At 28.4% G+C, this 57,671-nt stretch carries 51 protein-coding genes (1 of these 51 cut by a window edge); 32 read left to right on the forward strand and 19 right to left on the reverse strand.

The genetic code is table 11. The annotated features are described in order from the left end of the window. The first annotated feature begins 215 nt into the window (after nucleotides 1-215). Nucleotides 216-941 (forward strand): IclR family transcriptional regulator, encoded by a 726-nt coding sequence (locus ACNI3D_RS16130; RefSeq protein ID WP_129100817.1) that lies wholly within the window; start codon nucleotides 216-218, stop codon nucleotides 939-941. Here the strand turns inward: ACNI3D_RS16130 and ACNI3D_RS16135 are convergent. Continuing rightward, entirely contained in the window at nucleotides 938-1,324 is a 387-nt protein-coding gene (locus tag ACNI3D_RS16135) for a hypothetical protein (RefSeq protein WP_419767708.1), read from the reverse strand. The two genes, ACNI3D_RS16130 and ACNI3D_RS16135, sit on opposite strands and share 4 nt — an antisense overlap. A 61-nt stretch (nucleotides 1,325-1,385) precedes the next feature. Here ACNI3D_RS16135 and ACNI3D_RS16140 point away from each other — a divergent pair, with 61 nt between their 5' ends. From ACNI3D_RS16140 to ACNI3D_RS16180, 9 genes are read left to right on the forward strand one after another with little or no spacing between them, the layout of a single operon-like run. Further along, entirely contained in the window at nucleotides 1,386-2,459 is a 1,074-nt protein-coding gene (locus tag ACNI3D_RS16140) for an epoxyqueuosine reductase QueH (RefSeq protein WP_419767709.1), read from the forward strand. Further along, nucleotides 2,460-3,503, forward strand: a complete 1,044-nt coding sequence (gene lpxB, locus ACNI3D_RS16145; protein WP_419767710.1) for a lipid-A-disaccharide synthase — start codon at nucleotides 2,460-2,462, stop codon at nucleotides 3,501-3,503. It abuts the gene before it with no gap. A gap of 51 nt (nucleotides 3,504-3,554) precedes the next feature. Next, entirely contained in the window at nucleotides 3,555-3,998 is a 444-nt protein-coding gene (fabZ, locus tag ACNI3D_RS16150; protein ID WP_419767711.1) for a 3-hydroxyacyl-ACP dehydratase FabZ, read from the forward strand. A 7-nt stretch (nucleotides 3,999-4,005) separates the two neighbouring features. Continuing rightward, nucleotides 4,006-4,794, forward strand: a complete 789-nt coding sequence (gene lpxA, locus ACNI3D_RS16155) for an acyl-ACP--UDP-N-acetylglucosamine O-acyltransferase (RefSeq protein WP_419767712.1) — start codon at nucleotides 4,006-4,008, stop codon at nucleotides 4,792-4,794. A gap of 5 nt (nucleotides 4,795-4,799) precedes the next feature. After that, nucleotides 4,800-6,023 carry an ATP-dependent Clp protease ATP-binding subunit ClpX gene (clpX, locus tag ACNI3D_RS16160; protein WP_129100812.1) on the forward strand — a complete coding sequence of 408 codons (1,224 nt, stop codon included), beginning with the start codon at nucleotides 4,800-4,802 and terminating at the stop codon, nucleotides 6,021-6,023. 21 nt (nucleotides 6,024-6,044) lie between these two features. Continuing rightward, nucleotides 6,045-7,076, forward strand: a complete 1,032-nt coding sequence (locus tag ACNI3D_RS16165) for a rod shape-determining protein (protein ID WP_013136801.1) — start codon at nucleotides 6,045-6,047, stop codon at nucleotides 7,074-7,076. Continuing rightward, a complete protein-coding gene (mreC, locus tag ACNI3D_RS16170; protein ID WP_419767713.1) occupies nucleotides 7,069-7,839 on the forward strand; it encodes a rod shape-determining protein MreC in 771 nt (256 codons plus the stop codon). Before ACNI3D_RS16165 ends, mreC begins: the two co-directional genes overlap by 8 nt. A gap of 58 nt (nucleotides 7,840-7,897) precedes the next feature. Next, a complete protein-coding gene (locus tag ACNI3D_RS16175) occupies nucleotides 7,898-9,907 on the forward strand; it encodes an EAL domain-containing response regulator (RefSeq protein ID WP_419767714.1) in 2,010 nt (669 codons plus the stop codon). After that, nucleotides 9,907-11,601, forward strand: coding sequence for a sensor histidine kinase (locus tag ACNI3D_RS16180; protein WP_419767715.1), 1,695 nt, complete (start codon nucleotides 9,907-9,909; stop codon nucleotides 11,599-11,601). Before ACNI3D_RS16175 ends, ACNI3D_RS16180 begins: the two co-directional genes overlap by 1 nt. Here the strand turns inward: ACNI3D_RS16180 and ACNI3D_RS16185 are convergent. Then, nucleotides 11,593-12,210 carry a riboflavin synthase gene (locus ACNI3D_RS16185; RefSeq protein ID WP_375724960.1) on the reverse strand — a complete coding sequence of 206 codons (618 nt, stop codon included), beginning with the start codon at nucleotides 12,208-12,210 and terminating at the stop codon, nucleotides 11,593-11,595. The genes ACNI3D_RS16180 and ACNI3D_RS16185 overlap by 9 nt on opposite strands. 172 nt (nucleotides 12,211-12,382) lie before the next feature. On the opposite strand from ACNI3D_RS16185, the gene mnmG reads away from it, so the two are divergent. The 7 genes from mnmG (at nucleotide 12,383) to ACNI3D_RS16220 (ending at nucleotide 19,242) form a co-directional block, all read left to right on the forward strand. Next, nucleotides 12,383-14,275: a tRNA uridine-5-carboxymethylaminomethyl(34) synthesis enzyme MnmG gene (mnmG, locus tag ACNI3D_RS16190; RefSeq protein WP_419767716.1), complete on the forward strand. Its 1,893-nt coding sequence runs from the start codon at nucleotides 12,383-12,385 to the stop codon at nucleotides 14,273-14,275. A gap of 190 nt (nucleotides 14,276-14,465) precedes the next feature. Then, nucleotides 14,466-15,377 carry an AraC family transcriptional regulator gene (locus ACNI3D_RS16195; protein ID WP_419767717.1) on the forward strand — a complete coding sequence of 304 codons (912 nt, stop codon included), beginning with the start codon at nucleotides 14,466-14,468 and terminating at the stop codon, nucleotides 15,375-15,377. Nucleotides 15,378-15,558: 181 nt separating this feature from the next. Continuing rightward, complete coding sequence (locus ACNI3D_RS16200) at nucleotides 15,559-16,068, forward strand: (R)-mandelonitrile lyase (RefSeq protein ID WP_419767718.1); 510 nt, start codon at nucleotides 15,559-15,561, stop codon at nucleotides 16,066-16,068. A 9-nt stretch (nucleotides 16,069-16,077) separates the two neighbouring features. Then, complete coding sequence (locus ACNI3D_RS16205; protein ID WP_419767719.1) at nucleotides 16,078-16,278, forward strand: hypothetical protein; 201 nt, start codon at nucleotides 16,078-16,080, stop codon at nucleotides 16,276-16,278. 26 nt (nucleotides 16,279-16,304) lie between these two features. Further along, complete coding sequence (locus ACNI3D_RS16210; protein WP_419767720.1) at nucleotides 16,305-17,468, forward strand: NAD(P)-dependent alcohol dehydrogenase; 1,164 nt, start codon at nucleotides 16,305-16,307, stop codon at nucleotides 17,466-17,468. Nucleotides 17,469-17,486: 18 nt separating this feature from the next. Beyond that, nucleotides 17,487-17,936, forward strand: coding sequence for a cyclophilin-like fold protein (locus ACNI3D_RS16215; RefSeq protein WP_375724965.1), 450 nt, complete (start codon nucleotides 17,487-17,489; stop codon nucleotides 17,934-17,936). Between the two features lie 100 nt (nucleotides 17,937-18,036). Continuing rightward, nucleotides 18,037-19,242 carry an MFS transporter gene (locus ACNI3D_RS16220; RefSeq protein ID WP_258238667.1) on the forward strand — a complete coding sequence of 402 codons (1,206 nt, stop codon included), beginning with the start codon at nucleotides 18,037-18,039 and terminating at the stop codon, nucleotides 19,240-19,242. Nucleotides 19,243-19,393: 151 nt separating this feature from the next. On the opposite strand, the gene ACNI3D_RS16225 is transcribed toward ACNI3D_RS16220, so the two are convergent. From ACNI3D_RS16225 to ACNI3D_RS16275, 11 genes are all read right to left on the reverse strand, one after another. Continuing rightward, nucleotides 19,394-20,110, reverse strand: a complete 717-nt coding sequence (locus ACNI3D_RS16225; protein WP_419767721.1) for an SDR family NAD(P)-dependent oxidoreductase — start codon at nucleotides 20,108-20,110, stop codon at nucleotides 19,394-19,396. A gap of 8 nt (nucleotides 20,111-20,118) precedes the next feature. Then, entirely contained in the window at nucleotides 20,119-20,703 is a 585-nt protein-coding gene (locus ACNI3D_RS16230) for a nucleotidyltransferase family protein (RefSeq protein ID WP_164969757.1), read from the reverse strand. Then, on the reverse strand, nucleotides 20,690-21,472 hold the full coding sequence (locus tag ACNI3D_RS16235) for an XdhC family protein (RefSeq protein WP_419767722.1): 783 nt from the start codon (nucleotides 21,470-21,472) through the stop codon (nucleotides 20,690-20,692). The genes ACNI3D_RS16230 and ACNI3D_RS16235 overlap by 14 nt, the downstream gene beginning before the upstream one ends. Before the next feature lie 4 nt (nucleotides 21,473-21,476). Next, nucleotides 21,477-23,615 carry a xanthine dehydrogenase family protein molybdopterin-binding subunit gene (locus ACNI3D_RS16240; protein WP_419767723.1) on the reverse strand — a complete coding sequence of 713 codons (2,139 nt, stop codon included), beginning with the start codon at nucleotides 23,613-23,615 and terminating at the stop codon, nucleotides 21,477-21,479. A 3-nt stretch (nucleotides 23,616-23,618) separates the two neighbouring features. After that, nucleotides 23,619-24,071, reverse strand: a complete 453-nt coding sequence (locus ACNI3D_RS16245; protein ID WP_419767724.1) for a (2Fe-2S)-binding protein — start codon at nucleotides 24,069-24,071, stop codon at nucleotides 23,619-23,621. Between the two features lie 574 nt (nucleotides 24,072-24,645). Beyond that, nucleotides 24,646-26,031: an ABC transporter ATP-binding protein gene (locus tag ACNI3D_RS16250; protein WP_419767725.1), complete on the reverse strand. Its 1,386-nt coding sequence runs from the start codon at nucleotides 26,029-26,031 to the stop codon at nucleotides 24,646-24,648. Beyond that, nucleotides 26,031-26,816, reverse strand: coding sequence for an ABC transporter permease (locus ACNI3D_RS16255; protein WP_419767726.1), 786 nt, complete (start codon nucleotides 26,814-26,816; stop codon nucleotides 26,031-26,033). The genes ACNI3D_RS16250 and ACNI3D_RS16255 overlap by 1 nt, the downstream gene beginning before the upstream one ends. Then, on the reverse strand, nucleotides 26,809-27,750 hold the full coding sequence (locus ACNI3D_RS16260; RefSeq protein ID WP_419767727.1) for an ABC transporter permease: 942 nt from the start codon (nucleotides 27,748-27,750) through the stop codon (nucleotides 26,809-26,811). The genes ACNI3D_RS16255 and ACNI3D_RS16260 overlap by 8 nt, the downstream gene beginning before the upstream one ends. A 4-nt stretch (nucleotides 27,751-27,754) precedes the next feature. Continuing rightward, nucleotides 27,755-29,260 (reverse strand): ABC transporter substrate-binding protein, encoded by a 1,506-nt coding sequence (locus ACNI3D_RS16265; protein WP_419767728.1) that lies wholly within the window; start codon nucleotides 29,258-29,260, stop codon nucleotides 27,755-27,757. Between the two features lie 87 nt (nucleotides 29,261-29,347). Continuing rightward, a complete protein-coding gene (locus ACNI3D_RS16270) occupies nucleotides 29,348-30,484 on the reverse strand; it encodes a porin (protein WP_419767729.1) in 1,137 nt (378 codons plus the stop codon). A 328-nt stretch (nucleotides 30,485-30,812) separates the two neighbouring features. Continuing rightward, nucleotides 30,813-31,949, reverse strand: coding sequence for a porin (locus ACNI3D_RS16275; protein WP_419767730.1), 1,137 nt, complete (start codon nucleotides 31,947-31,949; stop codon nucleotides 30,813-30,815). 283 nt (nucleotides 31,950-32,232) lie between these two features. Here ACNI3D_RS16275 and nikA point away from each other — a divergent pair, with 283 nt between their 5' ends. Genes nikA through ACNI3D_RS16305 form a run of 6 tightly spaced genes read left to right on the forward strand, consistent with a single transcriptional unit; the run spans nucleotide 32,233 to nucleotide 37,657 of the window. After that, nucleotides 32,233-33,828 (forward strand): nickel ABC transporter substrate-binding protein, encoded by a 1,596-nt coding sequence (gene nikA, locus ACNI3D_RS16280; RefSeq protein WP_419767731.1) that lies wholly within the window; start codon nucleotides 32,233-32,235, stop codon nucleotides 33,826-33,828. Beyond that, the gene (gene opp1B, locus ACNI3D_RS16285) at nucleotides 33,829-34,758 is read left to right on the forward strand and encodes a nickel/cobalt ABC transporter permease (protein ID WP_419767732.1); all 930 of its coding nucleotides are present in this window, start codon (nucleotides 33,829-33,831) and stop codon (nucleotides 34,756-34,758) included. It abuts the gene before it with no gap. Then, complete coding sequence (opp1C, locus tag ACNI3D_RS16290) at nucleotides 34,755-35,603, forward strand: nickel/cobalt ABC transporter permease (RefSeq protein ID WP_419767733.1); 849 nt, start codon at nucleotides 34,755-34,757, stop codon at nucleotides 35,601-35,603. The genes opp1B and opp1C overlap by 4 nt, the downstream gene beginning before the upstream one ends. Continuing rightward, nucleotides 35,600-36,376: an ATP-binding cassette domain-containing protein gene (locus ACNI3D_RS16295; protein ID WP_419767734.1), complete on the forward strand. Its 777-nt coding sequence runs from the start codon at nucleotides 35,600-35,602 to the stop codon at nucleotides 36,374-36,376. Before opp1C ends, ACNI3D_RS16295 begins: the two co-directional genes overlap by 4 nt. Further along, a complete protein-coding gene (locus ACNI3D_RS16300; RefSeq protein ID WP_419767735.1) occupies nucleotides 36,364-37,113 on the forward strand; it encodes an ABC transporter ATP-binding protein in 750 nt (249 codons plus the stop codon). Before ACNI3D_RS16295 ends, ACNI3D_RS16300 begins: the two co-directional genes overlap by 13 nt. After that, complete coding sequence (locus ACNI3D_RS16305; RefSeq protein WP_419767736.1) at nucleotides 37,103-37,657, forward strand: GNAT family N-acetyltransferase; 555 nt, start codon at nucleotides 37,103-37,105, stop codon at nucleotides 37,655-37,657. Before ACNI3D_RS16300 ends, ACNI3D_RS16305 begins: the two co-directional genes overlap by 11 nt. Before the next feature lie 51 nt (nucleotides 37,658-37,708). Here the strand turns inward: ACNI3D_RS16305 and ACNI3D_RS16310 are convergent, their stop codons facing one another. Continuing rightward, a complete protein-coding gene (locus ACNI3D_RS16310; RefSeq protein ID WP_419767737.1) occupies nucleotides 37,709-40,234 on the reverse strand; it encodes a methyl-accepting chemotaxis protein in 2,526 nt (841 codons plus the stop codon). A gap of 162 nt (nucleotides 40,235-40,396) precedes the next feature. Then, nucleotides 40,397-41,650, reverse strand: coding sequence for a hypothetical protein (locus ACNI3D_RS16315; RefSeq protein WP_419767738.1), 1,254 nt, complete (start codon nucleotides 41,648-41,650; stop codon nucleotides 40,397-40,399). Nucleotides 41,651-41,937: 287 nt separating this feature from the next. Between ACNI3D_RS16315 and ACNI3D_RS16320 the strand changes: the two genes are divergently transcribed. After that, nucleotides 41,938-42,657 (forward strand): hypothetical protein, encoded by a 720-nt coding sequence (locus ACNI3D_RS16320; protein ID WP_419767739.1) that lies wholly within the window; start codon nucleotides 41,938-41,940, stop codon nucleotides 42,655-42,657. 61 nt (nucleotides 42,658-42,718) lie between these two features. Here ACNI3D_RS16320 and ACNI3D_RS16325 read toward each other — a convergent pair whose 3' ends face one another. Both ACNI3D_RS16325 and ACNI3D_RS16330 read right to left on the reverse strand, forming a co-directional pair. Further along, entirely contained in the window at nucleotides 42,719-42,991 is a 273-nt protein-coding gene (locus ACNI3D_RS16325) for a sll1863 family stress response protein (RefSeq protein WP_419767740.1), read from the reverse strand. Between the two features lie 134 nt (nucleotides 42,992-43,125). Next, a complete protein-coding gene (locus tag ACNI3D_RS16330) occupies nucleotides 43,126-44,505 on the reverse strand; it encodes a DUF4885 family protein (RefSeq protein WP_419767741.1) in 1,380 nt (459 codons plus the stop codon). A gap of 212 nt (nucleotides 44,506-44,717) precedes the next feature. Between ACNI3D_RS16330 and ACNI3D_RS16335 the strand changes: the two genes are divergently transcribed. After that, nucleotides 44,718-45,752 (forward strand): cytochrome-c peroxidase, encoded by a 1,035-nt coding sequence (locus ACNI3D_RS16335; protein ID WP_419767742.1) that lies wholly within the window; start codon nucleotides 44,718-44,720, stop codon nucleotides 45,750-45,752. Nucleotides 45,753-45,800: 48 nt separating this feature from the next. On the opposite strand, the gene ACNI3D_RS16340 is transcribed toward ACNI3D_RS16335, so the two are convergent. Beyond that, a complete protein-coding gene (locus ACNI3D_RS16340; RefSeq protein ID WP_129100769.1) occupies nucleotides 45,801-46,277 on the reverse strand; it encodes a MarR family winged helix-turn-helix transcriptional regulator in 477 nt (158 codons plus the stop codon). A gap of 96 nt (nucleotides 46,278-46,373) precedes the next feature. Between ACNI3D_RS16340 and ACNI3D_RS16345 the strand changes: the two genes are divergently transcribed. The 7 genes from ACNI3D_RS16345 (at nucleotide 46,374) to recJ (ending at nucleotide 57,545) form a co-directional block, all read left to right on the forward strand. Continuing rightward, the gene (locus tag ACNI3D_RS16345; protein ID WP_419767743.1) at nucleotides 46,374-47,606 is read left to right on the forward strand and encodes a TolC family protein; all 1,233 of its coding nucleotides are present in this window, start codon (nucleotides 46,374-46,376) and stop codon (nucleotides 47,604-47,606) included. Beyond that, nucleotides 47,603-48,676 (forward strand): efflux RND transporter periplasmic adaptor subunit, encoded by a 1,074-nt coding sequence (locus tag ACNI3D_RS16350; RefSeq protein ID WP_419767744.1) that lies wholly within the window; start codon nucleotides 47,603-47,605, stop codon nucleotides 48,674-48,676. The genes ACNI3D_RS16345 and ACNI3D_RS16350 overlap by 4 nt, the downstream gene beginning before the upstream one ends. A gap of 1 nt (nucleotide 48,677) precedes the next feature. Beyond that, the gene (locus ACNI3D_RS16355; protein WP_419767745.1) at nucleotides 48,678-51,782 is read left to right on the forward strand and encodes an efflux RND transporter permease subunit; all 3,105 of its coding nucleotides are present in this window, start codon (nucleotides 48,678-48,680) and stop codon (nucleotides 51,780-51,782) included. Nucleotides 51,783-51,901: 119 nt separating this feature from the next. After that, a complete protein-coding gene (locus tag ACNI3D_RS16360) occupies nucleotides 51,902-52,741 on the forward strand; it encodes a hypothetical protein (protein WP_419767746.1) in 840 nt (279 codons plus the stop codon). Between the two features lie 107 nt (nucleotides 52,742-52,848). After that, nucleotides 52,849-54,237 (forward strand): cytochrome c oxidase accessory protein CcoG, encoded by a 1,389-nt coding sequence (gene ccoG, locus ACNI3D_RS16365; protein ID WP_129100764.1) that lies wholly within the window; start codon nucleotides 52,849-52,851, stop codon nucleotides 54,235-54,237. Nucleotides 54,238-54,366: 129 nt separating this feature from the next. Next, on the forward strand, nucleotides 54,367-55,983 hold the full coding sequence (gene pyrG / locus ACNI3D_RS16370) for a CTP synthase (RefSeq protein WP_375724989.1): 1,617 nt from the start codon (nucleotides 54,367-54,369) through the stop codon (nucleotides 55,981-55,983). After that, on the forward strand, nucleotides 55,983-57,545 hold the full coding sequence (gene recJ / locus ACNI3D_RS16375; RefSeq protein WP_419767747.1) for a single-stranded-DNA-specific exonuclease RecJ: 1,563 nt from the start codon (nucleotides 55,983-55,985) through the stop codon (nucleotides 57,543-57,545). The genes pyrG and recJ overlap by 1 nt, the downstream gene beginning before the upstream one ends. On the opposite strand, the gene ACNI3D_RS16380 is transcribed toward recJ, so the two are convergent. Beyond that, a protein-coding gene (locus ACNI3D_RS16380; protein ID WP_419767748.1) for a FlgO family outer membrane protein crosses the window boundary here: on the reverse strand, nucleotides 57,540-57,671 show its end. The gene runs 450 nt beyond the window's last position; 132 of the gene's 582 nt are visible here — the last part of the coding sequence; its start codon lies off the right edge, out of view; the stop codon is at nucleotides 57,540-57,542. The two genes, recJ and ACNI3D_RS16380, sit on opposite strands and share 6 nt — an antisense overlap.

Raw genomic sequence — 57,671 nt, forward strand, 5'->3', positions numbered from 1 at the left:
TTACAAAATGTTTTAAAAGCAAGTTTCACATAGTGAGAAAATTTTTTCAATAAATCTTGCAATCTAAAATAAAACTTTTGTAATTATTTAATTAAGATGTTACTTTTGGTCAAATAAAAATCTATTAAGTTAAAATTAAACATACACAGACAAAAACAAAAGCAATTTAAATAAAAAATGTTAAAATAAACAAAATTAAATAAAGAGATAATATATTGCAAAATCAAAATAAGTCATTAACAAAAGGTTTGTTGATTTTAAAATCAATCATGAATTCAAATAAACCTTTAACAGCTAACTTTTTATGTCAAACCCATGATATAGATAAAAGTACCATGTCAAGACTTATCACAACTTTAGTAAATGAAGGTTTCATCGAATATGTTGAAAACTCTAAAGAGATAGTTTTAAGTGATATTATGAATAATATATCACAAATAGAAGCTAGAAATAAAATAGTTGAGAAAACAAGAACTTTACTTGATGAAATATTTTATTTAACCCAAGAGTGTTCATATATTGGAATACTTGAAAAAAATGCCGTTTTATATTTAAATCAAGTGGATAAATCAAATCGAGTTTTAAAAACAAAAGACTCTATAGGTCTACATGCTCCCTTACATGCCAATGCCTTTGGAAAAGTTTTATTAGCATATGAAAATGTGGATTTTAAAACTTTAGATTTGAAAAAATACACAGCAAATACAATTACTACCGTTACAAGGCTAAAAAAAGAGATTGAAGAAGTGAAAAAAAATGGTTATGCCATTGGTTTTGAAGAGTACGAATTTGGACTTTTCTCAATAGCTGTTCCCTACTTCAATAATAAAAAAGAGTTTGTAGGAACTCTTGGAATATCTGGATTATCTGCAAGGGTAAATAAACAAAAATCCCATGAACTAGGTAAAAAGATTTTTGACTTGGTTAATCCTGTTATTTAATCTTTTTTTACCTTTATTAAAATATTATGTTCTTTATCCCTAAAAACTGTCTCTTTTTTGTTGTTATTAAAAACAGTTTCTAAAAAATCATCTTTGTAAGAACTGCTTAAATATTTTCTATTAAACTCTTTTATACCTTCACACTCAAAAGTAGAAGTACAAACTCTATCTTTATATATTTTCATGTCTAAAATAGTTTTCCCTGCACTGTAAATTTGAACTTGAGTATAATTATTAAACTTAGAAATAAAGCCTTTATCATAAAATTTCATAGTAGGTGTTTTTATAAGAATTGTCGCACTTGTAGAGTGTATAACCTGTTTTTGTGCACAAGATGAAAAAAATAAAATAATAAAAATAAAACTAGTGATTTTTTTAAACAAAATAGATCCTCTTTGAATTTGAAAATAATTTTACTATAATACGATTAAATAAAGGATTTAAATGCTCGTTCACATATGTTGTTCCGTTGATAGTCACTATTTTTTAGAAATACTACAACAAGATTTCCCCGATGAAAAATTAGTTGGTTTTTTTTATGACCCTAATATTCATCCTTACAATGAATATTTACTAAGACTAAAAGATGTTGAATACTCTTGCCATAAATTAGGTATAGAATTAATAGAAGGCCCATATAATCTTGAAGAGTGGTTAAGAAAAGTAAAAGGCCTAGAAAATGAACCTGAAAAAGGTGATAGATGCACAGTTTGTTATGATGATAGATTAGAAACAAGTGTAAAAAAAGCTATTGAATTAGGTCATGACAAATTTACTACAACCCTACTTATCTCACCAAAAAAATCACAAGAAAAATTAGAAATAATTGGAGCTGATTTAGAAAAAAGATATGATTTACAATGGATTTTTAAAGATTATAGAAGTGGTAAAGGAATGGAAGAGCAAGCAAAAGTTGTAAAAGAAAACTCTTTTTATAGACAAAATTATTGCGGCTGTTTATTTGGATTAGCTCCCCAAAGAGAGAGTCAAGATAAACTTATGGATGAGATGTTTTTACCTATTTCAAACCAAATTTTACCCCAATCAATAGAGTATCGACTAGAATTATATAATAATAGAACAAATTTAGATGAAACAAATATTCCATATAAAATAGTTAAACAAAAATTTCTAAACTATAGACTTTTAAATGCAAAAGTTAAAGTAAATAAAGAAGTTATTCCTTCATATTTTTTATGTTATTCAACAATAAGTAAAGGTAGAACAAGTGGAAAAATAGCATTTGAAAAAGCAGAAGTTCACTATTTAAATAAAGATGAAGTTAAAATAATCACAATAGATACTTTCAATGATTTTACTCAATCTCACTATAGAGATGTTAAAGACTTGATGTATCATCCTTTGACTTTTGAAGCTGAACTAAAAGTAAGAAATGAAATCACTCAAAATCCTTATGGCTTATCTGCGATTATAGTAGTTGATGAGATAAGTGAAGGAAAATATGAGATTTCTATTGATGCAAAAACCTATGAAGATGTAAAAGAGGTAATTATATAAATGAAACTTCTAGTAAGCGCTATGGAAACTTCTTCAAATATACATTTAGCAGAACTTAAAAAACATCTAAGTGAAGACATTGAACTTATTGGAATATTTGATAAAAAACTTGGAACTCCAAATTATGATATTGAGCAACTTGCTATCATGGGATTTGTAGATGCCCTAAAAAGGTTACCTTTCTTTTTTAAACTAAAAGATGAAATGGTAGAATTGGCAAAAAATGTTGATAAAGTATTACTTATGGATTCATCAGGCTTTAATTTACCTCTAGCAAAAGCAATTAAGAAAAAATATCCAAATAAAGAGATTATTTATTATATTCTTCCCCAAGCTTGGGCATGGAAAAAAGGAAGAATTCCTAAGATTGAAACATACTGCGATAAGCTTTGTTCAATCTTACCTTTTGAAAAAGATTATTACTCAAAAAAAGAGAAAATCACTTATGTTGGTCACCCTTTACTTGATGAAATAAAAGATTATAAAACTACAGCTTCAACTTCTAACAAAATAGCTTTTATGCCAGGAAGCAGAAAAAATGAGATTATAAATCTTATGCCAATATTTAAAAAACTTATAAAAAATATTCCAAATAAAGAGTACATTTTAATTATCCCTTCTAAGTTTGATGAAGAATATATTAAGAACATTTATGGAGATATTTCAGCATTTACTATTTCAAATAATGCCCATGAAAGCCTTAAAAAAAGCGATTATGCCTTTATTTGTAGTGGTACAGCAACCCTAGAAGCAGCACTTATTGGAACACCTTTTACACTTAGCTATATAGCTAAGAAGTTAGATTATTTTATAGGTTCACGACTTGTAAAACTTCCAGCTGTTGGATTAGCAAATATATTCTTTTCAAAGATGGGTAAAGAGCTAATTCATAGTGAGTTTTTACAAGAAAATGTAACTGTTGAAAACCTCTTAAATGATTATAAAAAAATGGATACAAACAAGTTTATGGAAAATTCAAAAGTTCTAAGAGAATATCTTAAATTTGGAAGTTCTAAGAATGTGGCTCGCATAATTCAAAACTAATTTAAATTTTGATAGAATATATGCCTTAAATAAAAAGATATAGGAAAATATATGCTAGACGTTACACAGATTCAAGAGATACTTCCACATAGATACCCTTTTTTACTTGTAGATAGAATTACAAGAATGGAAGAAGGCAAAAGTATCATTGGTTTTAAAAATATCTCTATTAGTGAACCTGCTTTTATGGGACATTTCCCTGGGCATCCAATTTATCCAGGTGTATTAATTCTTGAAGGAATGGCGCAAGCTGGTGGAATCTTAGCTTTAAAAAGCAATAATTTATCATATGAAGAGATGAAAAGTAAAGTTATTTATTTCATGAGTATTGATGGGGCAAAATTTAGAACACCAGTAAAACCTGGTGATAAATTAGAATACAGAATTGAAGTAAAAAAACTAAGAGGTACTTTAATAGTGCTTGATGGTAAAGCTTTTGTTGATGATAAGTTAGTTGCAGAGGCTGAATTAAAAGCTATGGTAGTGGATAAATAATAAATATATGAATAATATCCATAAAACAGCTATAATAGAAGATGGCGCAATTATCGGTGATGATGTTACTATTGGCGCGTATACTATCATAGGCTCTAATGTAAAAATTGGAAATGGAAATATAATTGGCTCTAACAGTGTAATTGAAGGTAAAACTACAATTGGTGACAATAATAAGATTTACTCACATGCAGCCCTTGGAACTGATCCTCAAGATTTAAAATTTGATGGTGAAGAAGTTGAACTAATTATTGGGAATAATAATAAAATTAGAGAATTTACACTTTTTAACCCCGGTACTAAAGGTGGAGGTTCAATTACTAAAATAGGTGATGACAACCTATTTATGGGTTATGTTCATGTTGCCCATGATGTAATTATTGGGAATCATTGTGTATTTGCAAATGTTGCAACACTTGCAGGACATGTTGAAATTGATGATTATGTAGTTGTTGGTGGATTAACACCAATTCACCAGTTTTGCAAAATTGGAAGCCATGCTATGATTGGTGGAGGTTCTGTCTTAACTCAAGACATACCACCTTTTTGTTTAGCAGAAGGAAATAGAGCAAATCTTAGAGGTCTAAATCTAAATGGACTTAGAAGAAGACTAGGAAGAGAAGATATAAATGCTGTGAAAAAAGCATACAAAGATGTTTTTGAATCAGGACAGCCAATCCAAGAGATTGCAAATGAATTAGTAAAAACTCAAGATAATAAATATGTATTAGAATTTGCAAACTTTATTATAAATACAAAAAGAGGTATTCCCTTTATAAGAAAGCAGGAGAGATAGAACATATGAGCAAATTAAAATGTGATTTTTGTGGAGCAATAGATAGTGCTCAAAATCCAGTAATATCAGGAGACAATGCTTGTATTTGTAAATCTTGTGTAAACGCTGCCCATGATATTATTAGTGGTAAAGAACCAGCAGAAGATGAACAAACATTAAATCCTGATGTTAAAGCAGAAAGTGAAATAAAACTTCATACACCAAGTGAATTAAAAGCTTTACTTGATGATTATGTGGTTGGACAACATAGAGCTAAAAAGGTTCTTTCAGTTGCGGTATATAACCATTATAAAAGAATTTTTAGAAGAGATGAAATTGGTGAAGATACAGAGATTAATAAATCAAATGTTTTACTAATAGGACCAACAGGTTCTGGTAAAACACTACTTGCACAAACAATCGCAAGATATTTAGATGTTCCTTTAGCAATAGCAGATGCTACAAGTTTGACAGAAGCTGGTTATGTTGGAGATGATGTTGAAAATGTTATTACTAGACTTTTACAAGCAGCTAATGGTGATATTAAAAAAGCAGAAACTGGAATTATTTTTATAGATGAAATTGATAAAATAGCTAGAATGAGTGAAAATAGATCAATCACTAGAGATGTATCAGGTGAAGGTGTTCAACAAGCTATGCTTAAAATCATCGAAGGAAGTGTTGTAAATGTTCCACCAAAAGGTGGAAGAAAACATCCAGGTCAAGATATGACTCAAGTGGATACTACAAATATCTTATTTATTTGTGGTGGTGCTTTTGACGGCTTAGAAGAGATTATCAAAAGAAAAAAAGGTAATAATGTTTTAGGTTTTAACCAAACTAAAAGTAGTAAAAAAGATGAATCTGATCTTATCTCTTTAGTTGAAGCTGATGACTTAGTTAAATATGGCCTAATTCCAGAATTAATCGGTAGATTACATATGATTGCTACATTAAATGAGATAACAGAAGAAGATATGGTTCATATTTTAACTGAACCAAAAAATGCTTTAATAAAACAGTATATTAAACTTTTTGAGATGGACAAAGTAAATTTAGAATTTGACAAAGATGCTTTACTTGCTATTGCTAAAAAAGCAATTGAGCGAAAAACAGGGGCAAGAGGTCTTAGATCAATTTTAGAAGATATTATGCTTGATATTATGTTTGATTTACCAAATTACAAAGAGAAAACTATCACTATTACAAAAGATGTAGTAAGTGATAAAAAAGACCCAAAAATCGCTTAATTTAAAAAGGAGAAAGAGTATATGTTTTTAGACAAATTAATTGGATTCTTTTCTAATGATATGGCTATCGACCTTGGTACTGCGAATACTATCGTTTCTGTAAAAGGAAAAGGTATTATTATCAATGAACCATCAGTTGTAGCCGTTCAACATGATAAGTATGGAAAAGATAAAATATTAGCAGTAGGTGTTGAAGCTAAACAGATGATAGGGAAGACACCTTTGAATATTCAAGCTGTTAGACCAATGAGAGATGGAGTTATAGCAGACTTTGAAATGACAGAGAGAATGATTAGATATTTTATCGAAAGAGCTCACTCAAGAAAATCTTTTATAAGACCTAGAATCATCATTTGTATTCCTTATGGAATTACTCAAGTTGAAAGAAAAGCTGTAAGAGAGTCAGCGCTAAGTGCAGGAGCAAGAGAAGTATTCTTAGTGGAAGAACCAATGGCAGCTGCAATTGGGGCTGGAATTCCAGTTTCTGATCCATCTGGTTATGTAGTTGTGGATATTGGTGGTGGTACAACTGAGATAGGTGTTACTTCACTTGGGGGATTAGTTCTATCTAAATCAATTAAAACAGCTGGTGACAGATGTGATAAAGCGATTATGGATTATGTAAGACAAAATTATAATTTATATATTGGTGAAAGAACTGCTGAAACTATCAAAATAGAAATAGGAACTGCTGTTAAACTTGACCAAGAGTTAAAAATAAGAGTAAAAGGTAGAGATAACTCAGGACTTTTATCTACTATTGAATTAGGTTCTGAGGGTGTTAGAACAGCAATCAAAGAACCTCTTAGAGAAATCGTTGCAGCTGTAAGAAGTGTATTAGAAGATATGCCGCCTGATTTAGCAGGTGATGTTGTTGATAATGGTGTTACACTAACAGGAGGTGGAGCACTTATTCGAGGTTTAGACACATATTTAGCTGATATTATTAAATTACCAGTTAGAGTTGCTGATGAGCCACTTTTAGCTGTAGCTTACGGTACAAGTAAAGTATTAGATGAGGAAGCTTTATTAAGATTAATTTCTAATGAATAAACTACTCTTCGTTCTCCTTTTTATAATCATGGTTGGTCTATACATTTTTAATGTAGACCAATCATTATCTTCAAAATTTATTTTTATCAATAAAATAAAAGATTATTACACAGAAAAACTTGTAATTATTGAAGAGACCTTAACAAAATATTTTTTTCAAGCCCAAACCATAGAAGATCTTACCCTAGAGAACCAAGATTTAAAAAAATTTAGACTACTTTATGCAGAAAAAAACTTAGAACTTACTCACATAAAAGACGTTCATGTGGACTTAAAAAACTACAAAGCTGATTTAAGACTTGCACAAGTATTATCATATGTTGAATTTGATGACTTTACAAAAGTTTGGTTAGATGCAAAAAAAACAGACTCTCAAATAGAGGGATTGATTTCTGAAAACTATTCAGCTGGAATAGTTGTAAATAAAGATAATCAAGCATTAGCTTTATTAAATGGAAATGAAAAAAGCAATTATGCTGTTTATATAGGTGAAAATAAAGCTCCAGGAATCACCCATGGCAAAGCAAACTCAAATATCCTTTTAGCAAAATTTATTCCAATTTGGATAGATATAAAAATAGGAGATGAAGTAATAACTTCTGGTATGGATAATATCTTTTTTGAAGGCTTAAAAGTAGGTAAAGTAATAGCAATCAAAAAAATGGCAGATATGCAAGAAGCTCAAATAGAACCTTATATTAACGCTCTTAATCAAAATTTCTTCTATATATATTCTAAAAAGTCACTAAAAAAAATTAAATAATTTTATTAAGTACCCAATAAGTATCTTTATGATTAAATTTACTTATAAAAGGAGTTTTATGTCTAATACACTAATAAATAATTTATCAATTTTATATGTTGAAGATGATACAACAGTTAGAGAATCATTATCTTCTACTCTAAAACTTTTAGCAAAAAAAATTTACACGGCAAATGATGGTCTTGAAGCATTAGATGTATTAAAAACTAATAAAATCGATTTAATTATAACAGATATAAAAATGCCAAATCTTGATGGCCTTGAATTATCTAAAAGAATACAAGACTTAGATTTAAATATACCAATCTTAATCACAACAGCACATGATGAGATAGATTATTTACATAAAGCAATAGAGTTAAATGTTGATGCATTTATAACAAAACCTTTAAATATAACTTCTTTAATACAATCAATTACAAAATTAGCAAAAATCATAATAACTAAAAAAGAGTTAGAAAAGAAAAAACACCAACTTGAACAATTTAAAAAAGCAGTTAATTTCTCAAATTTGATTATCAATATTTCACAAGAAGGTGAGATATTAAATATCTCTACAGATAATCCATTAGAGTTTGATTTGTTTAATCCAGATAAGATAAAAATAACAAATATTAAAGAATGTTTAACAGATAAGAGCTTTTTATCAATTATAAAAAGTGCCAATGACTTAGATATATTTCATAAGAACTTATCTTTGAAAATAGGAGAAGAACAATATACTGTAAATATAACTGCCTTTGCAAATGAACATGATGATGATATAAAAACAATAAATCTAATCCTTAAAGATTTAACAAAAACCTTAAAGAAAAAAGATGAAATAATTGAAAAACTTTATATTGATCAAGTGACAGATTTAAAAAATAAATTTGCTTTATATAAAAGAATAAATGAACTCTCTTCTATTAATTTAATGCTTTGTATAATTGATTTAGATGATTTTAGAAAACTCACAAAATTGTATGGATACAAAATGGGAGATAAAATACTAAATATCGTTTCTAAAAAAATATTAAAAGTCATAAGTATAGAACAAACTGATAAACTTTCATTTGAATTATATAAATTAGAATCTGATAAATTTGTACTTTTAGTTTTACCAAAAAATACTTTGGAAGAAAAAGATATAAATGCTATTACAAGAAATTTAATAAATAAGTTAGAAGAGGATTCATTTGAGATAGAAGAGAATGTATCTTTAGATATATCTTTTACGCTTGGACTTGCATATAATGAAGAAGATGATATCTTAACAGAAGCTTTAATTGCAAAAGATGTAGCAAGAGAATTAAAAAAGGATTTTCTACTTTACAAGAAAATCAAAGGAATAAAAAATATCTTTGCTACAAATTTACAGTTACAAAAGAAAATAAAAAAAGCCTTCGATGAAGATGGAATTATTCCATATTTTCAACCAATAGTTGACAAAAATAAAAATATAGTAAAATATGAAGCCTTGGCAAGAATAATTGATACAGAAGAGAATAAAGTCTTAACTCCTTTTTTCTTTTTAGAACAAATAAAAGCTTCAAAAAACTATTCTAAATTTACAAAAACAATTATAGAAAAATCCTTAAAATGTACAAGTATTTTACAAAAAGAAATATCTATAAATCTATCTTTTGAAGATATTTCAAACCCTGAAATCATACTTTTTTTAGAAGAGAAACTACAAAAATATAATTCTATTGTAACTATAGAATTATTGGAAAGTGAAGGGTTGAAAGATATAGAAAAGACTATTAATTTTTGCAACTTAATGAAAAGTTATGGCGCAAAAATTGCTATTGATGATTTTGGAGCAGGATATTCAAATTTTGAATATTTTTTTACTCTACCAATAGATAAAATAAAAATAGATGGAAGCTTAATAAAAAAGGTAAATGAATACAAAGGATATGTTTTAGTAGAGTCTATAGTTGATTTCTGCAAAAAACTAGATATCAAAGTTGTTGCTGAATTTGTCGAAGATGAAAAGACCTTTGAAACTCTCAAAAGCCTTGGTGTTGATTGGTTTCAAGGATACTATTTTAGTAAACCAAAGCCTATAGAGGATTTTAAATAGTGGAACAAATAAAGAAAGAAAACTATCTAAAAAAGTTTAGTATATTATTTATCTTATCAGCTGTATCTTTTACTATTTTAATACTATGTTTTGCACTATATGAAATCGTAAAGTATAGAGAAATCCTTTATAAAGAAAAAGCACAACATGAATATTCTCAAAAAACAAATACTATAAACAAATACTATAAAAACTATAAACAACTTTTAAAATCTATAAAAACAAACTCTTTATTTATAACTTATATAAAAGACCCCTCTAAAGAGAATCTAAAAAACTCTATATCCCTTTTTGAAAGTTTTATATCTTATGATAAAAACATAACACAATTAAGATATATCGATATAAATGGTCAAGAACAAATAAGAATTGATAGGCCTAATATATCTAGTGATTATAAAATCATAAAAAATCCTATTTTACAAAATAAAGAACATAGAGATTATTTTGAAAAAAGTATCAAACTAGCAAAAGGTGAAGTTTATACCTCAAAAATCGATTTAAATATAGAAAATAAAAAAATAGAAATTCCTTATAAACCAGTTTTAAGATTTGCAGTACCTATTTTTGAAGAGAATAAAAGAGTTGGTATCCTCATAATAAATATTTTTGCAGAAGAATTATTAGACACTATAAAAGAATCAAAAGATTTTGATATAACTATTTACGACCAAGATAAAGAAGTTTTAGTATCTAATAATAACTTGCAAAATGAATGGACAAGATATTTAAAAAAAGCAAAAGTAATAAATAAAAATTCTATTATTTTTGAAGATTTATTAATAAAAAGTTCTGATTATGAGAACTTGTTTATAGCTTTTTCTTCAAAAAGTTGGCTCAATAGATTTTTGGCTTTTTTTGACTATAAAATCTTTTTATTATTTGCCTTAATTATATTCATAGCTTTTCTTTCAGCCTATTATTTAGCTAAAATCCCAAAAAAACTTTTTGATAGGATTACTTCTCAGCAAGAAATTCTAATCCAACAATCAAAAACATCTGCAATGGGAGAAATGATAGCAATACTTGCTCATCAATGGAGACAACCTTTAAATCAAATCTCTGTTTTAATACAAGAAATAGAGTTCAAAAAGAAATTAAATCTTTTAAGTGATGAAGAGTTTGAAACTATTTCAAACAAAATAAAAAATAGTCTGTCTTATATGTCCCATACAATAAATGACTTTAGAGATTTTTTAAAACCCTCAAAAGAAAAAAATCAATTTAATATTTTAGATACGATAAAAAATACCCTTAAATTAATCGATGCAAAGTTTTTAAATGACTATGTAACATGTGAAATTATAAATAATTCTAAAAACTCAATTAAGGAGTATGATTTAATCTCATATGAAAATGAATTTAAACATGTAATAATTAATATCTTAAATAATTCAATAGATGCTTTAAAAATAAACACTGAAGAAAATAATAAAAAAATTACAATAGAATTATTCAATAAAAAAAATATCATCATAATAAAAATTTCTGATAATGGAGGAGGAATAGAAGATTCAATAAAAGATAAAATCTTCGAACCTTATAAATCAACAAAAGAAGCACAACAAGGAACGGGACTAGGACTTTATATGTCTAAATTAATTATTGAAAATAACTTTCATGGTAAAATATCTGCCCAAAATCTAGACAATAAAGCAGTCTTTACAATCACACTAAATAAGGACTTAGTATGATGCCATCATTTTATCAACTTGTCCCCAAGTCAAATCATCATTTTTTTTATCTTTTTTAAACATATTATAAATATATCTTGCAAACATATCTGTTTCTAAATTTACTTTAGAACCTATTTTGTAAGTTTTAAACAGAGTATTTTCAACAGTGTGCGGAATAATTGTAAGTCTAAAAGAGTCTTTCATAACTTCATTTACAGTCAAGGAAACTCCATCAATACTAACACTTCCCTTTGGAATAATATATTTAGAAAAAGAAGATGGTAGCGAAATTATAAAATCAGTGGAATTTCCATTTTTATTGATAGCTTTAACTATCCCTAGGCAATCCACATGACCTTGTACAATATGTCCTTCAAATCTATCACCCATCATCATAGCAGGCTCCATATGAACCTTACCTTTGTAATTTTCCATTGCCAATATTTTTTGTGACTCAGGAGAAAGTTCCACAGAAAAAGTTCCACTTGCAACTCTCACAACTGTTAAACATGCTCCATTTATTGAGATAGAGTCTCCAATCTTTGGTTCATATTTTGCTTTTAGTGTAAGTACATTTGATTTGAAACTTAGCACCTCAGCCATCTCTCTTATTAGTCCTGTGAACATGTTTTTCCTTTAAAATTGCTGTAAATCTTGAAATATTTGGTATAATACCGAAAACTTATTGAGAAGCTAATTTTAAACTATTCTAATTTTTTAACCTAACTTTCAAACACTTTTCAATATAAACAAAAAAAGATAAAGATACATTAGACAATTGTATACTTATGGAGATAAAATGAAATATGATGTAATCGTAGTCGGTGGAGGACATGCTGGAATTGAAGCCTCATTGGCAAGTGCAAGAATGGGTAAAAAAACTCTTCTTGTAACTATGCTAGTTGAACAAATCGGAGCAGCAAGTTGTAACCCCGCTATTGGTGGATTGGCAAAAGGACATTTAGTAAGAGAATTAGATGCCCTTGGTGGAGAGATGGGACTTTGTACAGATAGTGCAGGTATTCAATTTAGAATATTAAACGCTTCTAAAGGTGCAGCAGTCCAAGGAAGTCGTGCACAAATTGATATGGATAGATATAGAACATACATGAGAAAAGTATGTCACAATACAGAAAATCTAGAAATCTATCAAGATGAAGTAAGTTCACTTTTAACAAAAGATGAAAACGGTCTTGAAGTTTGTGGTGTAAAAACAAAACTTGGTGAAGAGTTCGAATCAAAAAAAGTGATTCTTACAACAGGAACATTTATGAAAGGTCTTATTCACATAGGAACTTCAACTTATGATGCTGGAAGAGCGTGGGAATTACCCTCTTCTACTTTATCAACACAGTTAAAAGAATTTGGACTAAATGTTGGAAGATTAAAAACAGGAACACCTGCAAGAATTGATGCAAAATCAATAGACTTTTCAAAAATGGAAGAGCATGGAGGAGATGAAAAACCAACTCCTTTCTCATTTAGAACAGATAAGTCAACTTTTAACCCAAAACAACACCCTTGTTATATCACATATACAAACTTGGGAACACATGGGAAAATAAGCAGTAACTTCCACAGAGCACCTCTATTTACTGGACAAATCAAAGGAAGTGGACCTAGATACTGTCCAAGTATTGAAGATAAGGTAAATAGATTTTCTGAGAGAGATAGACATCAACTGTTTTTAGAGCCTCAAACAGCAATGGCAACAGAATATTATATCAATGGACTTAGTACTTCTATGCCAATTGATGTTCAAAAAGAGATGATTCACTCAATAGTTGGTTTAGAAAATGCAAAAATCGTAAGATATGGATATGCCATAGAGTATGATTATGTTGATCCAACAGAGCTAAAACATACCCTTGAAACTAAAAAAGTGAAAAACCTATATCATGCTGGGCAAATCAATGCCACTACAGGATATGAAGAAGCAGCTTCTCAAGGACTAATGGCTGGTATCAATGCTTCTCTTGCAGTTGATAACAAAGAGCCTCTAATCCTAAGAAGAGATGAAGCATACATTGGTGTTTTGATTGACGATTTAGTTACAAAAGGAACAGCTGAACCATATAGAATGTTCACAAGTCGAGCAGAATATAGACTACTTCTAAGAGAAGAAGGAGCAGATATAAGACTTAGTGAGTATGGTCACAAAATTGGACTTATAAATGATGAAACAATCCAAAAAGTACAATACAAAGAAAAATGTATAAAAGAAGCAATTGATTTTATGAAAGAGGAATGGTTTACTTCAAAAAAAGAGAACCTAGAACTTCTAGAAAAACTAGGTCAAGATAAAATCAAAGATAGAGTTTTATTACTTGATATAGTTGGAAGAAATGGTGTTACAACAGAAAACTTTGATGAACTTTGCCCTCAATTTAAAGAGTTAGACAACTATATAAAAGAGCAAATAATAATCGAAGCGAAATATTATAGATATGTTGAAAAACAACAAAAACAAATAGAAAAAATGAAAAAAATGATTCAATTAAAAATACCAGAAAATTTTGATTATAAAGAAATCCCTGGACTTTCAAATGAAGCAATCGAAAAGCTAGAAAAGTTTAGACCACCAACTCTTTTCAATGCAGGAGAAATTTCAGGAATAACACCAGCTGCAGTTGATGTTATTCATTTGTATATAAATTTACAAAATAAAACAGTAAAAAATGCAACTGCATAAAAAACAAAATTTATCATCTTATTTCTAAAGGCTAAGTTCAAATGAACTTAGCCTTTTTTATTGTAATTATTTTATTTCAAAAGCTATTTATAGGAATAGGCAAGAGAAATAGAGTATTTATATAGCCATTCCCTTCATAATTTTATATAATAATGTAATAATGAAAATATTTCTTAATTAAAGGATTATCATGACTGATTCAATTGATTCGTACAGATTTGAATTAATAGATTTTTTAAAATCAAAATACAGTTTCTCTGGTGCCATACAATCTTATATTCCATGTTTAGATTTTTATTTTTCCAACCAGCCATCAGAATTTACTAGTATCATGTATGAACCGTCATTATGTATTATTTTACAAGGATCAAAAGCTGTAGGTTTTGGGGATAACCTCTACAATTATAATTCAGAAGAGTATTTACTCTCATCAACATATGTACCTGCAAAAGTTCAAATCCTCGAAGCATCACAAGAAAAGCCGTATATATCTTTAAGAATAAGATTTAAAATAGAAGATATTTATGAAGTTCTTAAAAACACCAATCCAGAAAAATTATTGTTTACAAAAAAATCTGAAAAAGGACTTTTTTTTGATGAAATGAGCGAACGATTGTATAATCCAATAGCAAGATTAGTTAAACTATTAGATAAGCCTAAAGAAGACATTAACTATCTCTCTCCTTTTATTATTAAAGAAATTCTCTTTATTTTAATTAATGACAAAAGTGGATACTTTTTAAATAAATTTGCAATGGAAGGTACAATTTCTAACAAAATAGTTAAAGTAATCAATGAAATCAAAGACAATTTTAGTGATAAACTGTCTATTAAAGAATTAGCTGATTTAATCAATATAAGTGAGTCTTCTTTGTACCAAAACTTTAAAACTATTACATCGATGTCTCCCCTTCAGTTTCAAAAAAAACTTAGACTTGAAGAAGCAAAACAGTTACTATTAGGTAGAAACATTGAAATTGCAGAAGTTGCTTATATCGTTGGATATGAGAGTCCTTCTCAATTTAGTAGAGAATTTTCCAGAATGTTTGGTACATCTCCTAAAGCTTTTATACTCTCTACCAAAATAGAACAAACTGCTTAATATTTTTCTTTCTCAAAATGTAGAGTAAACTTCTCTGCATTTCATCTCTTATCATCTAAATTTTTATTTTTATAGTATTAGGCAACTAGCATGGATTAATGTTCTAGTTAAATTCTTTTAAATGAACTAATATATCAAATAAGATTTATAAACTATCAAATTTAAATATAAAAGAAAAAATTTGGAGAGAACAGATGAAAAAATATTTTTACTAGGTTTCGTTGTGATGTGTATATCACTTCAAGTTAAAGCAAATCAAGGAGAAAAAAATATGGACAATATATCAAAAATAGAATCAAGAGCATCAATAGCTGTAAGTAAATCAGATTATAAAAACTACTTTACAGGAGGAGAGGTAAGAATAGATATGCTTTATCCCCAAAGTGATGCAAAAACACATGGAGGTGCATATGTGACTTTTGAGTCAAAAGCTAGAACAAATTGGCACTCTCATCCAGCTGGGCAACATATTATAGTAAGTTCTGGAGTTGGGTACTATCAAGAATGGGGAAAACCTATTCAAGTTATAAAAGCAGGAGATGTTGTTTGGATTCCAATAGGTGTAAAACACTGGCATGGAGCATCTAAAGATATAGCTATGACACATCTAGTAGTAACTGGTGCAAATCAAGATGGAAAAAATGTTGATTGGTTAGAAGCTGTTAGCGATAAACAATACACTATTAACTAAGGACAAGAAATGAGGCAATTAGTCAAATTATTTTTCTTTCTACCACTTTTTATTTTTGCAAATGAGAGTATGGGAAGTGATAAAATAAAATCTTTAAATAAAAAAGAGCAATTAGAAGATTTTATTTTAATTCTAAATACTAAAGTTGGGAGAAATGAAGCAAAAACTGCAAACGATGTTTTACAAGAAGTTTTGAAAACCAGAAAATAATTATTTTAAATTATAGGGGAAAAATTATGTGTGAAGAATCGAACAAAAACAAAAGAAGAGACTTTATAAAAAAAACCACAATGATTGGTGCAGGTTTAGTTTTTTATAAACCAGCAGATATTTTAGCAAATGAAAAAGGATATATAATGAATAAAACAATAAAAACAAAAGCTTACGCAGCATTCGATGAATCAGGCGTAATTAAGCCATGGGAGTTTGAAAGAAGAGCTGTAGGTGATGATGATATTTTAATTGAAATAAAAGCAGCAAGTATTTGTCACTCTGATATTCATCAAGAAAAAGGACATTGGGGAAAACAACAATATCCACAAGTCCCAGGGCATGAAATTGCAGGAATTATTACTCAAGTTGGAAAAAATGTAACTAAGTTTAAAATTGGTGATAGAGCTGGTGTTGGTTGTATGGTTGATGGTTGTACTACTTGTGAAAATGAAGAACAGTATCAATCTGATACTTTGTTTACCTATGGATTTCCAGATAAAAGAGAACCAACTGGAATTAGCCAAGGTGGTTATTCAACTCATATAGTTGTAAGAGACCATTTTGCAGTGCATCTTCCTGAAAATCTTAGTTTTGAAAAAGCAGCTCCACTTTTATGTGCGGGAATTACTACATATTCACCAATAGTAAATGCACAAATTAAAAAAGGAGATAAAGTTGCCGTTGCAGGTATTGGTGGGTTAGGTCATATGGCTGTAAAACTTGCAGTTTCAAAAGGAGCTGAAGTATATGCATTAACAACAACAGCAGACAAAGTTGATAGCATAAAAGCAATGGGTGCAAAAGAAGTTATTGTAGTAGATGATACTAAAAAATTACAACAATATGCTGGACAAATGGATTATTTGATTTGTACTATTCCCTATCAATTTGATGTTGCATCTTATGCCCGTGTTGTTAAGCCTTACGGATACTTTACCTTAGTTGGTATGCCAGAAGATTTCAAAATCACTTTAAATAACCTTGGTTTAGCAGCAAGTAGAGTTAACTTTAATGCTTCACTTATTGGGGGAATGAAAGAGACTCAAGAGATGATAGATTATTGTGCAAAACACAATGTTTTACCTGAAATTGAAATGATTAAAGCCCAAGAGATTACACAAGCTTGGAAAAATATCGTTGATAAAAAAGCACGATATAGATATGTAATTGATACTGCAACAATTTAAAAGATTTTGGTATCAAGTATGAAACAAAAACTATTAATCATTTTTTCATTATTACTATTTTTACAAAGTTTTATGACAATTACTGCAAATGAAATAAAACAAAAGGATAAGGATATGGGCAATAAAATTACAATTACAATAGGTCAAAAAGAGTTTGTTGCAACGCTAGAAGAAAATGAAACAGTAAAAGAATTAAAAAAAAGGCTACCACTATCTATCACTATGAATGACCTACATAGCAATGAAAAGTATTATCACTTTTCAAAAGCTTTGCCAACAGACAGTTATAGCCCTAAGTTTATAAATGCTGGAGATATAATGCTTTATGATAATTACAGTTTAGTTCTTTTTTATAAAACTTTTTCTACACCATATAGGTATACAAAGATAGGTCATATTGATGATACTCATAGTTTAGAAGAAACTCTTGGTTCAGAAGATATTGCTATCACATTTGATCTCAAATGATTTTCTTATCACTCAATTATACATATTAAGGTACAAGAAATACTCTTCTTGTGCCTATCTATCACATAGCAAACAACTTTAAAATATTATTAGGAAAAACATGAAGAAAAGAATAAAAATTAATGAAGAATCTTCTGTTCCACTTTGGGGAGCAGTTTGGGCAATGTCATTATGTGCAATGGTTTTAGTTGCATCAGAATTTATGCCAGTAAGTTTACTAACACCAATAGCAAGTGAGTTAGCAATCACAGAAGGTCATGCGGGACAATCTATATCAATATCAGGGCTATTTGCATTAGTTACGAGCCTTTTTATTACATCAATTATTGGACATACAGATAGAAGAAGCGTATTACTTTTTTTTACAGCCTTAATGGGTGTAGCAGGGGTAATGGTAGCATTTGCACCTAATTCAAATATATTAATGATTGGTCGAGCTGTTTTAGGTATTTGTATTGGTGGGTTTTGGTCTATGTCAGCTGCTACAATTATGCGCCTTGTACCTAAAGAAATTGTACCAAAGGCATTAGCTATCTTAAATGGTGGAAATGCCTTAGCAACTACAGTTGCAGCTCCTTTGGGAAGTTTTCTTGGTGGGATTATTGGGTGGAGAGGAGCATTTTTTTGTATTGTTCCAATTGCTGTTATTACTTTCATCTGGCAATATAAAAGTATGCCACACTTGCCTGCACGGCATGTATATGGACATAGACCAAAGCTTAGTAGTGTATTTAAACTTTTAAAACAATGGAAGGTTACTTTAGGAATGCTTGCAACAATGTTCTTTTTTATGGGACAATTTGCACTATTTACTTATCTTAGACCTTTTCTAGAAATACATACAGGTGTAGATGTTGAAACACTATCACTAATTTTATTAGCTATGGGTGTATCAGGTCTTATAGGAACTTTTGTTATTGGAAATATTTTAAAAACAAGACTTTATAGTTTACTAATTATCATTCCTTTTTTAATGATAATTATTGTAATTTCTCTTCTTTATTTTGGAGATTCTTTATTAGCTGTATTTATTCTTATGAGTTTTTGGGGACTTTTGGGAACATCAGCCCCAGTTGCTTGGTGGACATGGCTTAGTAAAACTTTACCTAATGATACAGAAGCTGGTGGAGGATTGATGGTTGCAGTTGCACAATTGGCTATTACCGTAGGTGCTGCAGGTGGAGGTTTACTTTTTGATATTTACGGTTATGAAATTACTTTTGTATTTAGTGCAATCATTTTAGCAGTTGCCACACTCATGGCAAGTGTAACTGCAGTTTATACATATAAAAAAGAAAAAGCATAATAAAAATTTAAAGGATTACTCATGCTTAAAACTAAGTACGAGTAATTCTTCTAATTTAAAAAAAGATTTACATCTTCTAAAGTATCAATATCCCTACAAAAAGTTTTTTTTAAGCTCAATATTTATACAAGCCTCTTTTTGTAAAATTAATTTAAAATATAACGCCTGTTGATTTTTCACACAATTTTATAAGTTCTTCTTGAGCTTTAATATCATTAGCTTTTGAAGAGTATAAAGTCTCTTGAAGATGATAGAAATATTTCCCACTCATCTTTGCATCACTATTTGTTGCTAACCATATTTGAGTAGCACTTCCATCTTCTAAACTATCTGGTGCATTATAATTACTCATTTTTGTTCTTACCCATCCTGGATCAACCACATTGACATAGACATCTTTCCATTTTCGAGCAAAGAATAAACTCAACATCAAAATATAAAGTTTAGATGTTGAGTAATCAACTCCTATTTCTAAACTCAAATTTAAAATATTTATTTTACCTTGTGGATGCATATTTGAACCAATATAAATGAGCCTTTGAGGTCTATTTATAAGAACTGTAAGCATGTAAGGCGCTAAAACATTTACTTTAAAGATGGATTCATTAGAAGTATGAAACAGCCCAGCATTATGAATAATAGTGTCAAGATTGCCTAAATTATTGACCTCTTTGGCTAATGATTTGATTTCTTCAAAATCACTTAAATCTCCCACAATAACCTTAACTTTTCCCATTTCTTTATATATATGTTTTGCGCGAGTAATGTCTTTGGCATGAAATATCACTTCGTGCCCCTGTTTTATAAGCATTTTTGCTACATAAAGTCCAATTCCATCACTGGAACCTGTTATAAATATTTTTTTCATAAGCTCTCTTATTGGGTTATTCCACTTTTCATATCTTCAACGGTATCAATATCAATAGAATACTTTTTTTCTAAACTTATACTAATGCATTTTTCATTCTTTAAAATTGATTTTGCTCCATAATCTTCTTTTAATTTGAGTAATCTTTCATAGTATATTTTTGGGAAAATAGCTGGGACTGTAGAGCTTTTTGAATTTTCATATTGTGTTGCTATTATAGTTTTATTATTCATAGCATTTTTTAATGATTGTAAATGTTCAATTGGAACAAATGGTTGGTCACAAAGTATTATCAAACTATTTTTATAGTTTTGTGTGTGTTCAATTCCAAAAGAGATAGAACTTCCTATACCTTTTTCATAATCTTTATTAAATAATATATTAATATTAAAATTTTCTAACTCTTTTTTACAAGCCTCTTTTTCATATCCAAGTATCATAAAAACATCAGAAGACAGAGCTAAAGCTTTTTTGACTGTAATTTTTAAAAAAGTTTCTTCTCTATATTTTAATAACTGTTTTGTAATATTTCCTAATCTTGAAGATGTTCCAGCAGCTAAGATAATAATGGCTAAATCTTTAGATTTTTCCATTTTTTCTAGCCTCAATTTGTGAGCATATTGATAAAGCAATAGATTGATGAGTGTTCCCACCAATCTCCAAACCAATAGGAGCAAAAAATCGTTTGTCATTTTCTAAAGCAAACTCTTTTTTTATTCTTTGCATATTCTTTTTATTTCCCATCATTCCTATATAATTCATATTTGAATTAAGTAATGCTTTTAAATACATATCATCCGTTTTTGGATTATGACTTAAAATAACTGAAGCATTATATGAACTTAAATCCATATCTAAAATATTTTCTATACTTTCAAGTTCCAATAAGGTATCAGCTTCTTTTACAAACTCTTTATGAATCTTTATATCTATGACTGTTGTTTCCCAACCCATTAAATTTGCCATAAGAATCAAGGAAGTAACATGAGCTCCGGAGCCAAAAATCAAAAGAGAATAAGTTTTTTTTATATATTCATTAATTTTGTCATAATTTTTTTCATAAAAAAATGGTTCTATTTTATATTTTGAAGTTCCATGACCTGAGGATTCATCTTGTGGGATTGATTCAAAAGTAAATATTTGACCAGTTTTTAAAGCTTCTTTTGAAGATTCTATTATTTTATTTTGTAAAAACTTACTTCCTAAAACACCTGCAAATTCATCATTTGAATTTACAAGCATTTTATTTCCAACTTTGGCATAAGTAGAACCCTGTGTTTCAATAACGCTGGTTACTACAACATCAAGTTTTTTATCTTTACAATATTGAATAAACTTTAAATGTTCTTTATCTTCAAACATGAACTTATCCCAATTTAATTGGAAAACTTGTGTATCTTTTTCCCGTTGCATCTGCTATTGCATTTATAACTGCTGCAAACATTGGAGGAACTCCAACTTCACCGATACCACCAATTTTTTCTCCAGAATTTATAATCTCAACTTTTATTGAATCAGGTGCATCTTTTATTCTATTTACTTCATAATCATAGAAATTGTTTTGGTCAACTGCTCCATTTGTTAATGTGATTTGTGCATATTTTGCATATCCAATTGTAAAGTTAACAGCACTTTCAATTTGATTTTCAATTCCTAGTGGATTCATTGCATATCCACAATCAACTGCACTCCATACATTTTGTATTCTAAAATCATTATTTTCAACTTTTATTTTTATTACATAAGCAACAATACTTCCAAAAGATTCTGCAATTGCAACTCCATAACCACTGTTTTTTTCGCGTTTTTCCCAATCTGACTGCTTCGCAACATTTTCTAAGAGTTTTATATATCTTGGATTTCTTAAATTTTTAATTCTAAAATCAAGTGGATCCATATTTAAAGCATTGGCTGCTTGGTCAATGATATTTTCTACTACTGGTGCTGAAACAGTATGTCCAACTGAACGCAACCATAAAACAGTTACAGGTAAATCTGGACAAAATGATTTTAAATCATGACTTGATATTTTATATGGATGATCTTCCAAACCTTCTCTTTGCGTTCCATCAATACCATTTTTAAACATAAATTGCTCAAAAGGTGTACCTTTTGTTAAAGATTGATTTATAAGATTTGCTTTAAAACCTGTAATATTTCCATCTTTATCAAGAGATAATTTTGCATTAGCATAACTTAGGGGTCGATAATATCCCATTTTTATATCATCTTCTCTTGTCCATAAAGTCATTATTGCATAAGGTTCATTTTTTGATACATAAGCGGCATCTTTAATAAAATCAGCAGTTGGATTTGCTCTTCTTCCAAAGCTACCTCCTAAATAGTTCGTATAGTATTCAACATTTTCTTTTTTTACTTCTAAAATTTCTGCACATACATCTCTATAGATAGTTTGCATTTGACCACCAACTGACATATAAGCAGAATCTTTTTTATGATGTACTGTACAATTAATTGGTTCCATAGCTGCATGGGCTAAATATGGAAAAATATACTCTGCTTCTACAATTTTATGAGCATTTTTAAAAGATTCATCAATATTCCCATCTTTTCTCATAGTATTATTTTCTTTTGTTAGATAATCTTTATACTCTTTGTCCAAATCAGATGAACTTACATTTGCAAACTCTCCATTATCCCAAACTACTGTTATTTGCTCCATAGCATTTTTTGCTTGCCACCAATGTGATGCAATTACAGCAATTTTTTCATTTGGAAGTTGTTTTATTTTTAAAACTCCTGGCATATTTTTAGCTTTAGAGTCATCATAACTTTTTATTTTAGCTCCAAAAACTCTTGGGTGAACAAGTGATGCATATTTCATATCTTCAACTCTTACATCAATTCCAAAAATACCTTTTCCAGTAATTTTTTCTTCAACTTCAATAGGATGTCTTTTTAATGATTTACCCATAAGTCTATATTCTTTTGGCTCTTTTATTTTTACATCAGTTGGTAATTGCATTTTTTTAATATCATCTACTAAATTACCATATGAGAGTTTCTCTTTTGTTCTTTTATTTATCACATAAGAGTCTTTTGTCTCTATATCAAATAATCTTACTTGCCATTTTTTAGCTGCTGCTTGTTTTAACATTAATCTAAGAGTAGCTCCCACTTCTCGAACTCTTTGTTGTTGAGTCTTAATACTCATTGAACCACCAGTAATCATCATAGGCATTCCTGGAATATTAAATACATCTTTAACAGGGGCTGGTTCAAAAATTATTTCATCCCATTTTGCATCTAATTCATCTGCAATACATTGTGCAATTCCAGTATATATACCTTGTCCCATTTCAACTTGACCTAAGAAAAAAGTGATGGTATTATCTTGAGCAATTGTAATAAAAGCATTTGGGTCTAATACATTACTTTTTTCAATAGCTGCAGCTTTACCTTTTATAGGTAAATTAAATCCAATAATAAATGCGGATGTTAAGAGTGTACTATTTTTTATAAATTCTCTTCTTTCTAATTTCATCTTTTATCCTTTCGCTACAGTCGAAACTGCTTTTAAAATTTTGTTATATGTCCCACATCTACAAATATTTCCATTCATTACTTCTTTTATTTGATCACTAGATGAATTCTTATTTGATTTTAAAAGAGCACTTGCATTCATAATTTGACCTGGTTGACAATATCCACATTGAGCTACATCATGTTCCTTCCAAACTATTCGTAAAGCTTTTAGCTCTTTATCTTCTTTATTTTCAATTGTAGTTATCTTTTTCCCTATAGCTTCACTAAGAGGAGTTGAACAACTTCTAATTGCTTTATCATCTAAAAGTACTGTACATGCTCCACATTGAGCAACTCCACAGCCAAATTTTGTTCCTGTCATATTTAGATAATCTCTTAATACCCATAATATTGGTGTATCTTGTGGAATATCTTTTAATTCATATTTTTTATCATTTATAATTACATATTTCATTTCTTCTCCTAATAATATAAAATCTTATCTATTTTATTATAGATAAATATGAAAATTTTCAATAGAATAATTATCTAAAATAATTGCCTATTCCTCTAAATATATATTTCTTAATGAAGAATTCTTATATGTGGAAAATAAAAAGTTGATTTCCAACCAAATTTTTAGTAACTAAAATATTACCAACCTCCACCTAATGCTCTATATGAAGATACTACAGATTGAAGAGAGAGACCAGTTATTTTAACTACACTTGCTTTTATTTCTTTAACTTATTGAGTATTTTGGGGTTTTATGGCATACACATTTATTGGTGGAACAGCACTGATTTTACTATTTTTACCAGCACTTTATGTAGCTTGGTTTAAAATAAGACCAATTCAAAAGTAGTTGTTTATTTTAAAGGTTGTTTTACTCTTTTGTAGAACAACCTTAAAAGAAAAATATATGAACTAAGCTAAATTACTATTATCAATATTTAATATATCATTATCAATTTTTATTGAATATGACATACAAGGTAAGATACAAAAGTAAATGACTATTTTTAAAAACTAAAAGCTTAAAAAGGCTTTTAGTTTATATACAAGATTTTATTTGATATTTTCTCTGCCAATACTCTATCATGGGTAACTAATAATAGAGATAATTTATCTTCTTTTACAATATCAAGAAGTAAATATATTACCTCTTGCTGGCTAATTGGATCAAGTCGTGATGTTACTTCATCTGCAAATATAAAAATAGGTTTTAGTAATAGTACTCTTATTATTGCTATTCGTTGAAGTTCACCCCCTGAAATTTCATCAGGCTTTCTATTTAATAACTCTTTTTTTAAATTTACTTTTTCTAATAGTTTATAGACTTCATTCATATTTATATTGTGAACTTTGATTAAGTCTTCAAAACTATTTTTTAGTATTTGGTTTGGTAAAAATGCACTTGGTGGTTGTTGATAGATTTTTTGATAATGTATATTTTTTGATGATAATGGTTTGTTAATTTTTCCATTATCAGGTTCTCTAAGACCAAGTACAATATCACCTAAAGTGCTTTTCCCACTTCCACTATTTCCAACTATTGCTGTGATTTCTCCTCTTTTTAATTTAAAATTTAAATCTGAAAATAGCTTTTTATCATTGTAGGCTTTACTTAAATTTTTTGCTTCAATTACAACTTCATCTATAACTTCACTTTTTTCAACTTCCCATTTTGATGTTTCACTTGATAATAACTTTTTTGTATAAGGGTGTTTTGGATTTTGGAATAATAGTTCATTTTTATCATATTCGATTAATTTACCATTTTGTATTATTCCTAAATTTCCTTTTAGGTTTTTTGCAATATCTATGTCGTGTGTTATTACAAATAATAATTTTTTGTTTTTTATCTCTTTTTTTAATCTTTCAACAATACTTCCACATAAATCTTTATCAAGTCCTTTTGTGGGCTCATCTACCAATAAAACATCACTATTAAATGCATGTGTTATGGCTATAGTTACTCTTTGTGACATTCCTCCTGATAATTCAAAAGGATATGAGTCTCTTGAGTCTTCAAGTGAGACTTCTTTTAAGTCATAAAGTGCTTTTTCTTTTGGGCTCTTTTCCTTATGAATGTATTTATGCACTTCACTTACTTGATTAAGAACACTCATGGTTGGATCTAAAACTCTCCATGGTTCTTGGGGTAAATAAGCAATCTCTTTTCCCCATAACTTTTTTCTATTTTTACTTGAAAGTTTTAATATATCTTGACCATTTAAAATTATTTGTCCTGTAATTTTAAACTCTTTTGGCAAAGTTCCCATAACTGCATCAATTATCAGAGATTTTCCAGAACCTGATTCACCTAATAAAACTAAAGGTTCTTCTTCATTTAAAGATAAATTTATATCTTGCACTATAATTGAATCATTTAAACTTATAAATAAATCAATAATTTCTAATTTTGAGCCCATTAAAATCTCCTTTTAGAAATCAATTGTAATGATAATATTAATAAAAATATAAAAAAAGATGGAAGTAAGATAAGTGTTACTTTTTCATCAAAATATGGCATAAACTCGACAATCATACCACCTAGTTCTGCCCTTGGTGGATGTAGACCAATACCCATTGCACTTAAAGTTGATATTGCAATAATTGCAGTACTCATAGCAAAAGTTGCAAGGGTAAATATCATTGGAAATAATTGTGGGAAAATTTGTTTTTTCAAAATATAAAAAGTAGAAAATCCTAATAATTTTGTTGATTCAATATATGGTTGCACTAAAATAGTTTTAGTTTTTGCTCTAGTTACTCTAAAAAACTCAACCCATAAAGATAAAGATAATCCTAAATATAAAAGTAATAAATTACCTGGGTCAAATGCTACTAGTAATAAAACTAATAATAAACCAGGAAGTGAAAGAATAATGTCTGAAATTAAAATCAAAATTTTTTCTATAATTCCTTTTTTATAAGCTGCTAATATTCCTAATAAAATGCCAGGAATAGCAGCTGTTATCATAGTAACAAATGCTAAGAGAAAAGATAATCTAGTAGCATAAGCAAGTCTTGTTAACATATCTCTTCCATATTGGTCTGTACCTAATAAATTTGAAGTGCTAAAACTTGCTAATGCATTCATTAGATTTTGTTTATTTGGATCAAGACCAGTGAAATTTGGTACAAATATTATAAATAAAAATAAAGCGATTAATATAAAATATCCTATAAATGTTGAATTGATTTTTTTAAGCATGCTTTATCCTTAATCTTGAATCTAAAATACTTGTTATCATATCTGTAAAAAAATTTATTAATATAAAAAACAATCCCATAACTAAAACTGTACCTTGTATCATAGGAATATCTCTTGCAATAACTGCATGAACTAAAGCATGTCCAATACCAGGAAAGGCATAAATTGATTCAACTATTACAACTCCTTCAATTAGATATATTGATTGTAAACCTAAATAAGCAATAACAGAAATAGAAGCATTTCTAATTCCATGTCTATTAACTAAGGCTAAGTCACTCAAGCCTTTATACTTTCCGTAAGTAAAATACGAAGAATTAGAAACTTCTAGCATTGATTCTTTTATAAGTCTATTTGAGACAGCGGCTAAACCTAATGCTAAAGTAAAAGCAGGAAGAACTAAGTATTTCCAATTCTCAAATCCTGCAGGTGGAAGTATTCTAAAGTATATACTAAATAAGTACATCAATAATAATCCAAGTATAAAAGGTGGAATAGCTCTAAAAAATATAGATAGCAAAAATCCTATTTTATCAACTATTCCATTATCTCTTGCACCAGAATAAATACCTAAAGGTACAGCCATAATTAATGACAAAATAAAAGAAATAAAAGCTAAATATAAAGAATAACCCATTTGAGTTTTAAGTTCATGTATTACTTTCTCTCCACTTATAAGTGAGTAACCTAAGTCAAAGTGTAAAAGATTATATAAGGAGTTTAAATATAATTGAAATACTGAGTTATCAAGTTTTAACTCTTCTCTAACACTTTGTGCAATCTCTGCTGTCATCCCATCTGGACCATATCTACCTGCGGCAATTTTTAAAGCTGGATCCCCTGGAAGTAATTGCATCATTATAAATGATACCGTACTGATAAGTAATACAAGCATTAACACTTGTATTACTCTTGTTATAATTATTTTTTTCATTTAACTATTTATCTAACTTAATATCTGATAAGAAGTAGTTCAATTCAAAAGGGTCTACTTTTAAGTTTTTAATCTTTTTGTTTGAAACAACTGCTAATTCTGACCATGCAACTGGAATAACTGGTAAATCTTCATACATAATTTGAGTGATTTTATTATGTAAGTCTTTGTTGTCTTTTTTTCTTAATTGAGTTAAATATTTAAACATTTTTTCATTTGTCCAATTCATTGCTCCCCAATCTGCTCCACCTCTACCATAATCTTGAAGTAATGTTCCTAGTGGATTAGGAATCAATGCAAGGTTTCTACTCATAAATGCCAATTCTAAAGTGTTATCTTTATGTTTTCTTACAATCTCAGTATAACTATCAATTAAAACTTTTACATCAATACCTACTTCTTTTAATTGTGACTGAATTGCAGTAGCTAAAACAGGTAGATCAGGTCTATTGGGATAAGTATTTAAAGAAAGCTCAAATTTTTTATTATCTTTATATCTATATCCATCAGATTTTAGTACCCAGCCAGCTTTATCTAAAAGTTTATTTGCTTCTGTAATATTTTGTTTTATTGGTTTTATATTTGTGTTATTCCATAATTTCATTGATGGTGGGAAAAGTTGATTAGCAGCTAAGTTTTCATTTTTTAAAATAATTCTAGCCATATTTTCTCTATCTAATGCTAAGCTAATAGCTCTTCTTACATTAATATCTTTTAGGAAAAATGAACCAAGATTGACTTTTAATAATTTTGCTCTAGGAATAGTTACAATTGTTGTATTCAAAGTTGGATCTTTTTTCAAAGATTTTAAGGAAATTGGGAGTAATGAATAAGCAATATCTGCTTCGTGACTTTTTATCATAAGTGATCTTGTTTCACCTTTTCCTACTGACAAATAAGTGATATTTTTAATATTTGCTTTACCTTTCCACCACTTGTCAAATCGTGTAAGTTTTATTTTTAATGGAGCAGTTAAGTTTTTTATTTTATAAGCACCTGTTCCAATTACTTTTATTATTTTTCCTTCTTTATCAAAAGAGTTTTTCGATAAAATAATAGTACTATAATGAGCAAAATATGCTGGCAATGCACTAAATTGTGAACTTAATTTGATTTCTATAGTATTGTTTACAGCATGAATACTTTCTATTGGAAGATATCTTAATATACTTTTTTTTAAAAGATTTTCTCTTGTTAAATTATACTCAATAGTTTTTGCATCTAATTTTGTGTTATCTTGAAACTCAACATCTCTTCGAATCTTAAATTTCCAAAGTAAACCATCTTTTGATACATTCCAATTTTTTGCTAAACCTGGAATTAAATTTCCTTTTTCATCTGTAGATACTAGTGTTTCTGCAACTTGCATTCTTGAAAAGATAAAACCAGATTGTGTTGGTTCTATCCCTGAAATCTCCCATGGTCCGATAACTTTAATATCTTTTGCCTCTAAAGACAAGACCATAAAACAAATTAATAATATCAGTTTTAATCTATTATTTTTTAACATTAAATTTTTCCTTTATTTTATAACTTTTCCACTAAGAGTTTTGAAATAAGTAATTCCATAATAGGACTTACTTATAATAGTTTTTTGTTAAAAAGAGTATTGAATGTTAAGTCTTCCTACCATTCCTGTACCTTCACCTTTTGTTTCTAATGTACCGTATCTTACATATGTAACTAGGTTTTTAGACATTTTGTATTTTACTTGTCCAAAAATATTTGTTAAATCTTTTGCATCAGCTCGTGAATGTGATCCATAATCAGCAGTAGAATAATATAATCCTAAATTAACTTTTGCTGATACATCTACATTTCCACTAATATATGTATATGCTGCATCAGCATCATTTGAAGCAGTAATTCTCCATGCATAATCCATATTTGTTTTTGCACTTGTGTCTATAGAAACATTACCTCCTTCTTTATCTGTCTCACCATATGCAGCAAAAGCAGAGAATATTCCTTTTCTTGCCATTACTCCTAATTGCCATAAACTATTATCTTTACTACTATTATCTAAATCTAGTGAAGTATATCTACCAAATGGAGATAAATTCACTCCTGAAATATCATAATTTCCACTAAATCCAACAGTATAAGTATCAAAAGTATCACTTAAATTTGCATATCCAACATCTAAAATTAAACCTGCAAATGAACTTGTTGCTCCAACCATAATAAAGTCTTCTGAACCATTTATTCCCGTAATACCATTCCATGTACTTATTTCAGCGTTATTAAAATTTGTCTGATTGAAATATGCACCTGTAAAAGTCACATAATCAGTAGTATAAACTGAATATATCCCCGACCCAGTATTCTCATCACCTAATACATCTCTTGATGTAGTCCACGGAGAAACAATAGCTTGTTTTCCAACTGTAACAGATAGGTTTTTAACACCTAAATAAGTAAAATTAATCTCAGAAAGCTTAACATCAATACTTTTATCAGATTGGTTTCCTGTGTTACTTGCAAAGTTTTCTGCTAAAAATCTTGTATTAACTTTTATATCATCATTTGTTTTTGTAGATAAATTTAAAGCTGCTTTATGAAAGTTTTGAGTTTTACCTGCACCTTTATCGGTTTCATAATCATTGTATCTATATCCAATAGTTCCAGAGATATCCACATTTTTAATGGCTTCTGCTAAATCTTTTGCATTTGCAATTGAAGAAAGACAAATAAGAGATGTCACCAAACTTAGTTTTAAAATTTTTGTAGTCATTATAATTTATATCCTTTTTGCGACTTAGTCGCAAGTAATTTTTTGAAATTCTAGTTTAGTAATCTTATATTAACATTAAATAAAATAACTAATTTTTCAGTATGTATATAGTTTAATTAGGAATAAAAGTATATTTTTGTTTTAAAATAAATAAGTGTAGTTTTTATTTAGTATGTTTTAGCGCATGTGGATTTATAATCTTCAAAATAAAACAGTGAAAAGTGAAGTCATATAATTAGCATCATTTGGAAGCTACTCCTTTTTTTAGATAAACTAAAAAAGGATTAATATAAATAAACCCTCCAGAGGGGTTTATTTAAAGTTTTTATTAAAAAGAGTATTGAATGTTAAGTCTTCCTACCATTCCTGTACCTTCACCTTTTGTTTCTAATGTACCGTATCTTACATATGTAACTAGGTTTTTAGACATTTTGTATTTTACTTGTCCAAAAATATTTGTTAAATCTTTTGCATCAGCTCGTGAATGTGATCCATAATCAGCATTAGAGTAAAATAACCCTAAATTAACTTTTTTTGTTACATCTACATCTCCACCAATGTATGTATATGCTGCATCTGCATCATTTGAAGCAGTAACTCTCCATGCATAATCCATATTTGTTTTTGCACTTGAATCTATAGATACTTTTCCACCTTCTTTATCTGTTTCACCGTATGCAGCAAATACAGAAAAGATTCCTTTACTTGCCGATAATCCTAATTGCCATAAACTATTATCTTGACTACTGTTATCCAAATCCAATGAAGTATATCTTGCAAAAGGAGATATATTTACCCCTGAAATATCATAGCTTCCAGCAAGTCCAACAGTATAAGTATCAAAAGTATCACTTAAATCAGCATATGCAACATCTAAAGTTAAACCTGCAAATGAACTTGTTACTCCAATCATGGTAAAGTTTTCTGAACCATCTATTCCTGTAATACCATTCCATGTACTAATATCTGCTGTATTAAAATTTGTTTGATTAAAGTACGCACCTGAAAAAGTCACATAATCAGTAGTATAAACTGAATATATCCCCGAACCAGTATTCTCATCACCTAATGAATCTCTTGATATAGTCCATGGAGAAACAATAGCTTGTTTTCCAACTGTAACAGATAAGTTTTCAGAACCTAAATATGTAAAATTTGCTTCTGAAAGCTCAACATCGACATTTTTATTAGCCTCATTCCCTGTGTTACTTGCAAAGTCTTCTGCTAAAAACCTTGTACTAACTTTTATGTCATCATTCACTTTTGTAGATAAATTTAATGCTGCTTTATAAAAGTTTTCAGTCTTTCCTGCACCTTTATCTGATTCATAATCATTGTATCTATAAGAAATAGTTCCAGATACATCTACATTTTCAATAGCTTCTGATAAATTCTTTCCACTTGCACTTGAAGAAAGAATAACAAGTGCACCAATTAAACTTAATTTTGGAATATTTGCTCTCATTACGATCCTTGTGGTAATATAATATTGTTATTAGTATTAAAAGTATAATGAAAAATCGTTAAATTATGGTTAATATTTAGACAATTTTCTTAATTCTAAAAAAATTTATCCATTTTGTAATCTCTTTTCTTCTATTTCTAATTAAGCTAAGTTAAAAAAAATAAAAAATTATTATAAATAAATATTAGATTATATGGTTCTAAAAATACATAAGAGAATATAAAAATTATATTCTCCTAACGACAAGATGATTATAATAAAAAATCTTTTTACAGGAATATTTATGAAATCACTGTTTTTAAAAACATCAATTATATTATTTATTATTTTTTTCGTAGTAGGTTGTCAAGAAAAAAGAAAAAATGAAAATATAAATAATAATCAATTAGTCTATGCAAGTACAAAAGATATTAGAAATATCAACCCCCATTTATATGCAGGTGAAATGTCTGCACAAAATATGGTTTTTGAATCATTAGTTATAAATACAAAAGATGGAATAAAACCTAATCTTGCAGAAAGATGGGAGATAAGTAACCAAGGTAAAAAATATACTTTTTATTTGAGAAAAGATGTTTTCTTTTCAGATGGAACAATCTTTGATGCAAATATCGCAAAAAAAAATATTGATGCTGTATTATCAAATAGAGCAAGACATGCATGGCTTGAATTAGTAAATGAAATAGATGCAACAAAAGTAATTGCTCCCTATATACTTGAAATAACTCTTAAAAATCCTTATTATCCAACTTTGATAGAATTTGCTATGACAAGACCATTTCGTTTTATATCTTCAAAATGTTTTATTAATAATGAGACAAAGAATGGAGTAAGTTGTTATAGTGGAACAGGTCCATGGATATTAAAAGAACATAAAAAAAATGCATATGCATTATTTGTTAGAAATTCAAATTATTGGGCAGATAAGCCAAAACTAGAGAAAGTTAAATTTAGAGTAATTCCAGATCATCAAGCTATTTTATTAGCATTAGAAAAAAATGAAGTTGATTTGATATTTGGTGCGGATGGAGATATGATTGATTTAAATGCATTTTCAATGTTAGAAAAAGAAAATAAATATGCAACATTATTAAGCGATCCTGTTGCATCAAGAGCAATATTACTAAATACAAAACAACCCATAACAAAAGATTTGAAAGTAAGAGAAGCATTACAATATGCGATCAATAAACAAGCTATTGTAAAAGGAATATTAAATGGTTCAGAAAGCATAGCACACTCACTTTTTGCTCCTACTACTGCTTATTCTAATATACAACTAGATGCAAAAAAGTACAATCCTTTAAAAGCAAAGGAAATATTAGATGAAGCTGGTTGGAAGTTAAATAACAATGAATTAATTAGAACAAAAAATAATAAAAAATTAGTATTAAGACTTTATTTTAATGCAAACAATGCACAAGAAAAAACTATAAGTGAATATATTCAAAGCAATCTAAAAGATATAGGAATTGATTTAAAAATTATAGGAGAAGAAAAACAATCTTTCTTAGATAGACAAAAAAGTGGTGATTTTGATTTACAATATTCTCTTTCATGGGGTGTTCCATATGATCCACAATCTTATATCTCTTCATGGAGAATGGCTGCACATGGAGATTATCAAGCCCAATTAGGACTTAGTAAAAAAGCATGGTTAGACAAACAAATCAAAGCAGTTTTAATTGAACCAAACAAAACAACTAGAGAAAAAATGTATAAACAACTATTGGAATATATTCATAAGCAAAGTGTTTATATACCATTGAGTTATTCAAGAACAAAAGCAGTATTTAATACAAGAGTTAAAGGTGTTACTTTTAATCTTTCTCAATATGAAATACCATTTGAAAAAATGCATATTGATAATAAGAGATAAATGAAGAGATTAATATTTAAACGACTTTTACTTTTGATTCCTTTAGTACTTGGGGTTTCACTGATTTGCTTTACTTTGATAAATTTAAATCCAAGTAACCCAGCAGAAGTTACTCTTAGAGTTAATAATATCACACCAACAAATGAAGCGATATTAGAAATGCAAAAAGAATTAGGGTTAGATAAACCTTTATATCAAAGATATATTTATTGGTTAAAAGATATCTTAAAAGCAGACTTTGGAAATAGTTATGAAACAAAAGAACCTGTTTTAAATGAGATTTTACAAGCATTTCCAACAACACTATATTTAACATTTTGTTCTTTATTTTTAATAATTACTGTAGGTTTTTCAATTGGTGTTATATGTGCAATATATGAGGGTCATTGGATTGATAGAACACTCAGAATATTTACTTTTGTATGTACATCAGTTCCTAGCTTTTGGCTTGCATTATTATTGATTTGGTTATTTTCAATAAAATTTGACTTACTACCAACGGGTGGATTAGAAGATATAAATAGTATTATTTTACCTTCAATTACACTTGCAATTTCATATATTGGAACATTCATAAGAATAATGAGAAACTCACTAGTACAAATAAAACAATCACTTTTTATCTCATATGCAAAAGCAAGAGGATTAAAAAAGCATGTTATTTTAAAACACCAAATAAGAAATGCATTACAACCTTTTATTATTGCTTTAAATATGTCTATTCCTAGACTTTTAGCAGGTACTGTGATTGTAGAAAATATCTTTGGACTTCCTGGTGTTGGAAGACTCTGTATACAAGCCATTTTTAATCGTGATTATCCAATGATTCAAGCATATATACTTTTTATGGCAGTATTATTTATTTTATTTAACTTATTTGCAGATATTTGGGTACAAATAAGAGATCCTAGATTAAGAAGATACCAATGAAAAAGAACTTTTGGAATAAACTTTTAAAAGATCCAATTGCACTTATTAGTTTAAGTATTATACTAATTGTGATGCTTCTTGGTATATTTGCACCTTTTGTTGCACCAAATAATCCATATGATGTAAACTTAAGCAATAAACTTCTTTCATATAGTCTAAAATACCCTTTCGGAACAGACCATCTAGGAAGATGCATAGCCTCAAGATTGATATATGGTATTAGAACTACACTATTTTTTGCCCTAATTGCAATGGTAATTACTGTTTTTTTGGGTTTAATATTTGGTCTTCTTGCAAGTTTTTTTAAAAGTTGTGAAACAATTATCTTAAGAGCCTGCGATATAATGCTTTCTTTTCCAAGTGAATTAATGATGCTTGCAATTATTGGAATAATGGGAACAGGTATTGAAAATATTATTATTGCTACTATTATTGCTAAAGTAGCTTGGTACACAAGAATGACATATACTTTTTCTCTTAAATATACTAATCAAAATTATATTTTATTTTCACGCCTTTTAGGAAATCCATCAAGAACAATATTAAAAAAACATTTATTTCCTTTGCTATTAGGAGATATTGCAATGTTATCAACACTAAATATTGGAGCTGTTATATTAAGTATTTCAGCATTGTCTTTTTTAGGTTTGGGCGTTCAAGCACCAGCATGCGAATGGGGTGTTATGTTAAATGAAGCAAAAAATGTGATGAGTATTGCTCCTTATCAAATGCTTCCTTCTGGAATAATGATACTTATTGTAGTTGCAGCTTTCAATTTTTTAGGTGATAGTATTCGTGATGCACTTGATCCAAATTTTTATATAGAAAATAAAGAGCAATTATGAGTTTTTTTGAAGTAAGACAACTAAATATAATAAATAAAAAAACAAATACATTATTATTAAATAATCTTAGTTTTAAGATAAATGAAAATGAAGTTTTAGGAATCGTAGGAGAAAGTGGAAGCGGAAAATCTTTAACGTGCAAAGCAATTTTAGGAATTTTACCAGAGTTCTTAAAATTAGAGGGAAGTATAAAACTAAATAACAAAGAGATACTAAACACTTCATCAAATCATAAAAATAAAATATCAATAATACTACAAGAAGCGATGAATGCATTTGATCCACTTTATACTATTGGTGAGCATATGATGGAAAGCTTACATACAAAAAAAAATAAAAAACAAGCAAAACAAAAATGTTTAATGCATTTAGAAGATATGGGATTAAAGAATGTAACTCAAATATTTAAAAGTTATGCACATGAGCTAAGTGGTGGTCAATTACAGCGTATTATGATAGCAATTGCATTTTCTCAAGACTCATCTTTAATTATTGCAGATGAACCAACTTCATCACTTGATTGTCTTAATCAAAAACAAATAGTTGATTTATTTAAAAAATTAAAATATAAGAAAAAAACACTTATATTTGTATCCCATGATCTAGCCATTATTTCTCAACTTGCAAATAAGGTTTTAGTTATGAAAGATGGTTCTTGTATCGAATATGCAGATACAAAAACTATTTTTACAAATCCACAAAATGACTTTACAGCTTATCTTTTAAAAACAAGATTTGAACTCTCTCAAAGGTTTATAAAATGCTTCAATTAAAAAATATAAATAAAAGTTATAAAAAAGATTTAATTTTGAATAATATAAATCTAAAGATAAACAAAAATAGCACAATGGGAATTGTAGGAGAGAGTGGAAGTGGGAAAACAACCCTTGCAAAATTAATATTAGGTTTAGAAAATCCATCTAATGGAGAAATATATATAAATAATATTCCTTTATCAAAATGGCAAAAAATAAATAAAGGGAAAATGAGTATAGTTTTTCAAGATTATAGAAGTTCAATAAATCCACATTTTTGCATTGAAGAAGCACTGCAAGAACCATTATGGGGAAAAACAAAACTTTCAAAGGATGAAGTAAAAAAGATTCTAAAACAAGTTGAATTATCTGAAAATATACTTTTCAAATATCCCCATGAACTTAGTGGAGGACAGTTACAACGAGTATGTATTGCAAGAGCACTTATTTTAAAGCCAAAATTTTTAGTATTTGATGAAGCATTAAGTGCCTTAGATGTTTATACTCAAGTACAAATAATACATTTATTACAAAAAATAAAAGAGCAATATGAATTAACATATTTGATTATTACTCATGATTTAGAACTTGCAAGTTCTTTATGTGATGAGATTACAATCTTAAAAGATGGAAATATTATCGAGATTATAAATTCAAAATATTTAAACAAAGCTAATCATTCATATACAAAAGCACTTTTAGATGCAGTAATACCAATAAAAGTCTTTTCTAAGGAAATAAAAAATGATAAATAAAAGAAAAATCCATTTTAAACAAGTTGATAAACTATCAGAAACAAAAGCAAAACAATTTATAATAAAAGAGTATTCAAAACATTATCTAAATCGAATCTCAAAAACACAATATAACATTTTATATCAAAAAATGGGTATTTTACTTTCAGATACCCTAAGAAATGCATTTTTTATTGCATATAATGAAAACCATAAGATAATTGGTGCAATTAGTGTTTCATTTTACGATAATCGTATAGATAAACTAAAAAAAAGATATCAAAATAAGTATATTGCTGAAATTGGACGATGTTATGTAAATGAAGAATATAGAAGATGTGGAATAGGTTCAAAATTATTTGAATTAGCAAAAAGTTTTGCACATAAGAAATCATATGAAAAATTATATTTGCATACTCATTATTTTTTACCAGGAGGTTATCACTTTTGGCAGAAAATGGGTTTTAGTATTACATTAGATGAAAAGAACAACTTGCAAACTGTTCATATGGAAAGAAATATAAGAAAAATCACAAGATTGATCAAAGAAATAAAGAGATTGTAATAAAAAGGCTAAGCCCAAATAGCCTTTGCCTTTTATTTTTAGATACATATACTAAAACATATTATCTATTTTTATACTATCTCTTCCGTGAAACTCTTTTTCATCTGCATGTGAAACTATTCTTTTTGATATGATATCTGTTTGCCTCGCAACTTCATTTGTATTTTGAGCAATTGAAGCATTTTCTTGAGTTTGTTTATCCAAAGAGGCAACTGTTTGTGTTATTTGTGAGATTCCTGTTTGTTGTTCTTTTGAAGAGGTAGAAACCATTTGAATCAGCTCCATTGTATTATTAATATTAGAACTTAATTTCGTATAACCATCAATCATAGTATCTGCAATATTTTTCCCCTCATTTGCTTTTATATTTGCATTTTCAACTAAGTTTTTAATCTCTTTTGCTGCTTCTGTTGATCTATTTGCTAAGTTTCTTACTTCTTGTGCAACAACTGCAAATCCCTTACCAGCTTCTCCAGCAGTTGCAGCCTCAACGGCTGCATTAAGAGATAGAATATTTGTTTGGAAAGCTATTTGGTCTATCACTGTTATCGCTTCATTTATAGCTGTTACTTGGCTGTTTATTTCATCCATAGCTAAAGTTGTTTTTTTAGCTAGTTCTTCTCCTTTTTCAACAGAATCATTTACTTCATGGGAATAATCGGCCATTTTTTGTACGTTTTCATTATTTGATAAAAGATTACTATTTATCTGTTCTAAAGCAGCAGAGGTCTCTTCAATAGACGCAGCAGCAGAGTTTGTATTTCTTGATAAAGTAGCAACACCTTCAATTAATACATTAGAACTTTGATCAAGTTTCATACCATTTGTTTTATTATCAATCAACATATTTGTTATAGAATCACCTAAATTATTAACACCATTTGCTAGTTGTAGTAACTGCTCTTTAAGACCTGTTGTACTCACTTTTTCTAAGTAGTGGTAGTTTGTATATTTGTCTAATACACTTAAAATATTATTGATATTCAATTCAAGATTATCTGCCATCTTATTTAGTACACTTTTCAATTGACTTAATGATGGATTTAAAGAATCAGATTGAATTCTTTTATTTAAATCACCTTTTTCAAATCCAGATAAAACATCTACAATTTCATCTATCAATTCTCTATCTTTTTCAATTCCTACTTTTGTTCTATTTATATTTTCATTTACAACTTTTGACATTTTACCAAGTTCGTCTTCACTACTATCATCCAAATAATCAATCTGTTTTGTCTCATTATTTAGATATTTGAAAAATGAAATTATCCCATTTTCAAAGTTTTTAAGGGGTTTCAAAATAGTATTTCTTAAAAAAGTTATTGATATACCTATTATTACGATTAGAACTATTATAGATATAATCATTAGGGTAATATTTAAATTAAAAATATCTTTTAAAGCTTCATCTTCTTGTATTTGAGAAATAATTGCCCATTGTTTATCAAATACTTTTATTCCTGTATAAGCAGTAAGTACATCATTACCTTTGTTATCAACTGTAATACCTGCTCCTGTTTTATTTTTTAGTGCTTGTTTTATTAAATCATTTTTAATTTCATATAAGGAAATGGTTGTATTAGCACTTTTCACACTTTTATTATCTATATTTTTAATAAATCGGTGATTACTTCTCATCTTATAATCACTTCCTAAAAGATAACTAATACCAGTTTCCCCTAAACCTGACTCTTCATATTTTCCATCAAAATTCATAATTTTATCTATAGAAGCAGGTGATAACTCTATGATTAAATTTCCCACTCTTCTATTTTCACTATTAAAAACAGGTGATGCTAAAAAAGATGCAGGCATGTTATAACTTGGCTCAAAAGGTTTAAAATCAGAAAAAGCAACTTTCCCTTTTTCAAGTTTGTATGCTTCTTCATTTACTTTTGCTAATGCACTATTTGAATAAACTCCCTCTTTCAAGTTTGTACCAAAATCTTTTTCTTTAGCAGTTGTATAAACCACATTTCCCATCATATCAACTAAAACAATATCATACAGTGAAAATTTTTCTAATAAGGTATTAAATGTAGGATGAAATCTCATGTGAGCAAAAGTATAGTTATTAAGAAATAAGGTCGTTTGACTCATCTTATTTTTTTCGCCAATTTTAGCTTCATTTTTTATGATATATATATATTGAGCCATAAGTCCATTTTTGTTTTTAGGTAAATACTCTTCAAGAGCTCTTTTTTTAGGAATATTTGGTAAATCAAAATTAATCTTATTTACATATGAATTTTTATAGTGTTCCAAAACTTCTTTTTTTACTTCATCTATATTTTCAACATCATTTCCAATAGTATAAAATCCTCTTATGAGATTTTTCATTGCATCTTGGGTAGAAGCCGAGTTTGCAGTAGATACCAATAATCCTTCAATTGTTTTAAAGTAATCAGAGATATGTTGTTTTTTAGCAGAAACAATTGATTTTAACTGATTTAGTTTCTCATTTTCAGTATTTGTTGTACTTTTATACGCCGTAATTACCAAAATAATTGAAGAGAGTAAAACCAAGCTTATTATAATAAGACTTATAAGTTTAAAATTGATTGTCAGTTTTTTCATCTTTTGTAATCCTTTTCACCTGTAATTATTTGTTTTGGGCTAATTATTACTAAAGACTGTATTCAAATAGTATCTTTATGATTTTTTTTTGTTATTTATTATTTATAAGAAGAGATTATAAGAGAATTTTTGAGGCCAAGTTCAAGTGAACTTAGCCAATTTTTAAAATAGCATATCGCTACTCGAATCTTTATCTTTTGATTTTAATTTATCCATTTTAAATTTCAAATAAGAAGTATTAATATTATGAAACCCAACATTTTTTGAGAAGTCTTCTTTTTTAGTTATTTGATTTATAATCATCTCCATAGATTCAATATTTTTTATCTCTAACTCTTCCTCAAGTTCTCCATAAGTACTCATCAGAGAATCAAATGCAAAGTGATAATTATATGCCAAAGAGCCCTTATCATTAAGAAGTTTTTTTATAAAAACCCATCTATCAAAAATTATAGACCAAGCCTTTTTTTGCTCAGTTGTTGCACATAGATTTGAAACAATTTCTTTCCATTTAAATAGAGCAAAATATGCTTGATGACTAACCCATAACTCTCTTATCCACCAATCTTGATATTTTGGGAAGCCAGAAAAGGTTTTTATTTTTACTTCTGGAACTTTTATCTCTTTTAACTTTTTAAGTTCATTATTAAGACTTTTTATAATAGATTCAAGTTCTTTTATCTCTTCTTTATCACTATTTTCTTCGGATTGTTTTTGCTTCAACAACTCCTCTTTTTCTTTTAAAGAGGTAGTGAACTTTTCTCTTTTTGCATTTATTTCATTTACCACTGCTTCTTTTTTTTGCAAAGCTCTTTCATTATCAAATTCAATATTATCTATTATGTTTGAACTTAATACATAAAAATGCAGAACAACAATTGGAAGAAAAAAATCAATAGTTGAGAGTTCTTGTATATTTTTTTCATCTATTTGGTCTTTTATTGCTTTAAACTCACTTTTTATATCTTCCAATTTTTTACTAATATCATTTAAATCACCAAGACCCAACTCTATTGATTTTGTAGCCATTTCAAATAGTTCTTTATCTTCAAAATTAACATCTATAGGTAGTTCTTCTATTATTCTTAAAGCTTCTAATTTTTTATCATTGCTTTGTTCAACATTTAACTTTATTCGAGAAGGTTGTGCATCAAAATACTTCTTTCTTTCAGCAAGGAAAACGAGTCTTTCTTTCTCTTCTAATTCTTTTCCCTCAATTGATTGAAGTTGTTCTAGCATTTTTTTATATTTTTCCACAAGCTCTGTTGCTATTTCTAAAGAGTTTTCTGATGAAGCAAGAGCCATTCGAGAAAGTTTATTGATACCCGCTTCATGATTTTTTATTTGTTGTTTTTGTAAAGCTATTTTTGTTTCATTTTCTTTAATAAGTGCTTCTAGTGCGACAATACTTTCCATGCTAGTTTTCCTTTAGGAATATTCTTCAAAATTATTTAATCCAAGCATTTAACAAGTCTGAGTTAGAATCAGAATTATTTTTTATACTTCCACTACTATTCTTAAATTTAATTATACATTTATTTTATACTTATGCTTACTCTTTATATTGTAAATTTCAATTAATAGTTTATTAAAAAGTATAATTATTTTATTTAGTCATATTTACATTATACTAATATGTCTATTTAATTTTTATTTAAAGAAAAAAACTATACAATTCTTAAATATAGTTGAAAGGATAAATCATGCAAGTAAAAGAATTACCTGAACCTACTCCCTTAGATGAAGAGACCATAAAAGCAATAAGAGCAGCTAGGGAAAAAGTAGAGCAAGAAAGAAAAGAATATGTTCCAACAAGTGATCAATTAAAAGAAAATCCTTGGTTAAAAAATGCAGCAACTGGTCTTAATAAAGTCTCAGATATTATTAAAGATTATGAAAATGGTGTTGATGGCTCAGGAAAATTTACATTGTCAAAATTAACAAATACTTCCGCAGATATATTAAATGATAAAAATGAAACTATAGGTACTTATGGCATTTTTACAAAAGTAGAAGAAACAACTACTCATTTAGCTTGGGATGATGAGAATTATACAAGAAGTGGTACAAAAGAGACTAACAGTATGAGTTTTAACTACACATATAATTCATACGAAAGCAATCGTTTTGAAAATGCTAACATAAAATTCGATGTTAAAAATGCAGATAAAGAAATTGATTTTAATAAGCTCTATGATAAATTAAAAAGCGACAAAGAATTTGAAAAAGACTTTATATCTAGTTTGGACGATTATATTAATAGTAATGATGGTAGAAAGTTAATCAATTATTTGAAACAAGCTTTAGAAATTGAGAATGCAACTTTAAGCATAAAAGAACCTAGTAGTTTAGCAACATATGGGGATAAAGGGAAATTAAACTCTATGGAGAATAATAATTCACATTTTAGCCTTTTAGCATAATATTTTAACCTTAAAAAAAATCACTATCTAAGAGAGTAATTCCTCTTAGATTAAGTATTTATTAACTCATTGCTAAATGAGTATATATTGATCTAAAAGATTCATCAATAGCTTTTTTATGCTCATCAACTTCTTCTTTATTAGCCTTACTAAGTGCTTCTAATTTTGCTTTCCCCTCTTCTAAATTCATTTCTACTGTTTTGATTTGTTTATCTAGTTCAGCATTAGCTTTTGCATCCGTTGGAGACAACTTTGATTTTAACTCTTTTAATTTCATTTCACACTCATCTAATTGAGTCTGTTTTGTTTCCAAATATAGTTTAATATCATTCATCATAATTCCTTTTTTTTTAATTTATTTCCGTCAATATTATAATACTTTATCTACCTAATATCAATAATTAATAATAAAATTACATTAGAAAATTTATTATTAGTATTAAGATTTTGTTAAAATTTGTAACAATATCACTTAAAACTCTTTAAGATAACCATATCATCAAGAGAGTTTGATTTTCTTTTTCTAAATCTTTCTAAAAAAAGACGAAAATCATCTATCTCTGATTCTTTCCGTACATTAAGTAAGCATTTTCTAATTAGTTCATCTTTATAAAAAGCATCACTTTCTTCTTCATCATTTATCTTAACTTTTTTAACATTTTTTAAAATATCTGAAAGTGCCTCATCTATGATTTCATTTTTATCATAACTTTTTGTATCTTTTCTTCTTATTTCTTGTACTTTTGAAGCTTCTAACTTATCAATCCAATCTGTTTTCCCAGTTCCATAGTTCTTACTTTGCCCTACATCATAAAAAGAACCATTTTTATAATCTATTGATAAAAATAAATCAGGAATAGAATCAATCCCAACTTTTGCTAGATTTTTCAACTCTTCACCATAAGTATAAATTATTGTCTCTTTAAATTGTTCTGGAACACTTGTTCCATTTCTAATACTCTTTTTATAAATATCAAAAATATCTGTTCCTTCTTCTGTTACAAACTTTCCATTTATAACATTTAAGTCATTTAAGTCATATCCTGTCTTATCTTTCATTTCAGTAACCAAATAATATTTACCTTGCTTTTCTCTTGTAAATTGTGTTGAATCATCTGATGAACTTAAACTAATATGATAAAACAATTGTTTTGAGTTTTTCTCATCTAACATCTTTTCCAATAAACTGGTAAGATTTTTATCATCTGTTCCCGTAACACTTACTTTATAATTATTGGGGTCAATTGTAAATCTTAGTTTTGTATCTTGTGGTATTGTTATATTATTAGCATCTAATAATTGTTGAACTTGTTTATTTACTTCTTCTCTATTAAACGCTTTTTCTTTTTCACTTTCTACATCAGCATACAAGGGTCCCCTATCTCGGAAAATAGCATCTTCATATGATATCATCTTATTATTTTCTCCAAACTTTAAATAATAAAACTCATTGTTTTCAGCAGCACTTCTTTCTTTGTCAGTTAAGCCTTCAATATAATAAGGAGAATATTTATTATGATATTTATCCCACATATGTCTATAAGGATCATCAAATTTTTTATCTTCTTCAACTACTTTTGCATAATAATCATTTTTGATTTTTATTCTTATTTCTCGTTCACCTACATATTTATTTCTTGATTGTATGACTGGTTCTTCTTGAGTTTCTATTTGATTTATCTTATTTAAGTTATCTTTTGCACTTGAACTTAGACTAAGACGAATTGGATTATTTTTGTCATCATTCTCATTTTGAGTAGGTGAACTATTATCTATATTGGAATTATTTTGAAATACTTTAATACCTTGACTTACTGCTGCAAATGAATTAGTTGAGTTTATTGTCATAATAGCATCCTTTTTTCCAATTCTTATAAATAGTTTAACCATTGTAATACAACAATATAATTTTGTCAATTATTTTTATAAGATAATAATTATCTAAAAATATTATATTTTTAATAATAAATTTTATCATCTAATAAGTTTTATTTAATATAAAAGCTAATAAAATACTTTAAGGGCAATTTAATTTGTTCTAAAATTTTTAAGGAGACATTATGAAAAAGTTTGTATTGACAAGTACCCTAGTGCTTTTTTCAGCCGTAAGTTTGTTTGGAATGACAGATTCTGCTTTATTAGAAAAAGCAAAAAATTCAGGTTTAAAAGCAATTCCTCAAAGTGAGTTAGAGGTTCTAAAATTGGTAGATGACCCTAATAATCCCATTACAGCTAAAAAAGTAGAATTAGGTAAAAAACTTTATTTTGAGCCAAGATTATCAAAAAGTGGTCTTATCTCATGTAATACCTGCCATAATTTAGCAATGGGTGGAGTAGATGGAGTTTCAGCTGCAATTGGACATAAATGGACAGCAAATCCTCATCACTTAAACTCACCAACTGTTTACAACTCTGTTTTAAATAAAGTACAGTTTTGGAATGGTAGATCTCCACACTTAGAAGATCAAGCTCAAGGTCCTATTCAAGCAGGTCCAGAAATGGCAGCACCTTCAAAACTTGTTGTAAATAGAGTTACATCTATGAAAGGTTATGTTGATGAGTTTAAAGATACATATGGAGATAATGTAAAAATTGATTTTAAACTTATTGCAGATACTATTGCTGTATTTGAAAGAACACTTATCACTCCTTCTAAATACGATGATTTTTTAAATGGAAATCTGTCATCACTTAGTAAAGAAGAAAAAGAGGGTTTAAATCTATTTATTGACAAAGGTTGTACTTCTTGTCACAATGACATAGGACTTGGAGGAACGATGCAACCATTTGCAACTGCTGCTAAATACGAATTTGCTAATTTAGGAGACTTTAAAGGGGACAAAGAGGGAATGGTTAAAACTCCAACTTTGAGAAATATAGAAGAAACAACTCCTTATTTTCATAATGGTGGAGTTTGGTCTTTAACTAAAGCAGTTAAAGTGATGGGTTCTACTCAACTAGGTTTAAAAATTTCAGACAATGATGCAAAATCTATTGTTACATTTTTAAAATCACTTACAGGGGAAAAACCAAAAGTTACATATCCAATTTTGCCAGTTTCGGCAGAATCAACGCCTAAACCAGATATGAATTAATTATTATATAAAAGACATAGATTTTATAATCTATGTCTTTTTATAAAATTATTCAACTGCAGTTAATAATTTTTTTAAAACTGCTTTTAGAACTCTTTTTTCTTCTTCGTCTAATATTCCATATACTTTATTATTCTCTGTTGCAAAAACATCTAACATCTCAACTGCTAATTGTGCACCCTTTTCTTCAAGTTGTACAAGCATACTTCTTTTATCTTTTTTATCAGCTATTCTAGTTATATACTTATTTTCTTCTAATTTTTTTAGAACTTTTGTCATTCCTCCTGAAGAGAAGATTGTACTCTCATACAATTCTGTGGGAGATTGTATATAACCATTAAAATAAAGGCTAATAAGCACATCAATTTCTGAGTGGTTTATGCCATAATTGACCTTCATTATATTTTCATGTTTATTAAACATACTCTTGTAAATCAAGGTTAAAGGTAAACTAATGCCAAAGGTTTCATATTTTAGATTCTTTTCTATATTTTCATAGCAATTTTTTATGTAATTCTTATTCATAATGTAAGCGTAACATAAAGAACATTAAATATATCTTTCTCGCAAGATATATTTAAGTTATAAAATGCTATCTTTTCACAAATATAAAGGAGTAAAATGAAAAAAATACATTTATTATTTTTCTTACCTATTTTTTTATGGAGTCAAGATTTAAGTGAATTGATAAATATTTCTCAAAAAAATAAACTAATTCAATCTTCACAAGAAACAGTGGAGTCAATAAAAGATGAGTACAGTAGTGTAAAAAGATCTTATTTACCAGCTGTGAGCATTGGAACTTCTTATCAAAATACTAACAGAGAAAGTCAAAGTATGCCTGAGAATGGGTATACTTCTTATGCAAAAGTTGGACTAACAATATATGATGGTAACAAAAGATATAACTTATTTAAAAGTTACAAATCATATATAAAAAGTTCTAAAGAAGATTTATCAGCACTTAAAAATGAAGTTGCCCTTGATGTTGTAAATTATTATTATCAATATCTAACTTTAGAAGCTCAAAAAGATGCTAAACAAAAAGAGATAGAACAACTAAAATCAGAAGGAGATAGAGTCAAAAACTTTGTTGATGTTGGTTCTTCGACAACTGATGAATATGATAAAATTGAATCAAGAATTCAAAGTTCAATTTTTGATCTTAACCAAATTGAATTGAATATTATAACAGTATTACATACTCTTGAATATGTAACAGGAGAAGAAGTTTCTATAAATGCTGGTTCTTCTATAAAAGATATTAATATTAATAGTGATTTTAAAGCACAAAGACCTGATATTAAATCTTTGGAATACAATATAGAAAAACTAAAATATGATGCAAGACAAGAAAAAAGTGGCTATTTGCCAAAAATCACATTAGACAATACATACTCATATTATGATAGAAACTATAAAGATAATTCTATTGCAATGGACTACAAAGATCAAAATGTATTTTCGGTGAATCTTTCATGGGATATTTTTAACTTTAATTCTACTGGTAAAAAATATAGTGCAAAATACAAAGAGTACTTAAGTAAAAGATCAAACTATGAATACCAAAAGAAAAAAGCTGATACAGAATTAAAAACAGCACTTAAAACCTATGAAATAGGAAAAGTGAAAGTAAAAGCTGCTCAAGCATCTTTAAAAGCAGCAACTAGTGTATACGATTCAATTAAATCAAAATACCAAAATGGACTTGTAGATAATGTTTCTTTTTTAGAAGCATTAACTGAAAAATATGATGCATTAAGTCAATTAAAAAGTTCACAATATGATTTAGAAATTAACAAAGCCACAATAATTTATTATAGTGGTAAAAATGTAGGAGATTATGTAGAATGAAAAAAATATTAGTAGGTTTGTTTATTTTAGGATTAAACTTTTTATTTGCAGCTGGAGAGCAAAAGCAAGCACTACCTGTAAAAGCCTATACAGTAAGCACAAATGAGACAACATTAGAAAAGGATTATCCTGCTTTAATAAAATCAAAAAGTGAAGTAAATATTATTGCTAGGGTTCCAGGAAAACTAGAAAAAAAATATTTTCAAGATGGTGATTTTGTAAAAAAAGGTACTTTATTATATAAAATAGAACAAGATACTTATCAAGCAAATTTAAATGCTGCACAAGCACAATTAGACAAAGCAGAAGCTTTACTTACAAAAGCTACAAAAGATTGGAAAAGAGCAGAAAAATTATTTGCTGCAAAATCTATAAGTGAACAATCAAAAGATGATTATTTATATACATATCAAGATGCTCTAGCTGATGTACAAAATTACAAAGCAAAAGTACAAGATGCAAAAATTAGTTATCAATATACACTAATAAAATCACCTATTAATGGTCTAACTGGAAAAAGTGCTTTTGATGAAGGGAATTATGTAGGTTCAAATGAAAATAACTCAAATTTATTAACTATTACAAATACAAATCCCGTATATGTAGAGTTTTCTTTACCTCAAAAAGATATTTCTAAATATTTAGAACAAATAAAAAAAGGAAGTGTTAATTTTAGTATTTCAGCAAATGGGAAGACTTATTCAGATGGCAAGTTAAATTTTGTCTCTTCTAAAATTGATATAGCAACAGATAGTTTACTTTTAAGAACAACATTTGAAAACAAAAACAATGAACTTATTATTGGTGGATATTCTACAATAGAAATAAAAAACATAAAAATCAATAATGTATTTACTATCCCTGAAATTGCCATTTTACAATCAGCTAATGGAGCAGCAGTTTATGTAATTGATAATGGTGTTGCTACAGTTAGACCAGTTAAAATCGGTAATTTAACTTCAAGTGGAGTTATTGTTGAATCTGGTTTAAAATCTGGAGATAAAATTATTATTAGTAATATTGCAAAAGTAAGACCAAATGCTCCTGTTCAAATAATAGGTGAAAAATAATATGTTTTCAGCATTTTTCATAAATAGACCAGTTTTTTCAGCTGTAATATCTATTCTTATTTTCCTAGCTGGATTACTTTCAATGGTGAATTTACCAATTGAACAGTATCCAAAGGTTGTTCCACCTCAAATTATTGTATCAACTACATATCCAGGTGCTAGTGCAGAAACTATTTCAAAAACTGTTGCCGCACCACTTGAAGAAAAAATCAATGGTGCTAAAGATATGATTTATATGAATTCATTAGCAGCAGATAGTGGGATAGTTAGTATCAATGTATATTTTGAAGTAGGAACAAATGCTGATGATGCAAAAATTGATGTAAATAACCGTGTACAATCAGCCTTAGCAAAACTTCCAGCAGAAGTACAAAAACAAGGGGTAACAGTAACTGAGCGATCTCCTAGTTTACTTCAAGTGATAAGTTTCTTTTCACCAGATTATTCTAAAGACACTACTTTTATTTCTAATTATGCATTAATGAATGTTGTTGATGATTTAAAAAGAATTAAAGGTGTTGGTGATGCTACAATTTTTGGGGCAAAAGATTATGCTATAAGAGTTTGGGTAGACCCTGAGAAATTATCAAATTTTGGACTTACTACAACAGATCTTATAAATGCGATTAAAGAACAAAATCAACAATATGCAGCAGGTAAATTTGCAGCAGAACCAATTGCAAACAAACAAATGTTTACATATACATTACAAACTCCTCCAAGACTTAGTTCTCCAACAGAATTTGGTAACATAGTAATTAGAGCAAATAAAGATGGTAGTGCTTTATTATTAAAAGATGTAGCAACTATAGAATTGGGTGCTAGTAGTTATAACTTGAATTCAAAATTAAATGGTTTTCCTTCAATTCCTATTGGTATATTTTTACAAAGTGGAGCAAATGCTATTGACACAGCAAAAGCTATAAAAGAAGCATTACAAAAAGCTAGTGAAAAATTTCCAAGCGGAATATCTTACAAAATACCTTACAGTAGTACTGACTTTATTGAAGTATCAATAAAAGAAGTTGCAAAAACTTTTGTTGAAGCAATTATTCTTGTTGTTGCAATTATCTTTTTATTTTTACAAAATTGGAGAGCAACACTTATTCCTGTTTTAGCAGTTCCAGTTTCTATTGTAGGAGCATTTGCAGGAATGTATATGCTGGGATTCAGTATAAACTTATTAACCCTGTTTGGTTTAGTATTGGCAATTGGTATTGTTGTTGATGATGCTATTATTGTAATTGAAAATGTTGAGAGGCATTTAAGTGAAGGAATGGCTCCAAAAGATGCTGCATTTAAAGCCATGAAAGAAGTTTCTGGAGCATTGATAGCTATTATATTAGTTCTTTCTGCTGTATTTGTTCCTGTTGCCTTTATTAGTGGTTTATCAGGAGTAATGTACAAACAATTTGCTATTACAATTGTTGTTTCAATTGTAATCTCTGGATTTGTTGCATTAACATTAACTCCTTCACTTTGTGCAGTTTTATTAAAAGATGGACATGTTAAACCGCAAGGTTTTTTCAAATGGTTTAACAACATGTTTGATAAATTTACAAATGGTTATTCGTTTATGGTAAAAAGTACAATTAGGTATTCAATATTAAGTTTCCTATTATTTGGGGGCTTGATATTTATTACATATAATATGTACACAAATATGAGAACAGCACTTGTTCCACAAGAGGACCAAGGAGCAATTTTTATTTTCTCTTACAATCCTCCTGGTTCATCTTTAAATAGAACTACTAAATTGACAGATGAAATTTTTGATACGGTTAAACAAGATACAAGCGTAGAGAATACATTAACACTTAGTGGGTTAGACTTTATGACTTTTGCTTTAAGAACTAACTCTGCTGCAACAATTGTTAAACTTAAAGATTGGGAAGAAAGAAAACAACCAGATCAGCAAGCAGATGCAATTGCAGGAAAATTTACAGGACAATTAATGGGTAGAACTACAGATGGATTCTCATTTGCAGTACTTCCTCCTCCAATTATGGGTATGGGTGTTTCTGGTGGTTTTGAGATGTATGTACAAAATAAATCAGGAAGCGGTGTTAAAGATTTAAATAAATATGTTCAAGAGATAATCCAAAAAGCAAATTCAAGACCAGAATTGACAGCAGTTAGAACAACTCTTGCAACGAATGTACCACAATATTCTCTAAAAGTTGATAACATAAAAGCTAAATCAAAAGGTGTCAATATCGCAGATATTTTTTCAACTCTTAGTTCAACTTTTGGAAGTTATTACATAAATGACTTCAACTTATATGGAAGAACCTATACGGTAAATATCCAAGCAAAAAGTGAATTTAGAAAAGGGGTTGAAGACTTGAACAAAATATTTGTAAAAGCTTCAAATAATGAGTTACTTCCTGTAAGCTCTTTTGTTACAGTCACAAAAACAACTGGTGCTGATTTAGTTGAAAGATTTAATCTTTTTACATCAGCAAAAATTTCAGGACAACCAGCTCCAGGATATAGTTCAGGGGATGCCTTAAAAGCTATTGAAGAAGTTTCAAATGAGATTTTGCCAAATGATTATGCAATCAGTTGGGTAGGAACTGCTTATCAAGAGAAAAGAATCTCTAGCAAAAGTTATTTAGCCTTTATTTTTGGTATATTATTTTTATATTTAATCCTAGCAGCGCAATATGAAAGATGGATGATGCCAATTTCTGTTGTTATGGCTATTCCTTTTGGAGTATTTGGAGCAGTTGTTGCAACTATGATAAGAGGATTAGAAAATGATATTTACTTCCAGGTAGGTATTTTAGTTTTAATTGGATTATCCGCTAAAAATGCAATTTTGATTGTAGAGTTTGCAATGCAACAAAGAAAAGACGGACAAAGTATTTATGATGCAGCAATAAATGCAGCAAGATTAAGAATTAGACCTATTATTATGACATCTCTTGCATTTATGTTAGGAGTTGTTCCTTTAGCTATTAGTACAGGAGCTGGAGCTGCTAGTAGACACTCTATTGGAACAGGTGTAATTGGAGGAATGTTAACTGCCACAGTTATTGCTATTGTCTTTATTCCTTTGTTTTATATATTTGTTTCAAAACTAAGTGAAAAAAAGAATAAATAAATTCAAAAACTGAATAATTATTCATAAAAAGCAAAGAGTTAAAATATATTTTAACTCTTTGTTCGCTACTATAATAAATCCCATTTAAATCACACCTAATTATACAAAAGGTAAAAATAGTGAAAATATATATTTATGCCAAAAGTGGACATTCAATTGGATTGGAAGCTACAAGAACTTGTTGTGCAATTGCAGCAAAACTAAAAGAATTTGACCCAATACTTTGTACTTGCGATTTTAGAGCAGGAGTTTATTCAAAAGAAGAGTTAGGTATCAAGAAATATGTTAGCGTTGATGTTTTAACAAATCTTCCAAATATCATGGAAAGAGGTGATATATTAATCTTTGATTCTGATGAGAGTTCAGATACTATGGAAAAGTATATGAAGGATTTTTGTTCACTACTTTATAAAGTGGGTGTTGATACACCACAAAATATTGTTGATGATAAATTATTTAAAAAAGTTCCTAATCCAAAATTTGAAAAAACTCTTTTTTTTGGTGATGATGATTATGGTAATTTGTTGTTAGAACTTATAAAAAGCAGTTCAAAGAAACAAATAAATTTACTTATGGGACACTATTTTTTCATGGGCAATGAAACAAAGCTAGCACCCTATTTTGAAAAACTATTTACAGATGAAGAGTATGTTAATACAATTTCTAATTCTAAGTTTTTACTAACAACTTCTGTTCAAAGTTGTATGGAGTCTATAGCCTGTGGAAATAAACCTGTTCTATTATTAAGAGAAGACAAAAGTTATAATTTGCAATTTATTGAGAATTTAAACCTTCCTACAATAAACTATAACGAAAACTTAGATAAAATGATAATAGAATTTGAAGATATTATTTCTTCTTACCCAAACCTAAATGATATTGAAATTTTTGATTTTGAACCTTTAGTGTTACAAATAAAGAAAAAAACAGGTTCCTATAATAGTCTCAATAGTTTATAATTATAAGTTAAGCTTATGATTTTATTATGCTTCTTATAAGTTCTTATCTTCTATAATTCAAAAAACAAAGGTGGATAATATAACTTCACCTTATGAAAGGTTAAAACATGGCTTCAGAAAGTGTTCAAATTGCTAAGAAATCACCTTATCGATTTAAAAGATATTATGTTTATTTAGCAGTTACAATTATGGCTTTAGCTATTCCATTTATCAGAATAAATGGAAATCATATATTCCTATTATCATTTGATAAGAAACAACTACATCTTATGGGTATTGCATTTGATATGCAAGAACTTTATATGATGCCTTTTTTATTGATGCTACTCTTTTTAGGTATTTTTGCTGTTACAGCAATTGGAGGAAGAGCATGGTGTGGTTGGGCCTGTCCTCAAACAATCTTTAGGGTTGTATATAGAGATTTGATTGAATCAACTTTGTTAAAACTAAGAAGAATCAAAAATAAACAAAAAGAACCTGATTATTCAAAAGCTGAAAATGCAAGTAAAAAGATAGTTGGTGTTATTTTGTGGGCAATATTAGCTCTTATTGCTGCAGCTGATTTTATGTGGTATTTTGTTCCTCCTGAAGATTTTTTTACATATTTACAAGATCCTTCAGAACATATGTTTCTAATTGGAATTGTTTTATCTATTGCTGCATTTTTAGTATATGATGTTGTAAAATTAAAAGAAGATTTTTGTGTTTATGTATGTCCTTACTCAAGAGTTCAATCTGTTTTATATGATGATAATACACTACAAGCGATTTACTCTACTAACAGAGGTGGAGATATTTATAATGGGAATAAAGAAAAAATTATTTTCAAAGAAAAAGATTTACCTGATCCTTCAAATGAATGTACAACCTGTGAATCATGTGTAACAGTATGTCCTACTCATATTGATATTAGAAAAGGTTTACAATTAGAGTGTATCAATTGTCTAGAGTGTGTTGATGCCTGTACTACGGTTATGGGAAAACTTGGCAAAGAGTCATTAGTTCAATGGACAAGTACAAATAATATCAAAAATAATATTCCTACAAAAGTTGTAAGAAAATCAACTGTTATGTATAGTGTTGCTTTACTAATTGTAATTGGACTTTTATTTGTAATGGGTGGTGAAAAAGAGTATATGCTTTTAAATATAAATAAAACTACTCAATTGTACCAAGTAAAAAAAGATAATCTTGTTACTAATAACTTCTTATTTTTATTCCAAAATACAGATTCAAAAAGACACAAATATGCATTAGAAATAGTGGATAACAAAGACATATTTATAGAAAGATTTAATCCATTTTCACTAGGTGCTGGAAAATTAGCTAAAAAAGTTGTAATTTTAGGAACTAAATCTGAATTGGTAGTTGACAATACAAAAGATACTCCAATAACAGTCACTATTAGGGCTTATGCAGAAGATGAGCCAGATAGAGTTCAAGTATTTAGAAAAGCAGTATTTATTTACCCAAGAGAAGATATGCTTAAAAAATAAAACTCTTTGTAAGTGTAGATTTAAATATTTACACTTACAAAAATCTTTCAGAAAATTAAACCCTACTTAACAATACTTTAGCTATAATCGCGGCTATAAATAACTACTATTTTTTACGGAGTATCACCAATGACTAAATTTATATTTGTTACAGGTGGGGTCTTAAGTTCCTTAGGAAAAGGGATAACTTCTGCCTCTATCGCTACTATTTTAAAGCAATCAGGTTACAGAGTAACTATGCTAAAAATCGATCCATATTTAAATGTTGATCCAGGAACAATGAGTCCATTAGAACATGGAGAAGTATTCGTTACAGCAGATGGTGCTGAAACAGATTTAGATTTAGGAAATTATGAAAGATTTATTGATGTAACTCTTGGTGCAAAAAATAGTTTTACTACAGGACAAGTTTATTTATCTGTAATAAGAAGAGAAAGACAAGGTGGATATTTAGGAAAAACTATTCAAGTAGTTCCTCATGTAGTTGATGAAATAAAAGCAAGAATTTTTGATGCAGCAGAAGGTTATGACTTTTTAATTGTTGAACTAGGTGGAACAGTAGGAGATATCGAAGGTTTACCATTTATGGAGTCTATTAGAGAAATAAGACATGAATTGAATAAAGATAGAACTATGAATATTCATGTAACACTTGTTCCATATATTGCAGCGGCTGGTGAACTTAAAACAAAACCAACTCAACACAGTGTTCAAGAATTAAGAAGAATTGGTATTACACCTCATATGCTTGTATGTAGAAGTGAAAAACCTCTACCAAAAGAGTTAAAGAAGAAACTTGCAATGTCTTGTGATATCAACAACAATGCTGTAGTTGAAGCAGGTGATGCACAATCAATTTATCAAGTACCAATGAACTTCTTAAAAGAAGGTATTTTAACTCCTTTATCAGAGCACTTTAACATCAAAATAAAACCAAATATGGAAAAATGGGAAACTCTTGTAAAACATATTATTCTTCCGCAAGGTGAAGTAACAATTGCTTTTGTAGGTAAATATATAGAACTAAAAGAATCTTATAAATCTTTAACAGAATCATTGATTCACGCAGGAGCTCACTTAAATACAAAAGTTAATATTAACTGGTGTGATAGTGAAAGAATAGAAGATGTTGGAGCTTACGATATTATAGGCAATTCTGATGCAATCTTAGTTGCAGGTGGGTTTGGTAATAGAGGAGTTGAAGGTAAATTAAAAGCAATTGAATATGCAAGGGTAAATAATATTCCTTTTTTAGGAATTTGTTTAGGTATGCAGCTTTCTATTGTAGAATATTGTAGAAATGTTCTAGGTATAGAAGATGCAAACTCAATTGAATTTGATGAAAAAACTACTAATCCTGCTATTTATTTAATTGATGAATTTATGGACCAATCTGGTAATAAGCAACTAAGAACTCACAAATCACCAATGGGTGGAACAATGAGATTAGGTGAGTATCCATTTAATCCAAAAGCTGGAACAAAACTAAAAGCTGCTTATGGAAATAATGAAACTTACTATGAAAGACATAGACATAGATATGAAGCAAATCCTGCTTACAAACAAAGATTAGAAGAAGCAGGAATGATTGTTTCTGGTGAATCAGATGGACTAATTGAAGCAGTAGAGCTTAAAGATCACCCTTGGTTTGTTGGTGTTCAATTTCACCCTGAGTTTACATCTCATTTAGAAACACCAAATCCAATAATAACAGAATTTGTAAGACAAGCTACTAAAACAAAGTAATGTCAAAAGTCACAAAACAAAAACTTTTTGACATACTATCTGCAAGACATCTAAAGAGTACATACTCTAAGCTTGCAGATATTCCTCCACCTACAGGCTTTAAAGATATCCAAAAAGCTACCAAAAGAGTAAAACAAGCAATATTAGATAATGAAAAAATCACCATAGTTGGTGATTATGATGTTGATGGTGTTGTTTCAACTTCCATTATGGTTGATTTTTTTAGACAAGTTGGTTATGAAGTTAATTATATCATTCCAAATAGATTTGAGCATGGATATGGCCTATCTCCAAAAATATCTGAACTAATTGATAGTGGATTAGTAATCACAGTTGATAATGGAATTTCAGCATGTGCAGCAACTCAAATTTTAAATGATAAGAATATTGATGTTATTATCACAGATCACCATACTGTTGGAAGCGAAATCCCAAATGCCTATTCAATTATCAATCCCAAACAAGAAGATTGTAACTTCCCTTTTAAAGATATTTGTGGCGCCCAAGTTGCTTGGTACTTTTGTGCATCAATAAAAAAAGAGTTAAACCTAGATATAAATATGACTAACTTTTTAGACTTATTATGTATAGCTATTATTGCCGATATGATGCCCATGACAAGTCTTAATTATATTATGGTTAAAAATGGTCTAAAGAGAATTGAGACCTCAAATAGAGTATCTATATCATACCTACGAAGCACTATGAGAAAAAGCTCTTTTATTTCAGATGATATTGGTTTTATAATTGCTCCTAAAATAAATAGTGCAGGAAGAATGGATGATGCATCTATTGCTCTATCTTTTTTATTATCAACTAACTTTGAAGAAGCAAGTGAAGCCTTAGATTTATTAGAAGAGCTAAATAATAAAAGAAAGCTCTTACAGGAAAGCATCTCATTAAAAGCAAAATATGAAATAAATGTAGATGATAAAGCAATAGTTGTTTGGGGTGATAATTGGCATGAAGGTGTAATTGGAATAGTTGCTTCAAAATTATCACATGCGTTTAAAAGACCTGCTTTTATTTTTTCTATAAGCAATGGAATAGCAAAGGGAAGTGCAAGGGCAAATGCAGATATTAACTTACATACAATTATCTCAGAAGCACAGCATCTTTTATTAGGTTTTGGTGGGCATAAAAATGCAGCTGGTATTTCTATGAAAATAGAGCACTTAGATGAGTTTAAAGCCATTATTAACTCTGCACTAAGTAAAGCATCAAAAGAGCTATACATAGAGCCTATAACACTAGGTGAACTTGATATTTCAAGTGTAGATTTAGAGTTTATGGATATTATAGAGATGTTTGAACCCTATGGCTTGGAAAACCATAAGCCAATATTTAAAATATCAAATGCAAAAGTAATAAAATCAGAACTTTTTGGTAAAGAAAAAAACCACTTAAAACTTTTTCTAAATGTGGATGGTTGTGATTTTGAAGCTATTAAATTTTATAGTGATAAAATAGATAAAAACAGTGTTGATATGATTATTTCAATAAATAAAAATGAGTTTAGAGGAGATATAACTCCTCAGTTTTTAATTCAAGACTTTTTATAGAACCATTGGTGCATAAACAGTACTAGAATCAGGAGTTCTTTCTAAGTCTAAGATTTCCTCATCTATTAAGGTTGAGGCAGTTGAAGAACTTAAGATTGTTCCACTTCTTACATCAATAAGTTTTAT

Source organism: Arcobacter siniprincipis (SeqCode), from assembly GCF_048571125.1.
GTDB classification, from domain to species: Bacteria; Campylobacterota; Campylobacteria; order Campylobacterales; family Arcobacteraceae; genus Arcobacter; species Arcobacter siniprincipis.

Coding starts and splice junctions, on each gene's coding strand:
- ACNI3D_RS16230 (WP_164969757.1), bottom strand. CDS start 20,703: ATGGAAAAATCTAAAGATTTAGCCATTATTATCTTAGCTGCTGGAACA.
- ACNI3D_RS16315 (WP_419767738.1), bottom strand. CDS start 41,650: ATGGAAAGTATTGTCGCACTAGAAGCACTTATTAAAGAAAATGAAACA.
- ACNI3D_RS16210 (WP_419767720.1), top strand. CDS start 16,305: ATGTGTGAAGAATCGAACAAAAACAAAAGAAGAGACTTTATAAAAAAA.
- ACNI3D_RS16310 (WP_419767737.1), bottom strand. CDS start 40,234: ATGAAAAAACTGACAATCAATTTTAAACTTATAAGTCTTATTATAATA.
- ACNI3D_RS16195 (WP_419767717.1), top strand. CDS start 14,466: ATGACTGATTCAATTGATTCGTACAGATTTGAATTAATAGATTTTTTA.
- ACNI3D_RS16275 (WP_419767730.1), bottom strand. CDS start 31,949: ATGAGAGCAAATATTCCAAAATTAAGTTTAATTGGTGCACTTGTTATT.
- nikA (WP_419767731.1), top strand. CDS start 32,233: ATGAAATCACTGTTTTTAAAAACATCAATTATATTATTTATTATTTTT.
- ACNI3D_RS16220 (WP_258238667.1), top strand. CDS start 18,037: ATGAAGAAAAGAATAAAAATTAATGAAGAATCTTCTGTTCCACTTTGG.
- ccoG (WP_129100764.1), top strand. CDS start 52,849: ATGGCTTCAGAAAGTGTTCAAATTGCTAAGAAATCACCTTATCGATTT.
- ACNI3D_RS16260 (WP_419767727.1), bottom strand. CDS start 27,750: ATGAAAAAAATAATTATAACAAGAGTAATACAAGTGTTAATGCTTGTA.
- mnmG (WP_419767716.1), top strand. CDS start 12,383: ATGAAATATGATGTAATCGTAGTCGGTGGAGGACATGCTGGAATTGAA.
- ACNI3D_RS16235 (WP_419767722.1), bottom strand. CDS start 21,472: ATGTTTGAAGATAAAGAACATTTAAAGTTTATTCAATATTGTAAAGAT.
- opp1B (WP_419767732.1), top strand. CDS start 33,829: ATGAAGAGATTAATATTTAAACGACTTTTACTTTTGATTCCTTTAGTA.
- ACNI3D_RS16255 (WP_419767726.1), bottom strand. CDS start 26,816: ATGCTTAAAAAAATCAATTCAACATTTATAGGATATTTTATATTAATC.
- ACNI3D_RS16265 (WP_419767728.1), bottom strand. CDS start 29,260: ATGTTAAAAAATAATAGATTAAAACTGATATTATTAATTTGTTTTATG.
- ACNI3D_RS16300 (WP_419767735.1), top strand. CDS start 36,364: ATGCTTCAATTAAAAAATATAAATAAAAGTTATAAAAAAGATTTAATT.
- lpxB (WP_419767710.1), top strand. CDS start 2,460: ATGAAACTTCTAGTAAGCGCTATGGAAACTTCTTCAAATATACATTTA.
- ACNI3D_RS16295 (WP_419767734.1), top strand. CDS start 35,600: ATGAGTTTTTTTGAAGTAAGACAACTAAATATAATAAATAAAAAAACA.
- ACNI3D_RS16240 (WP_419767723.1), bottom strand. CDS start 23,615: ATGAAATTAGAAAGAAGAGAATTTATAAAAAATAGTACACTCTTAACA.
- ACNI3D_RS16250 (WP_419767725.1), bottom strand. CDS start 26,031: ATGGGCTCAAAATTAGAAATTATTGATTTATTTATAAGTTTAAATGAT.
- ACNI3D_RS16345 (WP_419767743.1), top strand. CDS start 46,374: ATGAAAAAAATACATTTATTATTTTTCTTACCTATTTTTTTATGGAGT.
- ACNI3D_RS16270 (WP_419767729.1), bottom strand. CDS start 30,484: ATGACTACAAAAATTTTAAAACTAAGTTTGGTGACATCTCTTATTTGT.
- ACNI3D_RS16140 (WP_419767709.1), top strand. CDS start 1,386: ATGCTCGTTCACATATGTTGTTCCGTTGATAGTCACTATTTTTTAGAA.
- fabZ (WP_419767711.1), top strand. CDS start 3,555: ATGCTAGACGTTACACAGATTCAAGAGATACTTCCACATAGATACCCT.
- ACNI3D_RS16175 (WP_419767714.1), top strand. CDS start 7,898: ATGTCTAATACACTAATAAATAATTTATCAATTTTATATGTTGAAGAT.
- ACNI3D_RS16325 (WP_419767740.1), bottom strand. CDS start 42,991: ATGAATGATATTAAACTATATTTGGAAACAAAACAGACTCAATTAGAT.
- ACNI3D_RS16350 (WP_419767744.1), top strand. CDS start 47,603: ATGAAAAAAATATTAGTAGGTTTGTTTATTTTAGGATTAAACTTTTTA.
- ACNI3D_RS16340 (WP_129100769.1), bottom strand. CDS start 46,277: ATGAATAAGAATTACATAAAAAATTGCTATGAAAATATAGAAAAGAAT.
- recJ (WP_419767747.1), top strand. CDS start 55,983: ATGTCAAAAGTCACAAAACAAAAACTTTTTGACATACTATCTGCAAGA.
- ACNI3D_RS16185 (WP_375724960.1), bottom strand. CDS start 12,210: ATGTTCACAGGACTAATAAGAGAGATGGCTGAGGTGCTAAGTTTCAAA.
- clpX (WP_129100812.1), top strand. CDS start 4,800: ATGAGCAAATTAAAATGTGATTTTTGTGGAGCAATAGATAGTGCTCAA.
- ACNI3D_RS16320 (WP_419767739.1), top strand. CDS start 41,938: ATGCAAGTAAAAGAATTACCTGAACCTACTCCCTTAGATGAAGAGACC.
- lpxA (WP_419767712.1), top strand. CDS start 4,006: ATGAATAATATCCATAAAACAGCTATAATAGAAGATGGCGCAATTATC.
- ACNI3D_RS16205 (WP_419767719.1), top strand. CDS start 16,078: ATGAGGCAATTAGTCAAATTATTTTTCTTTCTACCACTTTTTATTTTT.
- pyrG (WP_375724989.1), top strand. CDS start 54,367: ATGACTAAATTTATATTTGTTACAGGTGGGGTCTTAAGTTCCTTAGGA.
- mreC (WP_419767713.1), top strand. CDS start 7,069: ATGAATAAACTACTCTTCGTTCTCCTTTTTATAATCATGGTTGGTCTA.
- opp1C (WP_419767733.1), top strand. CDS start 34,755: ATGAAAAAGAACTTTTGGAATAAACTTTTAAAAGATCCAATTGCACTT.
- ACNI3D_RS16305 (WP_419767736.1), top strand. CDS start 37,103: ATGATAAATAAAAGAAAAATCCATTTTAAACAAGTTGATAAACTATCA.
- ACNI3D_RS16225 (WP_419767721.1), bottom strand. CDS start 20,110: ATGAAAAAAATATTTATAACAGGTTCCAGTGATGGAATTGGACTTTAT.
- ACNI3D_RS16330 (WP_419767741.1), bottom strand. CDS start 44,505: ATGACAATAAACTCAACTAATTCATTTGCAGCAGTAAGTCAAGGTATT.
- ACNI3D_RS16215 (WP_375724965.1), top strand. CDS start 17,487: ATGAAACAAAAACTATTAATCATTTTTTCATTATTACTATTTTTACAA.
- ACNI3D_RS16335 (WP_419767742.1), top strand. CDS start 44,718: ATGAAAAAGTTTGTATTGACAAGTACCCTAGTGCTTTTTTCAGCCGTA.
- ACNI3D_RS16165 (WP_013136801.1), top strand. CDS start 6,045: ATGTTTTTAGACAAATTAATTGGATTCTTTTCTAATGATATGGCTATC.
- ACNI3D_RS16355 (WP_419767745.1), top strand. CDS start 48,678: ATGTTTTCAGCATTTTTCATAAATAGACCAGTTTTTTCAGCTGTAATA.
- ACNI3D_RS16245 (WP_419767724.1), bottom strand. CDS start 24,071: ATGAAATATGTAATTATAAATGATAAAAAATATGAATTAAAAGATATT.